The organism is Paenibacillus qinlingensis (assembly GCF_031455095.1).
In the GTDB taxonomy this organism is placed as follows: Bacteria; Bacillota; Bacilli; order Paenibacillales; family NBRC-103111; genus Paenibacillus_E; species Paenibacillus_E qinlingensis_A.
In genome coordinates this window covers 115,186-159,248 of record NZ_JAVDSB010000014.1, presented here as the reverse complement: position 1 = coordinate 159,248, position 44,063 = coordinate 115,186, and the positions used below count along the sequence as shown (strand labels likewise).

46 protein-coding genes, 15 tRNA genes and 1 riboswitch (1 of these 62 running past the window's edge) are annotated in these 44,063 nt (G+C 45.7%); of the genes, 50 read left to right on the top strand and 11 right to left on the bottom strand.

Annotation, left to right across the window (positions count from 1 at the left end; translation table 11 throughout):
• The 20 genes from J2736_RS26815 to J2736_RS26720 all read left to right on the top strand — a co-directional run bounded on the left by J2736_RS26815 (nucleotide 1) and on the right by J2736_RS26720 (nucleotide 8,826).
• Nucleotides 1-92 (top strand) — tRNA-Ser (locus J2736_RS26815).
• Nucleotides 93-107: 15 nt separating this feature from the next.
• Nucleotides 108-182: transfer RNA gene (locus J2736_RS26810), tRNA-Glu, on the top strand.
• A 14-nt stretch (nucleotides 183-196) separates the two neighbouring features.
• Nucleotides 197-272: transfer RNA gene (locus J2736_RS26805), tRNA-Val, on the top strand.
• Nucleotides 273-325: 53 nt separating this feature from the next.
• Nucleotides 326-402 (top strand) — tRNA-Met (locus tag J2736_RS26800).
• Nucleotides 403-414: 12 nt separating this feature from the next.
• Nucleotides 415-491, top strand: a tRNA-Asp gene (locus J2736_RS26795).
• A 20-nt stretch (nucleotides 492-511) separates the two neighbouring features.
• A tRNA-Phe gene (locus J2736_RS26790) sits at nucleotides 512-587 on the top strand.
• A gap of 16 nt (nucleotides 588-603) precedes the next feature.
• A tRNA-Thr gene (locus tag J2736_RS26785) sits at nucleotides 604-679 on the top strand.
• A 9-nt stretch (nucleotides 680-688) separates the two neighbouring features.
• Nucleotides 689-770: transfer RNA gene (locus tag J2736_RS26780), tRNA-Tyr, on the top strand.
• A gap of 12 nt (nucleotides 771-782) precedes the next feature.
• Nucleotides 783-856: transfer RNA gene (locus J2736_RS26775), tRNA-Trp, on the top strand.
• Nucleotides 857-881: 25 nt separating this feature from the next.
• Nucleotides 882-954: transfer RNA gene (locus J2736_RS26770), tRNA-His, on the top strand.
• Nucleotides 955-976: 22 nt separating this feature from the next.
• Nucleotides 977-1,048 (top strand) — tRNA-Gln (locus J2736_RS26765).
• A gap of 8 nt (nucleotides 1,049-1,056) precedes the next feature.
• A tRNA-Gly gene (locus tag J2736_RS26760) sits at nucleotides 1,057-1,131 on the top strand.
• 10 nt (nucleotides 1,132-1,141) lie between these two features.
• Nucleotides 1,142-1,212: transfer RNA gene (locus J2736_RS26755), tRNA-Cys, on the top strand.
• A gap of 11 nt (nucleotides 1,213-1,223) precedes the next feature.
• Nucleotides 1,224-1,312 (top strand) — tRNA-Leu (locus J2736_RS26750).
• Between the two features lie 18 nt (nucleotides 1,313-1,330).
• Nucleotides 1,331-1,409, top strand: a tRNA-Leu gene (locus tag J2736_RS26745).
• 198 nt (nucleotides 1,410-1,607) lie between these two features.
• Nucleotides 1,608-3,371, top strand: coding sequence for a sensor histidine kinase (locus tag J2736_RS26740; protein WP_310501649.1), 1,764 nt, complete (start codon nucleotides 1,608-1,610; stop codon nucleotides 3,369-3,371).
• The gene (locus J2736_RS26735) at nucleotides 3,364-4,968 is read left to right on the top strand and encodes a response regulator (protein WP_310501643.1); all 1,605 of its coding nucleotides are present in this window, start codon (nucleotides 3,364-3,366) and stop codon (nucleotides 4,966-4,968) included. The genes J2736_RS26740 and J2736_RS26735 overlap by 8 nt, the downstream gene beginning before the upstream one ends.
• 278 nt (nucleotides 4,969-5,246) lie before the next feature.
• Nucleotides 5,247-6,233, top strand: coding sequence for an ABC transporter permease (locus J2736_RS26730; protein WP_397341673.1), 987 nt, complete (start codon nucleotides 5,247-5,249; stop codon nucleotides 6,231-6,233).
• A 15-nt stretch (nucleotides 6,234-6,248) separates the two neighbouring features.
• A complete protein-coding gene (locus J2736_RS26725; RefSeq protein ID WP_310501642.1) occupies nucleotides 6,249-7,199 on the top strand; it encodes a carbohydrate ABC transporter permease in 951 nt (316 codons plus the stop codon).
• A 76-nt stretch (nucleotides 7,200-7,275) separates the two neighbouring features.
• Nucleotides 7,276-8,826, top strand: a complete 1,551-nt coding sequence (locus J2736_RS26720) for an ABC transporter substrate-binding protein (protein ID WP_310501641.1) — start codon at nucleotides 7,276-7,278, stop codon at nucleotides 8,824-8,826.
• An 83-nt stretch (nucleotides 8,827-8,909) separates the two neighbouring features.
• Here J2736_RS26720 and J2736_RS26715 read toward each other — a convergent pair whose 3' ends face one another.
• The gene (locus tag J2736_RS26715; protein WP_310501640.1) at nucleotides 8,910-9,020 is read right to left on the bottom strand and encodes a sporulation protein YjcZ; all 111 of its coding nucleotides are present in this window, start codon (nucleotides 9,018-9,020) and stop codon (nucleotides 8,910-8,912) included.
• Between the two features lie 250 nt (nucleotides 9,021-9,270).
• Here J2736_RS26715 and J2736_RS26710 point away from each other — a divergent pair, with 250 nt between their 5' ends.
• Both J2736_RS26710 and J2736_RS26705 read left to right on the top strand, forming a co-directional pair.
• Complete coding sequence (locus tag J2736_RS26710; protein ID WP_310501639.1) at nucleotides 9,271-9,981, top strand: class I SAM-dependent methyltransferase; 711 nt, start codon at nucleotides 9,271-9,273, stop codon at nucleotides 9,979-9,981.
• An 84-nt stretch (nucleotides 9,982-10,065) separates the two neighbouring features.
• Nucleotides 10,066-11,280, top strand: coding sequence for an ROK family protein (locus J2736_RS26705; RefSeq protein ID WP_310501638.1), 1,215 nt, complete (start codon nucleotides 10,066-10,068; stop codon nucleotides 11,278-11,280).
• On the opposite strand, the gene J2736_RS26700 is transcribed toward J2736_RS26705, so the two are convergent.
• Nucleotides 11,270-12,064 (bottom strand): alpha/beta fold hydrolase, encoded by a 795-nt coding sequence (locus tag J2736_RS26700; RefSeq protein ID WP_310501637.1) that lies wholly within the window; start codon nucleotides 12,062-12,064, stop codon nucleotides 11,270-11,272. The genes J2736_RS26705 and J2736_RS26700 overlap by 11 nt on opposite strands.
• A gap of 185 nt (nucleotides 12,065-12,249) precedes the next feature.
• Here J2736_RS26700 and J2736_RS26695 point away from each other — a divergent pair, with 185 nt between their 5' ends.
• The 9 genes from J2736_RS26695 to J2736_RS26655 all read left to right on the top strand — a co-directional run bounded on the left by J2736_RS26695 (nucleotide 12,250) and on the right by J2736_RS26655 (nucleotide 20,441).
• Nucleotides 12,250-12,633 carry a hypothetical protein gene (locus J2736_RS26695; RefSeq protein WP_310501636.1) on the top strand — a complete coding sequence of 128 codons (384 nt, stop codon included), beginning with the start codon at nucleotides 12,250-12,252 and terminating at the stop codon, nucleotides 12,631-12,633.
• Nucleotides 12,634-12,817: 184 nt separating this feature from the next.
• Nucleotides 12,818-13,537, top strand: coding sequence for a response regulator transcription factor (locus tag J2736_RS26690; RefSeq protein WP_310501635.1), 720 nt, complete (start codon nucleotides 12,818-12,820; stop codon nucleotides 13,535-13,537).
• On the top strand, nucleotides 13,534-14,577 hold the full coding sequence (locus J2736_RS26685) for a HAMP domain-containing sensor histidine kinase (protein WP_310501634.1): 1,044 nt from the start codon (nucleotides 13,534-13,536) through the stop codon (nucleotides 14,575-14,577). Before J2736_RS26690 ends, J2736_RS26685 begins: the two co-directional genes overlap by 4 nt.
• Nucleotides 14,578-14,746: 169 nt before the next feature.
• A complete protein-coding gene (locus J2736_RS26680) occupies nucleotides 14,747-15,193 on the top strand; it encodes a stalk domain-containing protein (RefSeq protein WP_310501633.1) in 447 nt (148 codons plus the stop codon).
• Between the two features lie 645 nt (nucleotides 15,194-15,838).
• Nucleotides 15,839-16,705 carry a molybdopterin-dependent oxidoreductase gene (locus J2736_RS26675; protein WP_310501632.1) on the top strand — a complete coding sequence of 289 codons (867 nt, stop codon included), beginning with the start codon at nucleotides 15,839-15,841 and terminating at the stop codon, nucleotides 16,703-16,705.
• 98 nt (nucleotides 16,706-16,803) lie between these two features.
• Nucleotides 16,804-17,448 carry an MOSC domain-containing protein gene (locus tag J2736_RS26670; RefSeq protein ID WP_310501631.1) on the top strand — a complete coding sequence of 215 codons (645 nt, stop codon included), beginning with the start codon at nucleotides 16,804-16,806 and terminating at the stop codon, nucleotides 17,446-17,448.
• Entirely contained in the window at nucleotides 17,445-18,065 is a 621-nt protein-coding gene (gene mobA, locus J2736_RS26665; protein WP_310501630.1) for a molybdenum cofactor guanylyltransferase, read from the top strand. The genes J2736_RS26670 and mobA overlap by 4 nt, the downstream gene beginning before the upstream one ends.
• A gap of 72 nt (nucleotides 18,066-18,137) precedes the next feature.
• Nucleotides 18,138-19,142, top strand: coding sequence for a GTP 3',8-cyclase MoaA (moaA, locus tag J2736_RS26660; protein WP_310501629.1), 1,005 nt, complete (start codon nucleotides 18,138-18,140; stop codon nucleotides 19,140-19,142).
• Between the two features lie 30 nt (nucleotides 19,143-19,172).
• Nucleotides 19,173-20,441, top strand: coding sequence for a molybdopterin molybdotransferase MoeA (locus tag J2736_RS26655; RefSeq protein ID WP_310501628.1), 1,269 nt, complete (start codon nucleotides 19,173-19,175; stop codon nucleotides 20,439-20,441).
• A 111-nt stretch (nucleotides 20,442-20,552) separates the two neighbouring features.
• On the opposite strand, the gene J2736_RS26650 is transcribed toward J2736_RS26655, so the two are convergent.
• Both J2736_RS26650 and J2736_RS26645 read right to left on the bottom strand, forming a co-directional pair.
• A complete protein-coding gene (locus J2736_RS26650; protein ID WP_310501627.1) occupies nucleotides 20,553-20,654 on the bottom strand; it encodes a sporulation protein YjcZ in 102 nt (33 codons plus the stop codon).
• Nucleotides 20,655-20,814: 160 nt separating this feature from the next.
• The gene (locus J2736_RS26645; protein ID WP_310501626.1) at nucleotides 20,815-21,606 is read right to left on the bottom strand and encodes a stalk domain-containing protein; all 792 of its coding nucleotides are present in this window, start codon (nucleotides 21,604-21,606) and stop codon (nucleotides 20,815-20,817) included.
• Between the two features lie 4 nt (nucleotides 21,607-21,610).
• Nucleotides 21,611-21,763, bottom strand: a riboswitch (cyclic di-AMP (ydaO/yuaA leader).
• 175 nt (nucleotides 21,764-21,938) lie between these two features.
• Here J2736_RS26645 and J2736_RS26640 point away from each other — a divergent pair.
• The 7 genes from J2736_RS26640 (at nucleotide 21,939) to lepB (ending at nucleotide 26,044) form a co-directional block, all read left to right on the top strand.
• A complete protein-coding gene (locus J2736_RS26640) occupies nucleotides 21,939-22,601 on the top strand; it encodes a PspA/IM30 family protein (RefSeq protein ID WP_310501625.1) in 663 nt (220 codons plus the stop codon).
• A gap of 166 nt (nucleotides 22,602-22,767) precedes the next feature.
• Nucleotides 22,768-22,908 carry a hypothetical protein gene (locus tag J2736_RS26635; RefSeq protein ID WP_310501624.1) on the top strand — a complete coding sequence of 47 codons (141 nt, stop codon included), beginning with the start codon at nucleotides 22,768-22,770 and terminating at the stop codon, nucleotides 22,906-22,908.
• 15 nt (nucleotides 22,909-22,923) lie between these two features.
• Nucleotides 22,924-23,064, top strand: a complete 141-nt coding sequence (locus J2736_RS26630; protein WP_310501623.1) for a hypothetical protein — start codon at nucleotides 22,924-22,926, stop codon at nucleotides 23,062-23,064.
• A complete protein-coding gene (liaF, locus tag J2736_RS26625; protein WP_310501622.1) occupies nucleotides 23,049-23,711 on the top strand; it encodes a cell wall-active antibiotics response protein LiaF in 663 nt (220 codons plus the stop codon). The genes J2736_RS26630 and liaF overlap by 16 nt, the downstream gene beginning before the upstream one ends.
• 25 nt (nucleotides 23,712-23,736) lie before the next feature.
• Nucleotides 23,737-24,804 carry a sensor histidine kinase gene (locus J2736_RS26620; protein ID WP_310501621.1) on the top strand — a complete coding sequence of 356 codons (1,068 nt, stop codon included), beginning with the start codon at nucleotides 23,737-23,739 and terminating at the stop codon, nucleotides 24,802-24,804.
• A 26-nt stretch (nucleotides 24,805-24,830) separates the two neighbouring features.
• Nucleotides 24,831-25,478, top strand: coding sequence for a response regulator transcription factor (locus J2736_RS26615; protein WP_310501620.1), 648 nt, complete (start codon nucleotides 24,831-24,833; stop codon nucleotides 25,476-25,478).
• Between the two features lie 35 nt (nucleotides 25,479-25,513).
• Complete coding sequence (lepB, locus tag J2736_RS26610) at nucleotides 25,514-26,044, top strand: signal peptidase I (protein ID WP_310501647.1); 531 nt, start codon at nucleotides 25,514-25,516, stop codon at nucleotides 26,042-26,044.
• An 88-nt stretch (nucleotides 26,045-26,132) separates the two neighbouring features.
• On the opposite strand, the gene J2736_RS26605 is transcribed toward lepB, so the two are convergent.
• On the bottom strand, nucleotides 26,133-26,846 hold the full coding sequence (locus tag J2736_RS26605) for a hypothetical protein (protein WP_310501619.1): 714 nt from the start codon (nucleotides 26,844-26,846) through the stop codon (nucleotides 26,133-26,135).
• A gap of 130 nt (nucleotides 26,847-26,976) precedes the next feature.
• Here J2736_RS26605 and J2736_RS26600 point away from each other — a divergent pair, with 130 nt between their 5' ends.
• Nucleotides 26,977-27,423, top strand: coding sequence for a GNAT family N-acetyltransferase (locus tag J2736_RS26600; protein WP_310501618.1), 447 nt, complete (start codon nucleotides 26,977-26,979; stop codon nucleotides 27,421-27,423).
• A gap of 45 nt (nucleotides 27,424-27,468) precedes the next feature.
• Here J2736_RS26600 and J2736_RS26595 read toward each other — a convergent pair whose 3' ends face one another.
• Nucleotides 27,469-27,828, bottom strand: coding sequence for a hypothetical protein (locus tag J2736_RS26595; RefSeq protein WP_310501617.1), 360 nt, complete (start codon nucleotides 27,826-27,828; stop codon nucleotides 27,469-27,471).
• A gap of 191 nt (nucleotides 27,829-28,019) precedes the next feature.
• Between J2736_RS26595 and zwf the strand changes: the two genes are divergently transcribed.
• The 4 genes from zwf to J2736_RS26575 all read left to right on the top strand — a co-directional run bounded on the left by zwf (nucleotide 28,020) and on the right by J2736_RS26575 (nucleotide 33,352).
• Entirely contained in the window at nucleotides 28,020-29,555 is a 1,536-nt protein-coding gene (gene zwf, locus J2736_RS26590; RefSeq protein ID WP_310501616.1) for a glucose-6-phosphate dehydrogenase, read from the top strand.
• A 172-nt stretch (nucleotides 29,556-29,727) separates the two neighbouring features.
• The gene (locus tag J2736_RS26585) at nucleotides 29,728-30,801 is read left to right on the top strand and encodes a metallophosphoesterase family protein (RefSeq protein ID WP_310501615.1); all 1,074 of its coding nucleotides are present in this window, start codon (nucleotides 29,728-29,730) and stop codon (nucleotides 30,799-30,801) included.
• Nucleotides 30,802-30,847: 46 nt separating this feature from the next.
• Nucleotides 30,848-32,431: a peptide chain release factor 3 gene (locus tag J2736_RS26580; RefSeq protein WP_310501614.1), complete on the top strand. Its 1,584-nt coding sequence runs from the start codon at nucleotides 30,848-30,850 to the stop codon at nucleotides 32,429-32,431.
• 120 nt (nucleotides 32,432-32,551) lie between these two features.
• Nucleotides 32,552-33,352, top strand: a complete 801-nt coding sequence (locus tag J2736_RS26575; protein WP_310501613.1) for a YheC/YheD family protein — start codon at nucleotides 32,552-32,554, stop codon at nucleotides 33,350-33,352.
• Here J2736_RS26575 and J2736_RS26570 read toward each other — a convergent pair.
• Nucleotides 33,347-34,711, bottom strand: a complete 1,365-nt coding sequence (locus J2736_RS26570) for a putative bifunctional diguanylate cyclase/phosphodiesterase (RefSeq protein WP_310501612.1) — start codon at nucleotides 34,709-34,711, stop codon at nucleotides 33,347-33,349. The genes J2736_RS26575 and J2736_RS26570 overlap by 6 nt on opposite strands.
• A gap of 271 nt (nucleotides 34,712-34,982) precedes the next feature.
• On the opposite strand from J2736_RS26570, the gene J2736_RS26565 reads away from it, so the two are divergent.
• The 4 genes from J2736_RS26565 (at nucleotide 34,983) to J2736_RS26550 (ending at nucleotide 39,306) form a co-directional block, all read left to right on the top strand.
• Nucleotides 34,983-36,020, top strand: coding sequence for a LacI family DNA-binding transcriptional regulator (locus J2736_RS26565; RefSeq protein ID WP_310501611.1), 1,038 nt, complete (start codon nucleotides 34,983-34,985; stop codon nucleotides 36,018-36,020).
• A 348-nt stretch (nucleotides 36,021-36,368) separates the two neighbouring features.
• Nucleotides 36,369-37,532 carry a Gfo/Idh/MocA family protein gene (locus J2736_RS26560; RefSeq protein ID WP_310501610.1) on the top strand — a complete coding sequence of 388 codons (1,164 nt, stop codon included), beginning with the start codon at nucleotides 36,369-36,371 and terminating at the stop codon, nucleotides 37,530-37,532.
• A 21-nt stretch (nucleotides 37,533-37,553) separates the two neighbouring features.
• Nucleotides 37,554-38,186 (top strand): ThuA domain-containing protein, encoded by a 633-nt coding sequence (locus J2736_RS26555; protein WP_310501609.1) that lies wholly within the window; start codon nucleotides 37,554-37,556, stop codon nucleotides 38,184-38,186.
• A 22-nt stretch (nucleotides 38,187-38,208) separates the two neighbouring features.
• The gene (locus J2736_RS26550) at nucleotides 38,209-39,306 is read left to right on the top strand and encodes a Gfo/Idh/MocA family protein (RefSeq protein WP_310501608.1); all 1,098 of its coding nucleotides are present in this window, start codon (nucleotides 38,209-38,211) and stop codon (nucleotides 39,304-39,306) included.
• A 143-nt stretch (nucleotides 39,307-39,449) separates the two neighbouring features.
• Here J2736_RS26550 and sspI read toward each other — a convergent pair whose 3' ends face one another.
• On the bottom strand, nucleotides 39,450-39,653 hold the full coding sequence (sspI, locus tag J2736_RS26545) for a small acid-soluble spore protein SspI (protein ID WP_310501607.1): 204 nt from the start codon (nucleotides 39,651-39,653) through the stop codon (nucleotides 39,450-39,452).
• A 176-nt stretch (nucleotides 39,654-39,829) separates the two neighbouring features.
• On the opposite strand from sspI, the gene J2736_RS26540 reads away from it, so the two are divergent.
• Together J2736_RS26540 and J2736_RS26535 are read left to right on the top strand one after the other, a co-directional pair.
• Entirely contained in the window at nucleotides 39,830-40,489 is a 660-nt protein-coding gene (locus tag J2736_RS26540) for a potassium channel family protein (protein ID WP_310501606.1), read from the top strand.
• Nucleotides 40,490-40,497: 8 nt separating this feature from the next.
• A complete protein-coding gene (locus J2736_RS26535) occupies nucleotides 40,498-41,304 on the top strand; it encodes a TrmH family RNA methyltransferase (RefSeq protein WP_310501605.1) in 807 nt (268 codons plus the stop codon).
• Between the two features lie 562 nt (nucleotides 41,305-41,866).
• Here the strand turns inward: J2736_RS26535 and J2736_RS26530 are convergent.
• Together J2736_RS26530 and J2736_RS26525 are read right to left on the bottom strand one after the other, a co-directional pair.
• A complete protein-coding gene (locus tag J2736_RS26530) occupies nucleotides 41,867-42,481 on the bottom strand; it encodes a type III toxin-antitoxin system ToxN/AbiQ family toxin (protein ID WP_310501604.1) in 615 nt (204 codons plus the stop codon).
• A gap of 440 nt (nucleotides 42,482-42,921) precedes the next feature.
• Nucleotides 42,922-43,131: a hypothetical protein gene (locus tag J2736_RS26525; protein ID WP_310501603.1), complete on the bottom strand. Its 210-nt coding sequence runs from the start codon at nucleotides 43,129-43,131 to the stop codon at nucleotides 42,922-42,924.
• Between the two features lie 107 nt (nucleotides 43,132-43,238).
• On the opposite strand from J2736_RS26525, the gene J2736_RS34350 reads away from it, so the two are divergent.
• On the top strand, nucleotides 43,239-43,430 hold the full coding sequence (locus J2736_RS34350; RefSeq protein WP_397341655.1) for a GNAT family N-acetyltransferase: 192 nt from the start codon (nucleotides 43,239-43,241) through the stop codon (nucleotides 43,428-43,430).
• Between the two features lie 244 nt (nucleotides 43,431-43,674).
• Here J2736_RS34350 and J2736_RS26520 read toward each other — a convergent pair whose 3' ends face one another.
• Nucleotides 43,675-44,063: the final stretch of an MFS transporter gene (locus J2736_RS26520; protein WP_310501602.1), read on the bottom strand. Its footprint extends 778 nt past the window's final position; the window shows 389 of its 1,167 coding nt (coding positions 779-1,167); its start codon lies beyond the right edge, outside the window; its stop codon occupies nucleotides 43,675-43,677.

The window sequence follows — 44,063 nt, the reverse complement described above, 5'->3', positions numbered from 1 at the left end:
GGAGAGGTGTCCGAGCTGGCCGAAGGAGCACGATTGGAAATCGTGTAGGCGTCACAAGCGTCTCGAGGGTTCGAATCCCTCTCTCTCCGCCATAATCTTTCTAGTAAGGCCCGTTGGTCAAGTGGTTAAGACACCTCCCTTTCACGGAGGTAACAGGGGTTCGAGTCCCCTACGGGTCACCATTTTTACTTCCCATGGAGGCTTAGCTCAGCTGGGAGAGCATCTGCCTTACAAGCAGAGGGTCGGCGGTTCGATCCCGTCAGCCTCCACCATTTTTCCTAATGCAAGACTTGATTTAATAGGAAACGTGACTTATACTTAATGACGCGGGGTGGAGCAGCCCGGTAGCTCGTCGGGCTCATAACCCGAAGGCCGCAGGTTCAAATCCTGCCCCCGCAACCAAATAATGAATGTGGAGCTGTGGTGTAGTGGCCTAACATGCCTGCCTGTCACGCAGGAGACCGCGGGTTCGAATCCCGTCAGCTCCGCCATTATCACATTCAAGCAGTAAGGCTTTGTAGCTCAGTCGGTAGAGCAGAGGACTGAAAATCCTCGTGTCGGCGGTTCGATTCCGTCCAAAGCCACCATTTTTTAACTGAATAAGCCGTTGTAGCTCAACTGGTAGAGCAACTGACTTGTAATCAGTAGGTTGGGGGTTCAAGTCCTCTCGACGGCACCATTGCTTTGTGGAGGCTTAGTGAAGTGGCTAAACACGGCAGACTGTAAATCTGCTCTCTTCGAGTTCGGTGGTTCGAATCCATCAGCCTCCATTTCCTTTATGCAGGGGCATAGTTTAAGGGTAGAACAAAGGTCTCCAAAACCTTTGGTGTGGGTTCAATTCCTGCTGCCCCTGCCAAAAATGCAAGAAACCTAATATTGTGGCGGTCGTGGCGAAGGGGTTAACGCACCGGTTTGTGGATCCGGCATTCGCGGGTTCAAGTCCCGTCGTCCGCCCATTATTACCAAAGCAACATAATGGGGATTAGCCAAGCGGTAAGGCAACGGACTTTGACTCCGTCATGCCAAGGTTCAAATCCTTGATCCCCAGTTTGATATGCGGAAGTGGCTCAGCGGTAGAGCATCGCCTTGCCAAGGCGAGGGTCGCGGGTTCGATCCCCGTCTTCCGCTCCATTATTACTAAGGCGCCATAGCCAAGTGGTAAGGCAGAGCTCTGCAAAAGCTTTACCCCCAGTTCGAATCTGGGTGGTGCCTTCATTTTATTAGCCGGAGTGGCGGAATCGGCAGACGCACAGGACTTAAAATCCTGCGGTAGGTGACTACCGTACCAGTTCAAGTCTGGTCTTCGGCACCATTATCTTTACAAGTTTATGCCGGCATGGCGGAATGGCAGACGCGCTCGACTCAAAATCGAGTCCGAAAGGGTGGAGGTTCGAGTCCTCTTGCCGGTATAATGAAAAAGAAGCCTATGAAATCATTAGATTTCATGGGCTTTTTTGTGTTTACTTCATGGTAGACGAAGTCAGCCAAACATGGTATCTATAATGCTATGTACATGTGTTTTACAGATAGTAAAATAAGAAATGGATGTTTACAATGAAAGATCATACCCAAAATGACGGATGAGGCGGGGACCCCTTTTGAATATAGTGAATTCAGTTAGATTTAAGATTTTTATCGGGTTTGCACTGGTGGTAGCTCCTTTGGTTTTGTTCTTAGCTTTTAATAATGTGTACTCCATGAATGTGGTAAGGGATCAAATATCCCAAAACTATAATAAGCTCCTGCAGCAATATGTGGAGGACACGGATAATACGCTCAAAGAATTCGATAATTATTTATTTCATCTATATAGTGATCCAGATGTAATCAATATGAACTTGTACCCGTTGGAATCGGATGATTATGTGCTAGCGAAGCAACGGTTATTCAATAAGTTAACTCGACAGTTGGATATATACAACTTGGTTAATACCTTTTTTGTATTTTCAGCTACGACGGGAGATCTGTTGGTGTCGACGAGAGAGAATACGTATTACTATGATCGCGTTCAGACAGTGAAGGAATTTATCGTAGATAATACAAAGACCCGGCCAAATGATAGTTCCAACGGCAACTGGCTTATTATGAAAGCATCGAATGGTGATCACTATTTGATGAAAATAAATAAGGATCTAGGGGCAGGTCTGTCGGGTGGCATTCTTATTAAAATGAGCAGCATGGTTGAACCGCTAAGCAAATGGGACACCGGCGAAGGGGGAGGAACTACGGTGGTGTCTCCTGAGGGGACTACCTTAACCAACACCTATTTCCCTTTGCAGAGATATCAGAACATCAGCGATCAAATAGCGCCCAAAAACTCAGGCTTTCAAATCGTGAAAGACAAGGAGTTGAATCAGCAGTTTTTGATTGTACGTGAAGCCTCCACACATGCTGATTTGGAATTTGAGCTCATTATTGCTGAGAAAAATATGCTCAAGAATTTACCGTATTTGCAGCTGTTGATTTACTTTTTGCCATTAGGCGGAGCCTTCGTTCTTGGCATTTATTTGTTGTATGTTCAGCGCATCCTTTTCAAACCATTGATGCAATTAATCCGTGGGATGCGGAAGATTGCGCAAGGGGAATTGTCGACACGGCTGCACGAGGGCAGCTCGACGGAATTCGCCTTCCTGATCGCGACGTTTAACAACATGGTGGATCAGATTGAGAATTTGAAAATCTCGGTGTATGAGGAGAAGATCCGTGTTCAGCAGGCGGAATTTAAGCATTTGCAGGTGCAGATAAATCCTCATTTCTATATGAATAGTCTAAATATTATTTATAACCTCGCGGCGTTAAAGGATACGAAGTCAGTTCAGAAGATGTCCTTGCATCTGGCGGATTATTTCCGTTTTATTATGCGTACGAATCGAACGACGATGACGCTGAAAGATGAAATCGATCATATTCGGAATTATTTAGAAATTCAGGTCATGCGATATCCGGATCATTTAACTTTTGATATCCAATTGCCTGAGAGATACAGTCAGTATGCGATTCCGCCACTCATTGTTCAGCCTTTTGTAGAGAATGCAGTGATTCATGGTTTTACGAAACAATATGGAACCTATGTGATTCAAGTGAAAGCTGAGCAGGATTCAGAAGCACCTGAGGAATTTTTCATCTTGTCAATCAGTGATAACGGGGAGGGCTTTCAACCGGAAATGCTGCAGCAATTGAATTCAGCTCAGTATTTGGACCAATCGGGTGATGAGCATCTCGGGATTTGGAATGTACGACATCGGTTGCAGATGAACTATGGAAACAAAGTTGCACTGAGATTCATGAATAAGCCGGACAGAGGGGCTATGGTTCAAATCAGACTGCCGCTTCATACCGCCGTTGTGGAAGGGATGGATAAGGATGTATAACCTTTTAGTTGTTGACGATGAGAAGATTGCGGTTAAAGGTATAACGGTAGGGATCGACTGGGGATCGTTTCCAATTACTCATATTTTTGAAGCGTTGGATGTAAATGAAGCAAAAGAAATCCTATCACAGAATCGTATAGATATTATGATTTCGGATATAGAAATGCCTGGCGCCAATGGTTTGCAGCTCCAAGAGTGGGTGCGGACGAATTCACCGCAAACAGAGACTATCTTCTTAACAGGTCACGCGAATTTCGAATATGCCAGGCAGGCTGTTCGTTTAGGGAGCTTCGATTATGTGTTGAAGCCGGTGGATCACGATCGTTTGCAAGACATTGTGAAGCTCGCCATCGCGAAGATCAAAGAGGATCAGGAGCATTTGGATTTTCATGAAACGTATAAAATGTATTATAGTCACTGGGTTAATGAGCTTCCGACATTGGTGGAGAAGTTCTGGCAGGAGTTGCTAAGCGGGAAAATACCAGCAAATGAGGAGCGGTTAACACGTAATTTTCAGATGTATGAAATCCCATTGGAAATGACCCACACGATTTTACCTATCTTAATTAGTGTGGAACACTGGAAGGAAGAGCTCAACGCGAGAGACGAAGAGATTATGGAGTATGCGATTCGAAAAGCTGCTGCGGAAATCATTATTGTGGATCAGGCAGGCTGTGTGATTCAAGAGAATGGCTCATCATTAGTTCTGCTGTATGTAGCTAAAGGAAGTCAGCCATCGTTAACTGAAATTAAAGCAAAGTGTGAGGCTTATATTAGTGCTTGTCATCGCTATTTTCAGTGCAGCTTGTCCTGTTATGTAGGTGAGGAGAGTTCGCTCCTTAAACTTACCGCGAAGGTTGCGGATCTATTTCAAAATGAGCGAAACAACGTGACGAAAAGCAATTGTGTCCTTATGGTCAGTGAGATGGATCAGCCCCATCTGAATAAGCCGCAAGCGCCAACCTTCTCCGATTGGATCGTGTTATTAGAATCAGGAAAGAAGGCAGAGCTGGTAGCTCGCATTCAAGAGAATATTGATCGTCTTCAAAAGACGGATGACGTGGGCTCTGAAACCGTAGAGGCTTTCTACTATGGGCTGCTGCATGTGGTGTATCATGTTTTGCACAAAAAAGGATTAACGGTTCATGATATGCTGCCTCATCAAGATTTGCAGGATTATAGCAATGCGACACGCTCCTTAAATCAGCTTAGGAACTGGGCTGTTCGCATCGCGCAAATAAGCTGTGACTATATGAATAGTCATCTGAAAGGCGTTTCGGCTGTTACAGCGAAGGTATGTCAGTATATTGATGAGCATATGGAAGAAGAGCTTAGTAGAGAAGAATTGGCGGCCTCCGTATATCTCAATCCGGCCTATTTATCACGTTTATTTAAGAAGGAAACAGGGCTTTCCATTTCGGAGTATAGCCTAAAGGTTCGAATGGAGAAAGCGATGAAGCTGCTAGCCGAAACAAATGATAAAATCAGCTATGTGGCGGAGCAAACGGGCTATTCCCATTTTTCCTTTTTCGCGAAAATGTTTAAGAAGTATTCTGGTCTTTCACCGCAAGAGTATCGGAAGAATTTTCAGGGCTGAAGCGGCTTGAAGGAAGTTTTAGGCTGGCGTAAGGCATCTAGAAGAGCAGAATGGGAGAAAGAAGGATCCACAAACTTAACTGACAAGAAGCTGCCCTTGAGAGGGCGGCTTTTGTGCTTTATGCAGCATATATACGAGCATTATCGACAGTTACTCTCGAATGTCACAGAAGTGCTTATTCGGTCACTACGCAGATAGAGATTTATTTCCAAACAATTTACAATGAACCTATAACAGAGAAGCAAGCGGATGGATTGGAAAGGGGAGCATAATAGAAGATGAACGAACCGTCAAATACGGCAGCGCAAGCAGCCCCTATACGTACTACAAAACGTCAAACTCAAGTCAAAGTAAGCTTTTTATGGACAGTACGCAAGTATTGGATATTCTACGTAATGATGGCACCAGCAGCACTCTTGTTAATCATTAACAACTACATTCCAATGGCTGGCGTTCTGATCGCTTTCAAAAATGTGAATTACACGAAAGGGATATTAGGAAGTCCTTGGGTTGGCTTCGATAACTTCAAGTATTTATTCTCCAGTGAGGTTGCGTGGGTCATTACTCGGAATACGATCTCCTATAATCTAGTGTTTATCGTATTGAACTTAGTGATAGCAGTCGCGATGGCCATTATGTTCAATGAGATGCGCAGTAAATTCTTATCGAAGTTCCATCAAAGTACGATGTTCCTACCGTTCTTTCTGTCCATGGTGTGTGTTGCTTACCTGGTATATGCTTTCTTAGGAGCAGAGCATGGCTTTGTGAATACGGTGCTCCTGCCTAAATTAGGTTTTGAACCGATTGACTGGTATACAGAGCCGAAATATTGGACAGTTATCCTGCCGATCGTGAATACATGGAAAAACCTCGGTTACTATACGGTCATCTACATGGCGGCCATTATTGGTATTGATCATGAGTATTATGAAGCAGCTTTAATCGATGGAGCTAATAAGTGGCAGCAAGTGAAACGGATTACGATTCCGCTGATCATGCCTGTTATGATTACGATGACACTTCTGCAGGTAGGTAGAATTTTCTATGCAGATTTCGGCTTGTTCTTCCAAGTAACTAAAAATGCAGGTGCGTTATTTCCGACAACACAAGTTATTGATACCTATGTGTATCAAACGTTCCTAACGATGGGGGATATCGGAATGTCATCGGCAGCAGGGTTGTATCAAGCAGTAGTAGGCTTCCTACTAGTTCTAATTACGAATTTATTTGTCAGAAAAGTGAGCAAAGAGAATGCATTATTTTAAGAAGGAGTGGCTGTCGTGAGTGAAGCAATGACTGTACGCAAACAACAACAGCGGATAGCCAAGAAGCGAGGACCGAACGATTTATCACCTACAGCAAATATGTTGGTTAACGTATTCTTCTGGATTTATACCGCAGCATGTATAATGCCTCTTATATTAGTCATTATTGTATCCTTTTCCGATGAAAAGGGAGTTCTGATTCATGGCTACAATTTCATTCCGGAAGCTTGGAGCTTGGAAGCCTATAAGTTCATGTTTAAGGATTGGCATCAAATCTTACGCTCCTTCGGGATTTCAGTCTTCTTAGCAACGGTGGGAACTGCGATTAGTTTAGTCATGATGTCGCTATACGCGTACCCCATTTCGCGAAGTGATTTTCCACATAAAAGTTTCTTCTCATTCTTCATGTTCTTTACCATGTTGTTCAATGGAGGACTCGTTCCTTGGTATCTGGTCTATACGCAGATGCTGGACTTGAAAAATACGATTGCAGCGCTCATGCTGCCCCTACTCGTATCCGCTTTCTTCGTACTCCTGCTGCGGACGTTCTTTGCTAATTCGATCCCGATGCCATTAATTGAAGCAGCTAAGATTGATGGAGCGGGTGAGATTCGGATTTTCAGTCAAATTATTATTCCACTCTCCTTACCTGTATTGGCTTCAGTTGGTTTGTTCCAGGTGCTGAACTATTGGAATGACTGGTTCCTCAGTCTGGTGTTCATATCTGGCAGCAAAAACATTAATCTGCAGTTCATGATGTACAAAACGATGCTGGATATTCAGTTTCTGACATCCAACGTGCAGGCAAGTCAAGGTTTATCACAAGCAGGGGGCATGCTGCAGCTGCCAACGGAAACGGTGCGCATGGCGATGGCTGTACTGGGTATAGGCCCGATCGTGTTCGCATATCCCTTTTTCCAGAAGTACTTTAAGAAAGGCTTAACGGTTGGCGCAATAAAAGGTTAGTTGGATACGGCTTGTACCAGTTATGACTGGTTTAGCATAATAGGAATAATTGAGATAAAAGGGAGGCAATCCATCAATGAAAGCTTTGAAAAAAAGCACTTTTGCACTTCTTACCCTATCGTTTTCGTTATCACTCACTTTGGCGGGCTGTTCAAAGAGTACGCCAGAGCCTACAACAAGTGCTACAGCAGCTCCGGCAACAAGTACGGCACCAGCAGCAACGAAAGCAGCAACGACAGACTTGAAACCGTATGAAGTTAAACTAGTCTACCCTGGTACGCCGCAACCGGATCAAGCTAAAGTCGAAGATGCAATGAACAAGGTTTTGAAAGAAAAAATGAATGCAACGATCAAATTGATGCCAATCGACTGGGGACAATGGGATAACAAAACGAACTTAATGATCGCTTCCCGTGAAGAGTTCGATATCCTTTTCACAGCACAATGGAATGGTCACGCTGTCAATGTGGGTAAAGGCGCATTGATGCCGCTGAATGATCTGATTGGGCAATATGGAAAAGGTATTACGGATTCCTTAGACCCAGCTTTCCTTCAAGGCGCTAAAATCAATGGTAAAAACTATGGTGTACCTACGAATAAAGAGCTCGCAGCTTCAGGCGGCATCGTGTATCGTTCCGATATCGCGAAAGAGCTAGGCATTGATATGGGCGCTGTTAAAACGATGGCCGATCTAGGCAATGTTCTAAAAACCGTGAAAGAGAAAAAGCCTGAAATGACAGCTTTCTTCCTTCGCGACGGGGATAACCTGAATGCGCATTATTTGGCACAGTATGACTACCTAGGGGATAGCACAATTCCAGGTGTGATTATGAAGGATGGCACGGATACGAAAGTTATTCCGAAATGGGATCAACCGCGTTACAAGGAAATTTTGAAATTAACACGTGATTTTATGCAAAAAGGGTATATCAATAAAGATGCGGCTACAACGCAATTGTCAGGTCAGGATGCTTTGAAATCCGGCAATGTGTTCATGATTACGTCTTCCTTAAAGCCTGGGAAAGATAGTGAGTTAGCAAATGCCACTAATTTAGTAGGTAAACTTGGCCAAATCGAACTGACACCACGTACCATCTCTACAGGTGACACCGCAGGATCCATGCTTGGTATTTCGGTAACGTCCAAGGATCCAGCTCGTACGATGATGGTGATTAACTTATTGCACACCGATAAACAATTGAACAATTTAATTAACTTTGGTATTGAAGGAACGCACTACACGAAGGTGTCTGACAACATTATTAAAGCTACTGACGCAGGTAAAAACTATGCGCCGGGTGCTGCTTGGCAGTTTGGTAACCAATTCTTGAACTACCTGTATGACAATGAAGATCCGAAGAAATGGGATAAATTCAAAGAATTCAACTCATCAGGCAAGAAATCCCCTGGTCTTGGCTTTACGTTCGACTCCGAGCCTGTAAAAACGCAAGTGGCAGCAGCCGTTAACGTAGGTAAAGAGTTTGACGCTGCGATGGATACAGGTTCTGTCGATATGGATGCTTCCTTACCGAAATATCAAGATAAAATGAAAGCAGCAGGCATCGATAAAATTATTGCTGAAAAGCAAAAACAATTGGATGCATTCCTAGCAGCCTCGAAGAAATAAGATATTGTATGTATAAGGGGATAAGGAGCCAAGCTCAGATGAGCTATGGCTCCTTATTTATGCTTTCAAGCATGTATAACTAATTACCAAGCATAAGTCATAGTTACGATTACAAGCAATACGAACAAGACAAGAATTGCAGCAGCAGAAGTTCCACCACCACAACCTGCACCAGTACCTACAGCAACACCCATTTATGTCACCCCCCTTTCAAGGAATGCTCTTCCGCAGAAGCGAATGAGAGACAATACTATCCTATGGAGAGATGTCACGCTTTGATTGGGTGTTTCGCCTAATTCTGTAGGGACAACCCCCATTTTTGGGCATGAGCCTGTTTTTGGGAAAAAGGTGGCGAGAAGTTGAACAAGTGACAGGAGCCTTCCATATGGTAGAAAAAGAACGTAATGCCATTGCGGAGGTGTAAGGGCTATCGATTACTTGGATATGTTAGCGAAGCTCGGGATAGGAAACGCACATCCCGGGGGATTTGGAGAGACCATTGAGCAACTGAAGAGATATCCGATTGAACGAGGGAAAAAAGTGCTGGAGGTTGGCTGCGGAACAGGTAGAACGGCGTGTTATTTGGCAGAGCAGGGTTGTGATGTCACCGCTATTGATATCCGTCCAGAAATGATTAATAAAGCCAAGATTCGAGCGGAAAAGCAGGGGAATCTGGTGAACTTCTTGATAGGGGATGTATGTCAGCTGCCATTCGAGGCGAATACGTTCGATGTTGTGATGGTGGAATCCGTTACGAACTTTGCAGATGCACAGAAAGCCGTATCGGAGTATTACCGGGTACTACGACCAGAAGGCAAACTGTACGACCGAGAAGTAATTAAAGTAAAAGACATGACAACAGGCATTCATAGGGCGCTTTGCAGCTTCTATGGGGTGAGTAAAATTTATAAGCTGGAAGAATGGCAAGAGTTACTGGAAAGTAATCAATTCCGTTCCGTCGCTTCGACAGGGATTCATCCTTTTCCATTGACGATGTTTGAAGATCAAGTTCAGCACCCAGATCCTGTTCATTTGTCTGATCGACAATCCTTTATGGATCCACGTGTGTGGCAAATCACGGCTAGATATGATGAGCTAGTCAGTAAATATCATCCTTATATGGGTTATACCCTAATGATGGGCACTAAGCTCTAAGCGATAAGGACACAATAAGAAGCAGGATAATGAATCCTTCACGGCGAAACGTATGAGAAAGATTATCGTTGGGGGCTGCTTCTTTTGAACGTAGATATCATAACAGAACGCATATCGAACCGAAAAGCCAAGGAAGTATACGAGCTGATTACACGTCAAACTACGGTTTCGAAAATAGATTTATTAGAACAAAGCGGTATGACAGTCTCTACGTTGACACGCCTGTTGGAAGAGTTAACGAGTCAGGGACTCATTTTGGAATCCGGCTTTGGAGTATCTACGGGCGGGCGTAGGCCGATTTTGTACGAGAAGAATCCGGCCTATGCTTATATATTTGGTTTGGAAATCTCCAGAACATTGTCCAAGCTGGTGCTTGTCGATTTAGGCATGAATAAGCTGGAAACCAAGAGCTGGACCATGACAGAAGTCATGACGCCTGCCGTACTGCTTCCCCTTATTGCCGAAGAAGCTAAGCACATGTTAGTTAAGCATGGCCTTGATATTTCTCAGGTGTTGGGTATTGGGGTTGGGGCCGTAGGGCCAGTAGACCGAATATCTGGCGTTATTCTGGAGCCCTCCTATTTTCCTGCGACTGGTTGGAGGCATGTAGAAATCTGTCATTGGTTAAGTGAAGCCCTACAGATCCCGGCGCTGCTGGATAATGGTGCGAACACTGCGATTCTGGCAGAATCTTGGCACCAGCGAACAAGGAGCTTTAAGCATCTCCTTTATATTCATGCAGGCGTAGGTTTACGCTCTTCGATGGTGTCGGAAGGAAAGGTCATCTATGGGGCTGTCGATATGGAAGGCTCAGTAGGGCAAATGATTATTCAAACGGATGGTGTTCCCCATCGTAACCAAACTGGTAATTATGGCGCTTTGGAATCGTACGCTTCCTTGTATGCGATAGAGAAGGCTGCTAAATCAGCCTTAAAGCAGGGCAGATCAACTGTTTTGGTACATATGGTTGAGGATCCCGAGCAAGTCACCTATAAGCATGTTATGGAGGCGCTCAAAAAAAATGATCCCCTAGCCGTGGAGATCGTAACGGAGGCAGCGACCTATTTCGGGATCGGCCTGGCGAATTTATTAAATATTTTGCACCCAGAGAAAGTGATTATCGGGGGGCCTTTAATTACAGGCGGGGAGTTGTTCTTCCAGACAGCAACGCAAGTAGCTATCCGTAAAACTTATTATTACCCCGCCTATCAGGTTATTTTTAGCAAAGGGCAGCTAGGTGATGAAGCACTTGCCATCGGAGCGGCCGTGATGGTTATGGATCAGCTGGTTAAGCCTTAATTCCTTTAAGAAAATTAAGAAGCAAGGCATTAAAGACATCAGGTTTCTCCATCGGGGTAAGATGAGAAGCAGCGGGAATCACGTGATAGCTAGCTCCTTGAATATGATCGGCCATGGATTTCATGACATCCGGAGGCGCGATGGCATCTTGTTCACCTGCAATAACGAGTGTTGGTACTGAAATGGTGCTGAGCAAGGGGACCGAATCATCACGGAATGCCATCGCAATGCTGGCATGGACAAGCCCTTCTGCTGGCATGCTATCCATAATCAGCTTAAGGCTATCAACCAGCTGCGGCTGCTCTTGCAGGGTTGTTGCAGTGACAAGCTTTGGAAGCATGGCATCACGAGCTGCCGCGGCTCCCTTATCGTATAAGGAGACAGCCATATTCATACGATTTTTCCGTCCTTCTTGGCCGTCTGGCTCGGGGCGTGTGTTGGCAAGAATGAGTCCAGAGAAACGTTCAGGCGCTAAACGTAGTAGAGCAAAAGCGACATAGCCACCCATGGAGAAGCCTCCGAGGGTGGCTTTTTCTATACCTAATTCATCCATCAGGGCGAGAATATCCTGCGCATAATTAGTGAGAGACATCGGGGATACAGGGATACTGGATTGACCCATTCCGCGGAAATCAGGAGCGATTACACGGTAGTGGGATGACAAAGATTCGACCTGAGCCTGCCACATGCGATGATCCAAAGGAAAGCCATGAAGGAGGATAACTGCGGCTCCTTGACCTTGATCTTGAACGAATAATTCAGTTCCGTTTACATGTTTTTTCATACGTTTTCTTCCTCCAAAAATCGGTTTTTGTAAATAATTATCGAAAAAGTTATGTCTTCATACTTTCATTATGGTTAACTCATACTTACTTAACATTTCATTGCTATTCTCTGATTATACCTTTAGTACTTCACCAAGAACAGACAAAATGAAACATTCATATTTACGAAATGGGGATTATTGATATGACTAAGAAACCATGGTCCACGCAAGAATTGGACAAATTAATTCGCCTTTCCTCGGAGTGTCCGCCAGTTGTCATTGCTAGAGAACTATCTCGTCCTGTCACATCTGTTCGCAAAAAAATGCGTGAAATGGGTGTAAGTTACGTATCGGGAGAGCAATGGAAGAAAAGTCAAATACAATACCTCATTTCGGATGAAGGAACTTCGTATAAAAACAAACATAAGTTAACGCAAGAATCCAATGAAAATGGATTTGAATCCCCTGTACTGGACGAGTTCTGGACGACCCTTGTGAAAATGGCTCGCGTAGCTAAAAAGAGGGGGAAACGGGTTGATGTCCTTTCGTTTATCGATACATACCGAAAGATTCGTATTGGCGGTTAACGACAATTATATAAACAAATGAAGGTGAAATCCGTGATGACGTGATTTCACCTTTTTTCTTTTGCTTGAAAGACATGATGTTCAACCTATTTGTAAGATATCTGTAAGCTTTGAGCTCCCCCATATAAGGTATAATTAAAAAGCAGGTAAAGTTCGACATTCGTCGTTAGGGGAGATCAGAAGGATGAATCCACTCATTCTCGTTGTTGATGATGAGACCAATATAACCGATGTTTGCGCCGTTTATTTGAAGCGGGAAGGCTACCAAGTAGTGACAGCAGAAGGCGGCGATGAAGCTCTTCGACTATGGAGGCAGCATAATCCAGAGCTAATTGTGCTTGATCTCATGATGCCTGGCACGAATGGTTGGCAGGTCTGTGAAGAAATTCGCAACAAGCAGGACGTACCTATTATTATGCTAACGGCAAGAGGGGACGAAATGGATCGCTTGATGGGGTTAACAATGGGAGCAGATGATTACATGACGAAACCTTTCTCGCCACGTGAACTGGTGCTGCGCGTGAAGGCGATCTTACGCAGGCAACAACGGATTCAAGCTGTGTTGCCAGAGACTGCGGAAGCGACTCCATCGCATATTATGAAATTTCCAGGATTGGAGCTCAATGTTCTACACCGTATTGTGCGTGTTAATGAGAAGGAAATCGAATTGACCGTGAAGGAGTTTGAGTTGCTGCATTTATTTGTCAGACATCCAGAGCAAGTGTTTTCGCGAAATCAACTCCTTAATAAAGTTTGGGATGTGGATTATTATGGCGACACCACAACAGTTACTGTTCACATTCGAAGATTACGGGAGAAAATAGAAGCGAATCCGTCTCAACCACGATTTATTAAGACCGTATGGGGAATCGGTTATAAATTTGAGGGTAGGGAGCCGTCATGAAACTTCGGTTATATCTGCTTATCGCAAGCGGCGTAAGCACAGGAATGATCCTGCTAAGCTTATTTATATGCTATAGGTACATGCTGTTGAATTGGAAAGATGTTGTGCTCTTATCCACCGTAACGGTGGGCGCCGCGGGCGTCTCCATGCTCATTCATTTTGTCATGACGAGACCCTTGGAAAAAGCGATTAAAGCCATTACACAGGAAACATCGCATATAGCAGATGGGGATTTCAAAGGTAAAGTGCCGCTAATTGGTCCCTTAGAATACCAGCGGCTAGCGGCACAATTTAATCAGATGACGGCCAAATTAAATGATAGCTTTGGTAAAATACGGTTGGCAGAAGCCTCCCGCAAAGAGCTTGTAGCCCATGTATCACATGATTTGCGAACCCCGATGGCATCTATTCAAGCTTTTGTTGAAGCCTTACAAGATGATGTGATTGCAGATAAGCCCACTTTCGAGAGGTATTTGCAAACGATTCGTTTGGAAACGGGAAGATTGGATGCGTTAATTCAAGAACTGTTCAAATTATCACAACTAGATGCAGGTGGTACGGAGTTCACGCCTGAGCTCTACCATGTGGATCATTTACTCGTGGATGGATTACAAAGCTTGGCTTTTCAGCTAGAGGAAAAACAATTGCAGGTAGAAGTCGATTTGCCAGAGCGATTGCCGCCAGTTGCCATCATGCCGCAGGAAATGAAGCGAGTGCTTGCTAACATTATGGATAATGCAATTCGGCATTCGCCTGCTGGCGGTTCAATAGATATTAGGGCAGAGCACATAACAGAACAGTTCGTAAAGTTGTCTATTAAAGATCAAGGACACGGTGTTAAGGAGGAAGATATAGAGCGAATCTTCGATCGGTTCTATCGCTCTGATCCTTCTCGAACAAGATCAAGCGGAGGGGCTGGGCTCGGTTTGGCCATTGCTAAATCAATTGTAGAACTGCATGGCGGCACAATTGGCGTTGAGAGAAATAAAACGACAGAAGGGAACGGGAGTCAGTTTTGGTTTACACTGCCGGTCCATTAAGTATAGCGTATGTTCGAAGAAGTCTGGCATGTAACAACATGCTAGGCTTCTTTTCTGTTAGGCTTCTGTAAGTGATTTGTAAGGTTATCGTTAGAGCTTGGTAAGCTTAGCGCTGTAAATTAGGAAATGTGAAGTGAACTTACAATAGAAACACGAAAGGATGAATGCGATGAATCCGAAAATGAATGTGCGTATATCTTGGAGAAAAGCGCTGATTGTGGGGGGAGTTGTCTGTACACTGGCACTGCCAACATTCGCTAGTGCCGAGGAAATGATGGCAAAGTCTTATGATTATTCAGGTATCCAAACGATGATGAAGGATGGCACCGAGTTAGTCCCGTTACGTCAAGTTGCAGAATCATTAGGGTTCAAAGTGACTTGGTTAGATGAAGCCCACTCGATTGTTTTGGCGAAGATGGGTGATATGGGCATGAAGGATGATAAAGGAAAGATGGAAGACAAGGGCATGATGAAGGGACAAATGTTCAGTATTCAGATCGATAGTAAAATGATTACTGTGGATGGCATAGAGGGCATGTTGATGTACACTCCAATGTTAATTGGCAGTATGACGTATGTTCCGAAGTCGTTTGTTGACACGTACTTATTGAAATAATATCGAATGGATTGATAGAGTCTGCCCATCGGGTAGGCTCTTTTGAATTAGAAAGGTAAAAAAGTAGGCTAATCAGCTAATTGTAAGCCTTTTTTAATATTTATACGTTATGATAAAAGTATAGCTAATCTAGAACGAAAACATTGGATGAAGGATGTGGCGAAGGTGGAGTCAAAAAGAGGCTGGCTCAAGCAGTCGTTTGGAAAGCGGTTAAACGCCATTCATAGCTGGAATGCTTGGATTTTAGTGCTGTTGACTGTGACGGGAATTGTGCTCAGTATTGGCGCGATCCGCGGGGATCTTGGTGCTTTTCGTGTAACGCTGAAGCAGCTTCACATCTATTTGGGAGTCGCCTCGGTACTGCTCATGGTGCTGTATGCACCCATGATACGCAAGCATTGGCGACAAATTCGCGCGCGGCGCAACCAACGCGCGAATCTGGTGTTCGTGCTCGCCCTCCTGATCGGCTGGGCCGCATCAGGCGTAATCCTGTGGCAATTCCGGCACATGCCACCTGCTTTGAATAACGCGGCACTCCTCGTGCATGACCTACTAACCTGGGTCGGAGTGCCGTATGCCGTGTACCACGCCATCTCGCGCAGCCGATGGCTGAAGCGCCAACAGCGGCTTGAGCAAGCCGCTGCCGTGACTAAACCGCCAGCATCGCTGCAGGCGGTCACAGCCCCTGCTGCCGCCGCTAGCGTGACAGCGGCGGATCCCGTGGCGGACGACGCCGCCACGTCGCGCACAGCAGCGCAGGCGGTTATCGCCGCGCTGAAGGAATCGCCGATCACACGCGCCTCCTTCATGCGACTTGTCGCAGGCGTGGTGCTCGTGATCGCGATCGGTCCTGCCTTTTATCGCTGGATAAAAGGCGCGTTCGATACCGGCGGGTCGTCAACCGCCGACTATGTGGCAAGCGACGGCAATCGCATGCTGCCGCCGCCGGAGCCACTTCCCGATTCCGCCGCTGTCGTAGGCGGAGGGGCCAAAGGCAATTTCCGTATTTACACAGTCACGGAAATTCCAGCTTTTTCATCAGATACCTGGAAATTTGCCATCTCGGGTTTGGTAGATAAGCCTAACGCATGGAATTGGGATCAGTTCATGCAGATGAAACGCACGGTTCAAGTCAGCGACTTTCATTGTGTGACGGGTTGGTCTGTGTACCAATGTACCTGGGAAGGCATTCCGTTGAAGCAGTTATTAGCAGCAGCAGGCGTGCAGGCATCTGCTAAGTTTGTGAAGTTTTATTCAGGGGACAAAGTGTACACCGATGCACTTTCCTTGAGTCAAGCGAACGGGGACGACATTATGGTCGCGGTCTTATTGGACGGCAAGCCCATTCCGCAGCAATTAGGTGGGCCGGTACGCCTGATTGTACCGAAGATGTATGCGTATAAATCAGTGAAGTGGCTGCAAGCCATTGAGTTAATAGATAAGGAGCACATGGGGTATTGGGAAGTGCGCGGCTATGATAACGATGCATGGGTTGGCACATCCAATGGATAATCTTGGTTGAATACGAAGGAAGCGGGGAACTGACTTTTCGCTTGGATTTTGGTATAGTAAGGGCAAAGAATCCTGTTCGGAAATGAGGGACATTTGCCATGCAAATAACATCGATTAATGTGGGGTTACCCCAAACAATAGCCTATCGAGGCAAAGAGCTGACTACAGGGATTTATAAGACCCCAGTCAGCTCCTCTTTGTTTGTATCCAAAATACAGATAGAAGGGGATGGGCAAGCGGATCTGACGGTTCATGGTGGCGTAGATAAAGCCATCTGTGTTTATCCGGAGGAGCATTATGCATACTGGGAAACGCTCAGAGGATATAAATTAGATGTGGCTACTTTTGGAGAAAATCTCACAATCCGCGGTCTTCAAGAGCATGAGGTGAGGATTGGGGATACATTTGCCATTGATGAGGTAATCGTTCAAGTCTCACAGCCTAGGCAGCCGTGTCATAAATTAGCTAAGCGTATGGATTGGCCAGAGGCTACGCTCCATGTTCAGGATACAGGTTATACCGGGTATTATTTTCGAGTGCTGCAAGAGGGCCGTATTTCTCCTCAGTCGGAGTTGAGACTCCTTGCTAGAGATGAAGCAGGGGTGACAGTTGCATACGCTAATCAGATTAAATACCATGATAAAAACAATATCGAAGGAGTTAAAAGAGTTCTAGGTGTCGAAGCACTTTCGACAAGTTGGAAGCAATCGTTTAGGAAACGATTGGCGGAGCTTGAGGTATGATGACTGGCGTTATTCTTGCTGGAGGCTTGAATCGCCGAATGGGCGGAAGGCCGAAGGCACTCCTACCTGTGCAAGGTGAGGCTATGCTGTTAAGACAACTGAAAGAAATGTCTCACAGCTGTGAGCAAATTATTGTCGTAACCAGTGAAGTAGAACCCTTGCAGCCTGTACTCGCGGGGTTAACCGTCGATATAGAAGTACTTTGTGTAAGGGATATCTATCCCCAGAAAGGACCTTTGAGCGGGATTCATGCTGCCTCCAAGGTAGCGCATTCGACTCACTTATGGATTGTTGGCTGCGATATGCCATTTATATCTGGCGATGCAGCAAAAGCTATGGTGGAGGTATGCCGAGATACGAATGTGGATGCTGTTATTCCCGAGTTAGAGGGTCGTTTGCACCCACTTCACGGCATCTATGGCCGAGATGTTGGACCAGAGGCTGAACTGCTGCTGCAGCAACAAAACTATCGATTAATGGGCTTATTAGACCACATAGATTGGCAGTCTGTTAATTTGGATTTTTTTGTTCAACGTGGGCTTCGAACGAATTTCGCTACCAATTTGAATACACCTGAAGAATATAAGGATATGTTAGATAATCTGTCATTGGAATAAGTGAGATACGTTGAAACCTAGGAAATTGTCAGAAAATATGCCATAATAGATAGAGAGAGAAGGTGAACTCCTATGCCAAAACTACTATTGGATCGTTTTGGGCGCATGCATGATTACCTGCGCATCTCAGTGACAGATCGATGTAATTTGCGTTGCGTCTATTGTATGCCGGAAGAAGGAATGGAATTTGAACCGGATGAGAAGCTGTTAACTTTTGATGAAATAACAGAAATTGTTCGTGTATTAGCTGGACTTGGTGTTCGTAAATTACGATTAACTGGCGGAGAGCCTCTTGTACGTAAAAACCTGGAGCAGCTGATTGGGAGGCTGTCTCAGATTCCCGGTATTGAAGATATTGCATTGACTACGAATGGGATTTATTTTGCGTCGCGTGCTGAGAAGCTGCGAGCTGCAGGGTTAACCCGTGTAAATATTAGCTTAGATTCATTAAGAGCAGACCGTTTCTCTTTGATCACCCGTGGTGGGGATATTCGTCGTGTGTTAGCCTCGATCGAAGAAGCGTACCGTGTAGGTATTACACCGATTAAGCTGAATGTGGTACTGATGAAAGGCATTAATGACGACGAAATTGCTGATTTCTTGCAAATGACGATTGAACGCCCGATTCAGGTGCGATTTATCGAATATATGCCAATCGGACATCAAGACGAGGATTGGAAAAATCGCTATTTATCTCTTACGACGGTTCTGGACCGCTGTAAGGAAATGGGCTGGGAAGCAACGGCCTCCACTGCGGTTTATGGCAATGGCCCTGCACAGAATTATCGCATAGAAGGTGCGTTAGGTTCATTCGGCCTGATTCACCCGATTAGTGATCACTTCTGTGAAACCTGTAATCGTCTGCGATTGACGGCTGATGGCAATATCAAGCCGTGCTTATATTGGTCGGATGAATTTAACGTACGTAAATATATTGGGGATGATGCAGCGGTGGAGGACCTGTTCTTCCGTGCGCTGGATATAAAACCACAAAATCATGAAATGGCTCAGGCTTTGATGAACGAAGAACAGTCGCATACACCAACTAATCGCCGGATGTCACAGATCGGCGGATAGCGTAACGGGGTACAGGGGGCATGGAATCAAGTGAACAGTGAAATGAAGCTAAGGTTTGGCAGGAAAGTAATCTCTGTTGAGGAAGCGCGAGCCGAACTATATGCCTACGTTATGCCCACTGAGACGGAGACGGTCTCGCTGCCCAAGTCCTTTGGCAGACGGTTGGCAAACGATATTTATGCCGACCATGCTGTTCCGCATTTTCGCCGATCCGGTGTGGATGGTTATGCGGTTCGCTCCGAGGATATTGCAACGGCGACGCAAGACTCACCGGTAGTCTTACGAGTCATTGAGCGGATTCCAAGCGGAACCATGCCCCAGCTTACGATTCGGGAGGGAACGGCTGCTCGTATCATGACGGGAGCGCCTGTGCCAGATGGCGCAGACGCGGTTGTGATGCTGGAGATGACAGATTCCTTGCAGGATGCATCTGTAGCTACTGGGGACGTCAAGGTGCGGATTAAGAAAAATGTGCAAGCAGCAAGTAATATTACGCCAATCGCTGGTGAGGTTGCACGTGGGGAGTTCGTGATTGCAGGTGGCTCACAAATTGGGCCAGGAGATGCTGCGATTCTGGCGACCTTCGGTTATTCGGAAGTTGAGGTGTACCGAAAGCCTAAGGTAGCGATATTCTCGACAGGTTCAGAGCTGTTACAAGTCGAACAGGAGATGCAACCAGGGAAAATACGTAACAGCAACAGCTACATGTTGGCTGCACAAGTAGAGGCAGCGGGCGGTTCAGCATGGATCATGCCAGCGCTTACGGATGATCCTGAAGAGGTGGAAGCCGCGCTTGCGGCAGTGCTGCCTGATGTTGATCTTATTTTGACTTCTGGTGGGGTCTCTGTAGGCGACTTTGACGTCGTCGTGGAGCTATTCGGTCGATTCGATGGTAAGCTATTGTTCAATAAGGTGGCGATGCGGCCAGGGACGCCAACAAGTGCGGCCTTATGGAAGGGCAAGCTGCTGATCGCATTGTCTGGTAATCCAGGAGCATCCTTTGTAGGCTTCGAGCTATTTGCAAAGCCAATTATTAAGAAAATGTTAGGGAGTCAATGCCCTGAGGCAAAAGCGTCTACTGCGTTTCTGGACGTGACTTATGATAAACCTTCTGCTTATCCCCGTTATATTCGGGGAACGTCACGTGTCGAGTCAGGAACCATCTGGGTGCAACCTGCGGGCATTGATAAGTCAAGTATCATGGTGTCGATTAAAGATGCGGATTGTTTGATTTGGTTGCCTCCTGGAGGACAAGGGTATCAGCGTGGTGATGGTGTGAGGATTTATACAACGCTTTGAACTTATATTTTTTATAGATAGATGAAAAAAAGCCCGCCGCTGAAGCTTCTATGATAGAAGTTTCAGATGGCTGGGCTTTTTTGCAATCTAACGAATTAACGGAAGATAGTCCTAGTAGAATGTAGCAAGAATGATAACCAACAGTACATAAAGAACAAGAATTACACCTACGGAATTTCCGTATCCTGGCGTTCCACCAACTACAGCTGACATAGTATCCCCTCCGGTTTTGAATGAATATGGGTTAAACACTATATAACATATGTAGGGCGAATACCTGTTGATTGGACGAATGCCCTTATTACATGGGAACATTCACCTACCAAAAAGAGCTGCCATTGTTTGATTCACAAGGAGCAGCTCTTCCAAGCAATTAATTAGGAATTTGGTACACTTTAATTTTCTGAATGCCGAAGCTTTGCAAAGATTTTCGCGAGCCAGGGATATAGATGTCCATTCGTTTTCCTTTAATGGCGCCACCGGTATCGGTTGCATAGACGTACATGCCGCCTTGCGGAAGACCATTAAACGAATAACCTTCGATGTAAAGTTTGGTACCAAGTGGAATAACGGATGGATCAACAGCAACTGTGCCGACTGCAAGTGGATTGCCCATGTAATCAAATGCGCCGTACCCACCGTTTTCAGAAGGATCTGCTGAATAAGCTGTAGACTCAAAAACTTGATAATCCGGTGCATGTTGCCCGCCATCTTTACTCAGAATAGCTAGTTTAGAGCTAGCATCCCAATGGACAGGTACACCTGCAGCTGTGGAAAGGAAGCGAAGCGGTACATAAACCCGTCCATTTTGATACTGGGAAGGGCCATCCAATTCGACAGTTTCCTGATCAATGCTGGCTTCTTTTTGACCTGAAACCAAGGTAATCGTATGTTTGTCGTTATTTAGAGTTACTTCAATCTGATTTCCATCTTTTTCCCAATTCACTGTATAACCAAGCTTCTCGGTTACGAACCGGAGCGGGACTTGGGTAATTTCGTTGCCATCCAGAAATGGCTGCGCATCAGGAAAATGGATGAGGTCATCGTTGACTTGCACTTTCACTTCCATTGCAGCTGCTTGAGCTGAAAATGGGGAAAGAAAGCCTCCTGCCAAAACTGTTAGTGAAACAGCCAGGCTAGTTAACCCTTTGGTAAGCTTATTCAATTGGTAATCCTCCTTCATGAGCCTTCGAGGTTAGTTGACGGGTTCGGGAAGAAGGTTCTCCCTAGTCTGCTCCAAGCCGAAGCAAATATTCACCCCAAGTATTTCGTCCCCCGTACCAGTGCCTTTATTTACGCACTAGACTCGGCTTCAAATATTTTATCATCATCGCTAGGCCTGAACAACGACCAAAATATGGTTGTACCGCTCTCATACTAGACTTAGGTCTAGGTTCAAAAACGGTCAATAGTCGGTTTTAGAACATCATTTATTAAGCTACGATAGGAGTATGATAAAGGATGAGGCTGAGGCTGAGGATGAGGGGCGATGTTGATATGAATGATAAGAAACAGGAAATTGATCCTACTAATATATTTGACCGTATCGGCAAGATGGCTGAAACCGTCTGGCAAGAGACTGTAGGCAAAACGAATCCAGGTACTGCGTATGCGGGGAACCATACGATCGTGCAGTTAGAGGAGCGCTATGAAGATGCGCTTCAGGCTACGATTGCGCTGCGCAGCAACATTGCTCGCGCAGAAGAAATGGCCCAGCTCCGCGCCGAGCAGGCGGAGCTTGCCATGCGTGCCGGCGAAGAGGATCTCGCGCGGCTGGCTCTGCAAGAGAAGCTGCGCGAGGAAGCCGCAGCTGAGCACTACCGCGCGCAGTACGCGAGCAGCCAGGACTTGTGCCTGGCGCTCGCAGAGGAACTGCGCGGGCTGCGTGCGGGGCACGCAGCCGAGGATGTGCAGCCGCGCAGCGGGCTGCACAGCAAAGAAGCTCGCGACACATGGCGCGAGCTGGAGGTCGCCGGCCGCGAGCTCGGCCGGGAAGCGCTGCAGGGGCTCCGCGTGGCGGGCCGCCTGTCGAAGGAAACGCTGAAGGAAGCCGGAGGCAACCTTCAGCATGAGCTGCGCGCGCTGCGTACCAAGCTGCAGCACGATTGGCAGCAAGAGCAGCGCGCTCGCGATGAGCGAGATCCGCATAACCGAAAATAGCGTTGGCGCTCGCTCCCGCAACTCGAAAAATTCAAGTTACAGCGGAAGAAAGAGGCCACTTAGGCGCCGCAACTCGAAAAATTCGAGTTAGGGCAGAAAAAAGAGGCCCCATGGGCGCCGCAACTCGAAAAATTCGAGTTAGGGCAGCAGTAAAGAGGCCCCATGGGTGCTGCAACTCGAAAAATTCGAGTTAGGGCAGCAGAAAGAGGCCCCATGGGCACTGCAACTCGAAAAATTCGAGTTAGTGCAGCAGAAAGAGGTCCCATGGGTGCTGCAACTCGAAAAATCCGAGTTAGGGCAGCAGTAAAGAGGCCCCATGCGCGTGACCTCCATGAAAGGCAAAGCCTTGCCCTATAAGGATTTGCATCTTGGAGGTCGTCCATTCTTATGGTATGCTAAGAATCGTATGAACGAAGACATGAAGCAGCAGCCAGAGGAGGTGCATCGATGGGAGAAGAAATGAAAAATAACCGCAGCCGAAATACAGCGCTTGTGCTGATTGCAGTCGGTGTTTTTTTGCTTCTAGATCATACTGTAGGCTTTTTTCCCATTGTGGCCGTAATCCTTATTTTGCTGGGCATTCACCGTGTTCGTTCACGCAAAGAACGCAAGGGTTATGTGCTGATGGGGATTGGTGCCGTCATTTTATTTGGTGATCATCTCACAATTGTCATTTCCGTTGTGTTGATTTCACTAGGTTTATTTTTCATTCGATCTAAGCAGGCTCATAAGGATGATACGTATATACAAAAGCAAAAGATTGTCGATAGTGTTCGCCTTGGTCGAGAACCGTGGATTCTAAGGAATACGTCGACGTGGTATTTGGTGGGGGAAACGTATATGGATCTCTCGCTCGCCATTCTAGAACAAAAGGAAACGACAGTTATCCTCCAGGGCGTTGTAGGGGATATTGATATTAAGGTACCTGATGATATCGGCGTTTCCGTAACAGCTTCTGTTATGTTCGGTCAGCTTCATATCGCGGAAGAACGTGAAACAGGCGTAATGAACAAAGTGGTGTGGCAATCGGAGAATTATCAATATTGCGACCATCGAGTGAAACTCGTGCTCTCTTATATCGTAGGAGATATCAAGGTCAAAGTAGTGTAACTTTGTAGAGATCGGAGATCACCACGTGGACGGCTACAAACGACGTTTAACGAATATGATATGGCGCAGCATGGGGGAGTCCATCCTCTTTAGCTTCGCTATTTTCGGTGCTATGCTTTATTTTTTGAATTCAAGAGATTTAATCGAACCCTTTACGAACTGGCAGCAGGGGGTCAAGTTTTCGTTCATGGCCCTGTTGATTCTAGGTGTAATTGGTGCGGTGTTCGGATATTGGAACAGCTCGAAGGTGACACGCAGACTTGAACCGATGATGGAAACGATGATTTTATTGGAAAAAGGGACATTTGCCCGTGAAGGATTTCAACACGGGGAAGATGATGAAATCGGACGCTTGGGTGAACAACTTAGCCGTATTATGAAGCGATGGGAGGAGCAAGTGACCTCACTCCAGCGGCTTTCCAATAGCAATGCAGAGCTTACGGAGAAAGCCAAGCTTACCGCGGTTATTGAAGAGCGCCAGCGGTTGGCACGCGAGCTGCATGATGCAGTGAGTCAGCAATTGTTTGCTATTTCGATGACGGCTACAGCCGTAGGCCGGACGTTGGATAAGGATTTTGAGAAGGCGAAGCGGCAGATTCATCTTATCGAGGAGATGGCCTCCGTGGCGCAATCCGAAATGAGAGCCTTATTGCTCCATCTGCGCCCTATTCATCTCGAAGGCAAGCGATTGTCTGAGGGACTTGTTGAGTTGTTAAAAGAGCTGGCTGCCAAGGTACCTATGGCGATTAGCTGGGATATGGATGAGGAAATTCGCTTAAATAAAGGAATCGAAGATCATTTGTTCCGGATCGTGCAAGAAGCACTTTCGAATGCCCTGCGTCATTCCAAAGCGAATAAGCTGGAAGTGAAGCTGCTGCATCGTTCAGACGGCATTCGCTTAGTGATTCGCGATGACGGCGTCGGCTTTGAGCTGGATGCGAAGAAGTTAACTTCCTATGGGATCGTGTCCATGAAGGAACGCGTGAACGAGATTGGCGGATCGGTTGATATTATTACGGCGCCTGAACGGGGCACCCGTATCGAGATTCGAGTACCAATTCTAGCAAGCGATGCTCAATTGATCGAGAATTAGCACTGTACATAGAGAGGGAGTAGCAAATGGACGACGCCTTAATCAAAGTACTACTTGTTGACGATCATGAAATGGTCAGAATTGGACTTGCAGCTGTTCTAGGGACGGAAGATGGCATTGAGGTCGTAGGCGAAGCGAGCAATGGTCATGATGGTATTCGTCTAGCGCAAGAATATCGTCCTGATGTCGTGTTGATGGACCTCGTCATGGAAGGCATGGACGGCATTGAAACGACAAGGAAATTATTGCAACTATACCCAGATTGCAAGGTCATTGTCTTGACTAGCTTCTTAGATGATGAGAAAATGTATCCAGTTATTGAAGCTGGTGCATTCAGCTATTTATTGAAAACCTCGCGAGCATCCGAAATCGCGCAAGCGATTAGAGCCGCGGCCAAAGGACAGTCGATTCTGGAGTCACAAGTTGCATCGAAAATTATGAATCGCTTCCGTCAACCGAAGCCAGCTGCGGAGCCGCATGAAGAATTAACGGACCGCGAGATGGAAGTACTTCGCTTGATCGCGAAAGGCAAGTCGAATCAAGAGCTAGCGGATGATTTATTTATCGGCGTGAAGACAGTGAAATTCCACGTCACTAACGTTTTGTCCAAGCTAGGCGTTGAAGATCGCACACAAGCGGCAATCTATGCCTTTAAGCACGGACTGGCGGAATAAGGCAAGGAGAGATAAGCTTGAATGTTGTCAAACAGATGTGGAGCTGGTTTGGTTCCATTGCGATTTCCTTTGTTTTAGTTGTATTTCTAGGTGTGTTTGTCTTTCAATCAACACGCGTTAGCGGACATTCCATGGATCCGACGTTACATGACAGCCAACGTGTGTATGTTTCGAAGCTTTCACATACGTTTCGCTATGAACCGAACTATGAAGACATTGTCATTATAGACTCTAGAGTGGAAATGAAACGGACTTTTAAAAATGATCTTATGGATAGCCCTTTGATTAGTCTATTTCTCCGAGGCGATGATAAGCATGTATGGATTAAGCGAGTGATAGGTAAGCCAGGTGATGAGCTGGAGCTTCGAGATAATAAGATGTACCGCAACGGTGAGCTTCTCGATGAGTCTTACATTAACGAGGAAATGAGAGCGAATGGGAATCGAAAGTGGAGTGTTCCTGCCGACCATATTTTCGTAATGGGGGATAATCGGAACAATAGCATGGATAGTCGTGTCATTGGCTTCATTCCAATTGACCATGTGTTAGGTAAAAAGTTATTCTAAATGGAAGAGGCTGTCTCCCCCGTAGATTATCTACTTGAGGGAGACAGCCTCTTGTCGCTTCTAGTGTGCCGTTAGTGGTTGTTAAAGATCACATCTTCGTGTCTAACAATAAGCCGCGTATTGGCACTGGCAAATAGGTTCTCAGCTGCGATTGATACTGCCCATATGGCTGAAGTGGTGAATCTGAAAGTTGAAACAAGGAAACGGCCGGTTGCTGCAGCAATCGGTCAATATTGCTTACTAACGAGCTTGCAAATTTGTTTAGTGTAAGTAAGTTTTGGCGATCCATGCCAATGGGTTGCTTTCGTTGCTCTTCGAGAACGTCAGCTTGCAGGACTAACTTTCCTTCGGTATTCTTGCTGATCCCGAGATCATGAAGTGTGGTAGAACCTGCGGCTCCTTCGAGACCTAGTAGCAGGGCATGACTTACGTAGTCAGGTGAGTCACCAAGTTGATCTTGCAAATCATTATAGGTATGAATAAAGGTTTGTATGTTGTCGGCGATGTTGGCTGATGAAGCTTCACTCAGTTCATGGGTGTTCATCGTTGGAGCTAGTGTTGAATGGACGAGCGACTGGGCTGATCTCTTCACGTTGTCCGCCGTTTGAACGAAGTTGGCTACGTCTTTGGCTGCTGTCTTTGCGAATTGTTTGTAGGCCAGCTGCTCAAACGGTAAATCCAACATACGCCGGATGGTAGTCGTCTTACCTCCAGCAACTCCGCTTACGGCTCCAACACGGTAATAATCCTTATGAGTCTGATACCTGTTCACCGCCATAACGGATGGATAAGCATTGATCATCTAGATCACCTCATTTCACATACGTTTAGTATATCATTTGCGTAGACTGGGGTAAATTGGTACTTGGGGGGTCAATTAAAGCATCACCAACATAAGATAGCATTATTGCTTCTTGTGGAGGCGGTGCTATGTGATACGCAAACGTTTGGCTACCATTGACGATGCTGCTATATATCGCTTAGTTGTTGAACAGTTAGTTCCTTTTTCCAGAATGTATCAGTCAGGCAATTCAGTGACCTTTTCTGAGATTCGTAAGCGATTGAATAGCAATAAAACTTTCGTCATCGCAAAAGGGTACAAACGGCCCTACGGGTTCATATCTGTGATTCGCAAATCGAGCAAGCTTTTTATTGATATGCTGGCTGTTGACCCGCGAGAGCAAGGGAAGGGGATTGGGCATACTCTTATGAAGGCGGCGGAAGACTATGGACGTAGTGAACGCTGCCAAATGCTTGAACTTTTTGTAGATGACAGTAACCCGAAAGCGATTCAATTTTATAGCAAAAGAGGATATGAGATTGATTCTTATGTACCCGAACTCAGCTGCTATCGCATGACGAAAAGGATGCAACGGTGAGAAAGTGGCTGTAGATGAGCTTAGCATCCACAGCCTTGATTTCCGTCATTCACTAAACATCGCGGCAATATAGTCGATTTGAATATCTACTGGGCCAGTAGGTCTGGTTTGAGGAGGTCCGCCAAACCGAATAAGTCCGAAAGATGAGAGTTGATCCTCATTGGTCAACGGAGCGGGTGTATCGGGTTGGACTTGTTTCTTTTTTGCCTTTTTCGTAAGGGTTGGCTTGCTGGTTTTGAGTGCGGATTTGACTTTCGCTGGTTGCTCATCATTTAAGATGAGTTTGTTTTTCTCAACGCGACTTACGATCCCATATATCTCTGAGCCATTCGATAAGTAAATAAGAACAGTCTTTCCGATCAGGTTTCTGCAGCTTTTCTCGGTGATTGGGTGAAAGGGTTGCATGACTAGAAGACACCTCCGTATTGGTATGTACTGTTAGCCTATGCCATGCGGTTTACAACGGTATAGACGAATGTCTAGTTTCTCATAAGAAAATGTTATGAGTTAAAGTGACTAGATAAGTTGAATAGCTTGACAATTTTAGGTATGCTAAGCATATTAACTAATCCTAATAGAGAAAGAATGATGCATAGATGAGTGGAGCTGTGTTTTATATTTTCGGAGCAACGGGAGATTTAGCGAAAAGAAAGTTGTTTCCAGCCTTTTATAGCCTTTATCGGGAAGGCAAACTTGGCGATAATTTTGCGGTAGTCGGTTTGGCTCGCAGACCGCGGACGAATGAGCAATTCCGTGATGATGTAAAAAATTCAATTCAAGAATTCGCTCGTTACAAAAATACGGATGCTGCTGAGTGGGAGAAGTTCGCTGGGCGTTTCGAATACATGTCCCTGGACATTAACAATGTTGCAGGATTCCATGAACTGAATGATCTGACAGCGAAGTTGGACGAGAAGTACCAAACAGGCGGCAATCGTTTGTTCTATTTGGCACTTGCACCAGAATTGTTCGGCAATGTTTCTTATAATTTAAGCGAAGGCGGTTTGCTCCAAACAGAGGGCTGGCATCGCTTAGTGATTGAGAAACCGTTCGGCTACGATTTGCCTTCGGCAGAGCGTTTGAATGGTCAGCTTCGTCAAGTGTTTGAAGAGAAGGACATTTATCGTATCGATCATTACCTAGGAAAAGAAATGGTCCAAAACATCGAGTTCGTTCGCTTCGCGAATGCTTTCTTCGAGCCGCTTTGGAACAATAAATACATAGCGAACATCCAGATCACGCTAAGTGAGACGGTTGGTGTAGAAGAGCGCGGTGGTTATTACGACCACTCTGGAGCTCTTCGCGATATGGGACAAAATCACATGCTGCAAATGCTGATGATGATGGCGATGGAACCGCCTAGCCGCCTGCATCCGGAGGATATTCGGGATGAGAAGGTGAAGGTGCTTCGCTCTCTTCGTCTGTTCGAAGATGGTGACGATGTACGTGCGAACGTAATTCGCGGTCAATATGCCGGCGGTTCTGCCAAAGGTAAAGCACTCACGGCATATCGTGAAGAGGATTCTGTCAATCCACAATCGACGACGGAAACTTATTTTGCTGCGCGTGTTCACGTGGATAATTTCCGCTGGGCGGGTGTGCCATTCTATATTCGTACGGGTAAAAGATTGCCGGTCAAAACGACAGAGGTTGTTGTAGAATTCAAGAACATTCCGAACAATGTCTACCTGGCTAAGAAGCATGAGATGGCGCCTAACCTACTTGTATTCCGAGTGAATCCGATGGAAGGCATCTACTTGAAAATGAATGCGAAGCAGCCAGGCTCAGAAGGTGTGATCGTACCTGTTGCGATGGACTTCTGCCAAAGCTGTCAAATCGGCATCAATACGCCAGAAGCTTACGAGCGCTTGCTCTATGATGCAACTCGCGGAGATTCTACCTATTTCACACGTTGGGATGAAGTTGCACTTGCATGGTCCTATGTGGATCGCATTGCAGCTGCATGGAGCGAACAGACAGAGGACCTTAAGCACTATCCTGCTGGCTCGTGGGGACCTGAAGAAGCGGCGAAGCTCTTGAGTGATGATGGCTTCAAGTGGTGGCCGATTAACGGTCAGAATGAAGGGGAAGTCGATTGGGAAACTGTTCAAAAAACAACCGTATTAGCTTAAAATAGGGTAGCTCATCCAACAGGCGATTACGGCCTGTTGGTTTTTTGCGTGTTGGTCCAAGCATAGTAAGAAATCCCGTGATGTCGCCTAGTCTGGACGACGTATATGACACAATTTGTGGTATACTAGTGTATATGGCCATTTTTTCATTTTATACACTAGAGGTGCATTGATGTCACGAAGAGCGTTTGTGCGATGGCTGCTCGCCATTGGGGCTGTTTTAGTAGGATTAAGTGCTTGGTTTAGTCTGCTGGTCAAGAAAAAATTCATTCCCGAAGAGCAGGCTGCTGCCGCTCCCGTGGCAACTGCGGAGCCTCCGCAGGCTAGTCCAGAACCCTCAGAGGAACCTCTGCCTCTTGGGCCGTTAATGTCCTTTTTTATCTTAAGTGATCTTCACGTGACGTCCGGTGATTCTCTTCCCAATAAGAAGCTTAGGCTGGCGTTAGACGATGTCACTCATTTCGATGGGCCTGTCGATGCCATTATGCTGACCGGCGATTTGACCGATACAGGAACGGAAGTTGACTACAAGGCATTGCGCGCAATCATGAATGATTATAAGCTTCCTCCCATTCATGGAAATATGGGAAATCATGATTATTACACGATTTGGATTAATAAAGCGAATAGCTGGGATCAAGACAAAGTCCCGAATGGTAAGAGCGATACTATAAGTAGAGAGCAGTTCAAAAAGTTTATGGGCTATACGTCCATTTATAATGATTTTACCGCTAACGGACACTCTATCTTATTGCTCTCACAGGAAGCTTACGTGCAAGAAAAGCCCGAAGTGGGTGAAGGTGCCTGGTACTCCGATGAACAAATGGCTTGGTTCAAGGGCAGAATGGGCAATTTATATAAACCAGGAAGACCTCTGTTTGTGATGACCCATCAACCACTGCCGCCTGTTGGCACCGATGGTGCTACGCACCAACTCATTCGGGCCATTCAGTTCCGAGAAACGTTGAAGCCTTACAAAAATGTATTCGTCTTCTGCGGGCATCGCCATCAGGATTTCCAGAATGGGACACCGCACTATATTCAAGAAACGTTCCATTATTTTCACAACGCTTCTGTGGGGAGAACGCTGAATCGTGCGTACCAACAGACGGCACAGGATAAAGCACAAGGCATTTATGTGCAAGTATTTGCGGATAAAGTGGTTGTACGCGGCAGGGAATTCAGTACTCGTAAGTTCATTGATGAAGCGAACTGGAGCGTTCCTTTGGAAAAAGCACACGCTTGATTCCGATGTAGTCTATATGTAAAAGAAGAAGGGAATAAACGAACACATGAAAACGCAACTCACCAAAATTCTCGAAACGGAAGTCGCAAAAAGACGGACGTTCGCGATTATTTCTCACCCGGATGCGGGGAAAACCACATTAACAGAGAAATTGCTCCTATTCGGGGGCGCTATTCGTTTAGCAGGAACGGTTAAAGGACGTAAAGCAAGTAAGCATGCTACATCAGACTGGATGGAAATTGAGAAGCAGCGTGGTATCTCCGTAACGTCAAGTGTGATGCAATTCGACTACGAAGGTCACCGCGTCAACATTCTGGATACGCCTGGTCACCAAGATTTCAGTGAGGACACCTATCGTACGTTGACTGCCGCCGATAGCGCGGTCATGTTGATTGACGTTGCCAAAGGGGTCGAGACCCAAACGAAGAAGTTGTTCCAAGTATGTCGTATGCGTGGGATTCCCATTTTCACCTTCGTCAATAAATTGGACCGTGAAGGCCGTGATCCGTTCGAGTTGTTAGAAGAGCTTGAAGAGGTGCTCGGCATTCGTTCTTATCCGATGAACTGGCCAATTGGTTCAGGTAAGCAATTCTGTGGCGTATATGACCGCGGAAAATCGCAATTGGAACTATATCAAGGCGATGACCATAGAGAGATCGAAGTCCGCAAGGTAGATGGCGTAGAAGATCCATTAGTGAAGCAAATCGCAGGTGATTTCCTACACAAGCAATTGTGCGGTGATATCGAGCTGCTCGATGTCGCGGGTGATCCTTTTGATATGGAAAAGGTCATGAAGGGTGAACTTACTCCTGTATTCTTCGGAAGTGCGGTTAACAACTTCGGTGTCCAAACGTTTCTAGAGAACTTCTTACAGCTTGCACCTCAGCCAGAGCCGCGCACAAGTACTGCTGGGGTGATTGAACCTACAAGAGAGAAATTCTCGGGCTATGTATTCAAAATTCAAGCGAACATGAACCCTGCCCACCGTGATCGCGTAGCTTTCTTGCGTATCGTTTCCGGTAAGTTCGAACGCGGGATGTCCGTTAAGCATGTAAGGCTAGGGAAGGATATCAAGCTGGCACAGCCGCAGCAATTCCTAGCACAAGATCGTGATATCGTGGAAGAAGCGTTCCCGGGCGATATCATTGGTCTGTTCGATCCAGGTATTTTCCGCATTGGTGATTCCTTGAGCGAAGGCGAAGAGGTCGTTTTCGATGAACTGCCAACGTTCTCACCAGAGCTATTCAGCAAGGTGTCGATCAAGAATGCTTTGAAACAAAAGCAGTTCCTGAAAGGGATCGATCAGTTGACGGAAGAAGGGATGATCCAAGTCTTCACGACGATTGGTTTCGAGGACATGATTCTTGGCGTCGTAGGCCAACTTCAATTTGAAGTACTGGAGCATCGAATGAAATCCGAGTATGGTGTGGATATTCTTTTGCAACGTCAGAATTATCAATTCGCACGTTGGATTATCGATGATAGAATCGATCCAGCTAAATTCCGCATTAATTCCCAATTGGTAAAAGATAAGAAAGGGAATTTCGTAGGCTTGTTCGAAAGTGAATACGCGCTTCGCTCTTCCATTGACAAAAATCCAAGCGCACAGTTCTTAACGAGTGCGCCCTAATAAATAAAGAAGAGGCTCTTCCTGATGATTTCAGGGGGAGTCTCTTCTTGTCTTTTTGTCGCCAATGCTCGCTTGCCTTCATACACTAGGATGGGGTGAATTCTAAGCTGGAGGCTAGGTATGAAGAAGCGTATAAATAGGAGTCCAAAGAAAGTGTTACCTTTAAGTAGAGCGAGATATGTTAGCAGCAAAATCGGAAAAACCAAGGCCGTCGAGTCGGTTGAATCACTTCGTAAGTATGTACCCAGCACGATGCGAATGACAAAAACAAGCTTAGAACACATGCTGAATAAATATAAAATGGTCTATATTAAACCCAATATAGGGATGTGTGGAAACGGTGTTATTCGAATTGAGTTAGCAGGGGATGACGCAGATTTAGCCTATTCCTACCAGTCGGGGGTTACACGTAAAAGGTTCAAAAGCTTTGACGACATGTTTACATCACTCCACAAGTTGACGAGGAAACGGCATTATTTAGTACAGAAGGGCATTCATTTGTTGACTCATAAAGGGAACCGCTTTGATCTCCGAGTGATGGTACAGCAAACACCAGCTCGTACTTGGGAGACAACAGGGGTGATTGGCCGTGTGGCACATCCAACAAAGATTGTGACGAACTTTCATAACGGGGGTACACTGAAATCGGTAGATACCTTATTGATGAGATATTTGGCTCCAACAGAACGGAACAAGTATGTGAAACAGCTGCATGTCATGGGCGTCATGGTGGCCAAAGCGATCAATGCAAGGTATAGAGGGGTAAAAGAAGTAGGTGTCGATATTGCCGTAGACAAGGAACTGAATCCCTGGATTCTAGAAGTGAATACGAGCCCGGATCCCTACATTTTTCGGAGACTTACCGATAAGCGCATTTATGCCAAAATCAGAAGATATGCCAAAGCTTACGGCCGGTTATGAAATCATAACCGGTCTGTTGTCATACATATGAAAGGTTTGTTCAATCTCATAAGCGGAAACAGGGGGACTAAGCAAGAAGCCTTGAATCGTTGTGCAGGTCGTTTCTTTGAGAATATCAAGCTGCCCCACATCTTCAACCCCTTCGGCGACGACTTGGATATTGAGCGCATGGCCGAGGTGAATGATGGCATTCGTAATCGCTAAATCATTGGAATTGCTTTGAATGTTTTTCACGAAGGAACGGTCAATTTTGAGGCAATGAATCGGAAATTCCTTTAAGTAATTGAGGGACGAGTATCCAATGCCAAAGTCATCGATGGAGATGGAGATTCCTTTGGCACAGAGCTTATCAAGGACAGCGATGGTTTTGTCCATATTTTGCATAATAGAGCTTTCAGTAATTTCGAACTCTAGGTAAGAAGGATGAATACCTGTTTGTTCAATGATGCGAATGGCTTTGTCCGCGAAGCTTTCATCTTGAAACTGGCAGGGGGAAATGTTGACGGCGACTTGATAATCGAGCTTATCTTGGGCTAGCCATCGTGCTTTCTGAAGGCAAGCTTCCCGTAACACCCATTCTCCTAGCTGTATAATAAGACCGGATTCTTCCGCAATCGGGATGAAATCAGCTGGAGCAATCATGCCGTATAGGGGATGATTCCAACGCACCAAGGCTTCAAGGCAGCTAATGTGCCCTGTAGACAGCTCAAGGCGAGGTTGGTAGTATAAACAAAGTTGATTCTCTGTGATCGCTTTGCGGAGGTCGGTCTCCATGTGAATCTGACTTGTGAACCGTGGTAGTAAAGGCATAGCCTGGAAAGTAATTAATTTATTCTTACCTGTTTGTTTGGCCATGAGGAGCGCTTGCTCAGCTTGGAGGAAGACTTGCGCTACATTATCAGGTGTTATCGTAAGGTCATTCAGACCGAAGCTTGCACGAAGAAAGCAGTCCTGACCCTGGTAGGTAAAGGGGGATTCAAAAATCTGTTGAACGCGATGCAGGGCAGTTTCAAGTTGTTTCTCTGTCTGTGCCCGAAGAAGGAGCGTGTATTCATCATCGCCAGATCGTACGACAAGATCGATCTGATCTAAGGCTTTTAATCTGCGGCCTAATTCTTGTAATAGATGGTCCCCGCAATCGTATCCAAGTGAGGTATTAACTTGCCGGAAACGATCAATATCGAAAACAAGACATGCACGAACATGTGAATTGGAGGAGTTATAATACTTTCGAACAGCATGCTCTAATTGGGCGAGGAGCTGTCCGCGAGTGTGAAGTCGAGTGATTTGTGATCTGCTTTTGAGAGCATCGATCGTTGAAGTCGCAGTAAACTGAAGATGGCGCCAGATTGCTTTCATTTGCTATCACTCATTCCCATCTCATAGTTGTCCCAATACCCTTTATCATAAGGCTCTAAGAGGATTTTCACAATATTAAGAGTTTGCTTTTATGACAATAAATGGACTTTTTTTTCGTATTTCTTTATGAAAATTTAATGAAAATGTCGAAAAATGCGGAAAAGCGGAATGGAAGAAAATATTGGATTTTATATTGACAGAAACAACCTATGATGAGAGAATGTACGCGTGTACATTTTACATGTAAATGAGCGGAAGGGAGCCAATCAACATGGTAACGAGAAAAGAGGTTGCCGAGTTAGCCAAAGTATCAGAGGCGACCGTATCTCGCGTGTTCAATGGACTCGGTCCGATGAAGCCTGCAACTAAAGAACGTGTGCTAGAAGCGGCAAAAGTACTGGGCTACCATCCGAATGCGATTGCGCAAAGCTTCGCTCGCAGAAGAAGTGGCAATCTAGGCGTGGTACTTCCGTATATGCCAAAGGTGCATCTGTTTTCGGCCTATTATTTTGCAGAAATATTAAGCGGGATCGGGGAGCAGGTTCGGGAGCAAGGCTATGACATGTTGCTGTCCCTGCTAGCACCGGATGACGACTTGGATTATGGCCGGTTATATCGTTCGCAGAAGGTGGATGCTTGCGTCATCCTTGGGGCGAGAGATACCGAAGCTCAGCGAAGTTCATTACTGCAATTGCAGGAGCAGGGACTTCCGTTTTGCTTAGTTAATCAACGATTCGAAGGATTATCCTTCCTTGAAGTTGATGCGGATCATGTGGAGGGGAGCTATCAGGCGGTACGCCATTTGTTGGATGAAGGCTATCGAAAGATTGCCTTTCTCAACGGTTCTCCCCAGTATTCCAATTCGATGGACAGACTTCATGGGTATCAAAAGGCAACGCTGGAAGCGGGCTTACCGATAGACCTTTCGCTGCAGTTTGAGGGGAACTACAGCCGTACTAGTGGCTATGAGGCTGCGGCACAGATATGGGAGAACCGAGATCAGGTAGAAGCCATATTTGCAGCTAATGATCGCATGGCGATTGGCTTGCTGCAAGGACTTCGTGAACGCGGCTGGATCGCAGGGCGAGATTTTGCCGTCATCGGGTGCGATGACTCCGATGCTGCCAAGCTAAGTGATCCGCCGCTCAGCAGCATTAAAGTGCCCTTTTTTGAGATGGGCAAGCAGGCGGCACGTGCAGTGCTTGCGACTGTCGGGGGAGCGGGCGAGGCTCAGCTGCAGGTTAAGCTGCCGACGGAAGTGAAGATTAGGCAGTCTTCGAAGTCTGGGGTATGGAGAGTTGGTAGTTAGGGTGTTGGCAGAAATAACTGGATTTCCTGTAGGTAATTAGGTTGGAATTGGCTTATTTGGAGGTTTAGATGGATTTTATACAGTTAATTTCGTGGATTTGCTTATAAAGGAGTAGAAAGCGAATTATTAACTGTATGTTTTCCAGTTAGATTGAAAAATCAGTTGGTTACTGGCAGAAATAGATGTATGTTTTCCAGTTATTTGGTGGTCGACGGGTAGGCGTTGAGTTGGTGAGGAGTGCTGAGTGTAGGGTGCAGAGCAAAGGGTAAAGAGTAAAGAGTGAAGATTGGAAGCGATTGCGAGTGGCAAGGCACTAGATAGTAAACACACTTGGGAGGCGTGAATCCGATGAAGAAAACGTTCAATGTTGGGATGATTGGCTATAAATTTATGGGAAAAGCACATAGTCATGCTTATAAAGATTTACCGATGTTCTTTCCACAGACGGCGATTCCCAAGATGAAGCTCATCTGTGGTCGCGATGAAAGCGGTGTTCGTCAGGCGACGGAGCAATTCGGCTGGGACGGGTACGTGACAGATTGGCGCGAGCTGGTGACGAACCCTGAGATCGACATCGTCGATATCAATGCGCCAAGCGATGCGCACAAGGAGATTGCCTTGGCGGCGGCGAAGGCCGGCAAGCATCTGTTCTGCGAGAAGCCGCTGGCACTGACCCTTGCGGATGCAAGGGAGATGCTCGAAGCGGCTGAAGAGGCTGGGGTGAAGCACATGGTCGGCTTCAACTATCGTTTTGCACCTGCGGTACAACTGGCGAAGAAGCTCGTGGAGAGCGGCCGTCTCGGCCAGATCTATCACTTCCGCGCGTGGTTCCTGCAGGATTGGATCGTCGATCCGACGTTCCCTTTGGTATGGCGTTTGCAGAAGGAGATAGCGGGATCAGGATCACATGGCGATCTAGGCGCGCATCTCATCGATCTTGCGCACTTCCTCGTAGGCGATATGACCGAGGTAATCGGGATGAGTGAAACGTTCGTGAAAGAGCGTCCATTGCCGACATCGATGACGGGGCTTAGTGCCAAAGGCAGCAAAGATGCGCCGCATGGTCCTGTGACGGTAGATGATGCGACATTATTCATGGCTCGCTTCGCGAATGGCGCTTTAGGCAGCTTCGAGGCAACGAGATTTGCTCCCGGGCACCGGTGTACGAACTCTTTTGAAATTAATGGCAGTAAAGGCAGCGTAAAATTCGATTTCGAGCGATTGAATGAGTTACAGGTGTATTTTACAAGTGATGATGAGGATGTTCAGGGCTTCAGACGTGTTCTTGCAACAGATGCCGCGCATGCGTATATGGATGCTTGGTGGCCAGCCGGACATACGATTGGGTATGAACATACTTTTGTACATGAAGTTGTAGAGTTGATGACAGCGCTTTCTGAAGACCGGCAGCCGGTTCCGAATTTCGTGGATGGTGTGAAATGCCAAGAGGTGTTGGAAGCCGTGGATCAATCGATTGCTCAGCGCCGATGGGTGAGTATTAGCGAAGTATAGATAGGGAGAGGAGCGGTTGCGATGAGTCAGAAACAAGCATTGATTGTATGGGGTGGCTGGGATGGTCATCAACCCGAAGAGGTAGCAGGGATTTTTGCAGGGGTATTGCGTGAAGAGGGGTACGGCGTAGAAGTCTCAGATACGTTGGACAGCTTCCGTGATGAGGAGCGCCTAGCGAGTATCGATCTTATTGTTCCTGTGTGGACCATGGGCAAAATTGAAAAAGAGCAGCTAACGCCTTTAATTAACGCGGTTCAGGTAGGCGGAACAGGCATTGCAGGCTGTCATGGCGGAATGGCGGATTCTTTTCGAAATGAAGTGAATTACCAGTATATGATTGGCGGCCAATGGGTGGCGCATCCTGGTAATGATGGCGTTACGTATACGGTTCGTATGAAAGACAGTGAGCAGCCACTGACTGCGGGTATTGGTGATTTTGTCGTTGTCTCCGAGAAATATTACATGCATGTAGATCCAGCCATTAAAGTTCACGCAGTGACAGATTTTGATGATGTGGAGATGCCGGTCGTTTGGACGAAAACGTTCGGGGCAGGCAAAGTCTATTACAATTCACTGGGGCATCAAGCTAACATTGTACGCATGCCCGAAACGCTGGAATTAATGAGACGCGGGTTGCTATGGGCGACACGATAATCAAATAGGGGGAAATAAAACGATGAACAAGATGAAGGTTGGTATCATAGGTTGTGGAAATATAAGCGCGGCTTATATGAAAAATATCCCTACTTTTGCCCATTTGGAATTAATCGCTTGTGCTGATATTGATGTGAGCAAAGCGCATGCGCGGGCTGAAGAGTTTGCCATTCCTCACGCTTATACCGTAGAGCAATTATTGAATGATCCGAATGTGGATATTGTGATCAACTTAACGATCCCAGCTGTACACGCTCAGGTATGTATACAAATCCTAGAAGCGGGCAAACACGCTTATGTTGAGAAGCCGCTGGCGGTTACTCGCGAAGAAGGATTGCAAATTCTTGAAGTAGCTCAACGCAAAGGACTTCTGATTGGCAGTGCGCCTGATACTTTCCTTGGCGGCGGGATTCAAACAGCGATCAAGCTGATTGAAGATGGCTGGATTGGTAAACCGATTGCCGCTACAGCGTTCATGATGGGCAAAGGGCATGAGCACTGGCATCCAGACCCAGAGTTTTACTATGCCAAAGGCGGCGGGCCGATGTTCGACATGGGGCCTTACTACTTAACAGCGTTGGTGGCTTTGCTTGGGCCGATTCGCCGTGTAACAGGTTCAACGGCAGTTAGCTTTCCGGAGAGGACGATCTCGAGTGAGAAGAAGCGTGGGCAACGAATAAAAGTGGAAACACCTACTCATGTTGCTGGGGTCATCGATTTCCATAACGGTGCAATCGCAACACTCGTGACCAGTTTTGATATTATGGCCGGTACGCAACTGCCACACATCGAAATCTACGGCAGCCATGGCTCATTGAGTGTGCCTAACCCGAATATTTTCGGTGGGGAAGTGCTGATTCGTAAACCTGGTTCATCCAATTATGAACCCATTCCACTCTCACATGGCTACATCGATAATAGCCGCGGCTTAGGGGTTGCAGCAATGGCGCAGGCGCTGATTACGGGAGATAGCTCAGCACATCGCGCGAATGGCGAGCTTGCCTATCATGTGCTTGAAGCGATGCATGGGTTCCATGATGCTTCTGATTCGGGCCAACATTATGTGATGCGCAGCAGCTGTGAGAAGCCGGCGGCGATGAATCCGTATACGGTTCTTTAGTTTAGTTGAAGGTCCTGAGTGATCCTCCTCGTATTAGCGAGGGGGATTTTTTAATTTACAAGTGAAAAACAAGCAAAGGAATGCCGCAGCATCCCCCAGCTTTATTGAAACATGCGATGGTCCGTGTAAGGAACATAGTCGTGTTAAGGAAGATGTGCCTTCAAAGTTTCTACTAGTGTGTCCTGTGTGCTTGCTTCGGTATGCTGCCATATAATTTCGAAAAGTACACCTAGTCCAGGTAAAACCTTTTCTTCTCCACCGATGGAATCTTCGATAACTTCCTTCAGTTCTTCCGGTGTTTTGTTCTGAACTCGCTGGTGAATGGCTTGTCTTAAGGTAATATTCATTCAAGGACCTCGCTTCCATTTCATTCTCGCTATTAATATGTGCAGTTGAAGATGGCTTCATCCTTCCCACACTTCGCCAATGCATGTTGCTGGGCATGTCACGTGAAGTGAGCAATGTGTTCATGTATGATATACTGTAAGGGATATATTCTTGGGAATATGGAGGAAAGTGACCGGTGAGAAAACAATTTGCGATTATTGGGATGGGAAGATTTGGTTCAGCTATCGCTAAGACGTTATCACAACTAGGCTTTGAGGTTCTCGCAATCGATCAGGATGAAGAAACGGTTCAGGATGTTTCCGCCTATGTGACACACGCCGTTCAAGCAGATTCTACAGATGAGGAAGCTATGCGGGCGTTGGGGATTCGGAATTTTGACGTTGTGGTCGTGGCCATTGGGGAAGATATTCAAGCGAGCATTCTGACTACATTAATTCTGAAAGAAATGGGTATAGCTACAACGATCGTCAAGGCAGTTAACGACCTTCATGGCAAGGTGCTCAAAAAGATTGGCGCAGATAAAATCGTCTATCCAGAACGAGATATGGGGCAACGCGTTGCACATCATATGATTTCATCGAACATTATCGATTATATAGAGCTCTCTGCCGATTACAGTATTGTGGAAATGAAAGCATCCAAAGATATGGTTGGCAAAAGTCTGCGTGAACTCGACGTGCGTGCCAAATATGGCTGTAACGTGATTGCGGTTAAACATAACGAGCAGATGATCATTCCGCCGAGTGCAGAGGCACCGATTAAAGAAGATGATATTTTAGTTATTGTGGGTAAAAATTCGAGTCTTCAAAACTTTGAAGTCACTTTTGCAGAGTAGGTACATTTATGACAAATACATATATCGAAATCATGTCCGTTCAGAATGCCAGAGTCAAAGATTGGGCTCAGCTCTTAGAGCGGCGTGGTAGAGATAAGCAGGGCAAGTATATTATTGAGGGTTATCATTTAATTGAGGAAGCTTTGAAGGGTGGGGCGCAGGTGGAGATTATCCTATTTCTAGTGGAAAAAGGAAGCCCTGTAGAGCTTGTCACATTGGCTGGCGACCGTGCCGTTGAATGGATCGGCGTGAGCGCGGCAGTGTTGGCCAAGTGCTCGGACGCGCAGACCCCGCAGGGGGTCGTTGCCATCGTGGCGCGGCCGCTGCTGGGCATGGACGAGCTGCTTGCTGGCGAGCACGATCTGGTTGTGGTGCTGGACGGTGTCCAGGACCCGGGCAACCTCGGCACGATCATCCGCAGCGCGGATGCCGTCGGGGCCAAAGCAGTTGTCCTCGGCCGCGGCACGGTCGACTTGTACAATCCCAAGACGATCCGCTCGACGATGGGATCGATTTATCATCTGCCGATTGTGGAGGCAGATTTGGCGGAGCTGCTGCCGCAGGCGCGTGAGCGCGGCGTGCAGCTCGTGACGACGAGCCTGCAGGCGCAGGGCTCGTGCTACGACACGGACCTGCGGCAGCCGACGTGGCTGATCCTTGGCAACGAGGCCAAGGGCGTGTCGGAGGAAGTTGCTGCGCAGTCGGACGTGAAGGTTATTATTCCGATGCAGGGCAAAGCGGAATCGTTGAACGTTGCGATGGCGGCGACGGTTTTGTTGTTTGAGGCGGCGCGGCAGCGGATGTTGAAGTCGTAAAGGATGGTTCATGTGTGTGATGTGAGTTGTAATTTAATTTGTCACCGTTTGGAACGTAACTTTGTCATAGATTTTGAACGTAATTTTGTCACTACATAGACTAGACTAGTCCCGATGTGGCTTAAAACTTTGATACATCGGGATTTTTTTGTGTGGTACAAGTTGAGAATTTGCTTTTATTTAGAATGATAGCGAATAGAAGTTCGTGAATTTAGTCGTGAAAGTTTCTGAAATGACTGTTGTCATAAATCGTTATTTTCCAAGGAAGGCTTACATGAACATTATTGGCGAAAATATAAAAAGACTGTGAAAAATACACAACTTAAATCAAGTTGAGTTTTCTAATAGAATCGGGGTTTCTTAAGGGAGTCTAAGCGATATCGAAGTTGGTGGGAGGAGTGGTTATCCCTTTCATTAAGTTCTTGATTTAATAACGTAAACCGCTTCAGTCATACACCGAATCGGTTTACGTTGAACCTAATAAAAGTAAGATCTGAGGATGGAATGCGGTAAACATAATTCGTGGATAAGCTTCGGATATCTATATCAAAAATAGCAGTTTTCAATAAGACATAGAAATATTGGGATAGGTAATGTTTGGATCATATTTCTGATATTGATCCTCAAGTAATGCGAAGCTACAGGAATTATCTTTAAAAACTTTAATATCCTTACCTTTGCCGCTGATTACTTTTTGGTGAAGTTTATTTGCTTTATCGAGAACTTCATTTAGATTTTTTTTGATATAATCATATTCCTTATATAAAAGACGCTTGTAATCTTCTGTTTGTGTTTCGAAATCTATGTAGATAATTTCAGATTCTAGAGCTGGATGCATATTGTTAATTTTCAAACAAGAAATAATCTCTTCTGTAAAGCTTCCATTTTCTTGTTCCACTTGTTCTTTGATTTTGAATGTCATTTGGTTCTTCCATTTAGAACTGTATTGCGAGGTTAGCGGAATAATATAATTATGGCCATTAAGAACTACCCCAACAGCTACGCTTGGCCGACCTTTCCCGTCTTTAACACTTACTCTGACCCTATCATCTATTCCTCGTAAGTAGTTATTGTAGTTAGTGTTCATCCAAAAAAATTTAACTTTTCCTTCTTCGAAAATTGTTACAGGCTGTGGTGTAGTATCAGCTACGACCATTGTTTCATTCGCTTTTGTCATATGGAAAAATTTCCCCCTCGAACATAAAAGAAAAGACAGCTTACGCTGTCTTTTCCAAATCTTATCGAGCACATTTCGTATCTTACGATACAGGATGTACAACTCCCATCTTATCGAGCACATTTCGTATCTTGCGATACAGGATGTACAACTCCCATCTTATCGAGCACATTTCGTATCTTAGCGATACAGGATGTACAACTCCCATCTTATCGAGCACATTTCGTATCTTAGCGATACAGGATGTACAACTCCCAGACGAGGGTAATTACTTACCCTTTAATGTATTATAAGTATATGCAGTAAGCGATATTCTGTCAAGCGAACAGCAATTTTTGGGTTTACCTGACCTCTTATAAATTTTCTATATCAAACGAATATCTAAAAATAATTTTCATTAAATAAGCAAATTATAATCTAAACATGTGCTTTATGAACAGTCAGCCTCTAGCCTTATGGCGCGTGTCGCGCAATTTACCGGTAATATCGAGGATCGATCGACTAATTACGATTATGAATGTCTGCTCCGTGGGTTCAAGGCTAACTGTAGTTGAACGTAAACGGTAGTTACCGACTAGGGACGATCCAAATAAATTCACAGCAGCACCGTTAAAATGACTAATGAAGTCATAGGTTACGATATTAGACACTGATTCGGTTACGCTATCGGAGAACGTTTGTTGAACGGTTGACTATTGTGATAAGTCCAAAAATAAACAGGATAATTCCGATAAAAGGAATTAATCACTTCAAACAGATGCAATCTAATATGCATATTGTTTTTCTTTTATCCGAAGCTTTAAGGCAATTAAAAGATGTTGGAGTTAGTAAAGTCCGACTAACTGTAGATAGTACTAATGAAGTTGCTAAGTCGTTATATAAAAAATTAGGTTTTGTCCATGAATATAAAAGAACAAACCTTGTATTACATTTTAAATCTAGCCGTTGAACTAACGGAGAACCGAGGGAGTTCAATATACATACCGCAGCAGCCGGTCATGACAACCGACTGCCGTTTCCACACTAACGGGAGTTTAGTGTGATATTTGGTTGAATGTGTCTAATTTAATCAGTTGGAAATAATAACTTCATCATCAAAGTAAATGTGAGTTGTAATTCAGTTTCTCACCGAAATTTACACAACTAAAAAAAATCCCGATGTGGCTCCCAGCCTAGATACATCGGGATTTTTATTATTGTCTCTCAAACATTTCGGCACTCTTACCAGAGAAATAAGGAACCATTAAAGCACAAACGAGCGCTAGCAAAATTAATAGCATAAATGCCCCTCCATGAATCTCCTTTACCGATAACGCCAATATAAGCAAGAGTATCTTGGAAGCATTCAGGAAGCATTCACGCCATAAAAAAATATGAGCTTGTTGAATGGCTGTTTGCTTCGTAATCACTCTGAATTGTCGCGTGTTCCATACCGTCCCAAAATAAAACATACCGATGGTAGTTAAAATGTTTGACATGATAAGCAGGGGGGCTTTAGGTAACGATGGCAGAAGAATACCAACGGAAACAAAAATCATTCCGATGGTGAGCCAAGTCCCCTCACGAACTTTCATACGCTTAT

Coding starts and splice junctions, on each gene's coding strand:
- J2736_RS26735 (WP_310501643.1), top strand. CDS start 3,364: ATGTATAACCTTTTAGTTGTTGACGATGAGAAGATTGCGGTTAAAGGT.
- J2736_RS26730 (WP_397341673.1), top strand. CDS start 5,247: ATGAACGAACCGTCAAATACGGCAGCGCAAGCAGCCCCTATACGTACT.
- J2736_RS26720 (WP_310501641.1), top strand. CDS start 7,276: ATGAAAGCTTTGAAAAAAAGCACTTTTGCACTTCTTACCCTATCGTTT.
- J2736_RS26715 (WP_310501640.1), bottom strand. CDS start 9,020: ATGGGTGTTGCTGTAGGTACTGGTGCAGGTTGTGGTGGTGGAACTTCT.
- J2736_RS26710 (WP_310501639.1), top strand. CDS start 9,271: ATGTTAGCGAAGCTCGGGATAGGAAACGCACATCCCGGGGGATTTGGA.
- J2736_RS26700 (WP_310501637.1), bottom strand. CDS start 12,064: ATGAAAAAACATGTAAACGGAACTGAATTATTCGTTCAAGATCAAGGT.
- J2736_RS26695 (WP_310501636.1), top strand. CDS start 12,250: ATGACTAAGAAACCATGGTCCACGCAAGAATTGGACAAATTAATTCGC.
- J2736_RS26690 (WP_310501635.1), top strand. CDS start 12,818: ATGAATCCACTCATTCTCGTTGTTGATGATGAGACCAATATAACCGAT.
- J2736_RS26685 (WP_310501634.1), top strand. CDS start 13,534: ATGAAACTTCGGTTATATCTGCTTATCGCAAGCGGCGTAAGCACAGGA.
- J2736_RS26680 (WP_310501633.1), top strand. CDS start 14,747: ATGAATCCGAAAATGAATGTGCGTATATCTTGGAGAAAAGCGCTGATT.
- J2736_RS26670 (WP_310501631.1), top strand. CDS start 16,804: ATGCAAATAACATCGATTAATGTGGGGTTACCCCAAACAATAGCCTAT.
- mobA (WP_310501630.1), top strand. CDS start 17,445: ATGATGACTGGCGTTATTCTTGCTGGAGGCTTGAATCGCCGAATGGGC.
- moaA (WP_310501629.1), top strand. CDS start 18,138: ATGCCAAAACTACTATTGGATCGTTTTGGGCGCATGCATGATTACCTG.
- J2736_RS26650 (WP_310501627.1), bottom strand. CDS start 20,654: ATGTCAGCTGTAGTTGGTGGAACGCCAGGATACGGAAATTCCGTAGGT.
- J2736_RS26640 (WP_310501625.1), top strand. CDS start 21,939: ATGAATGATAAGAAACAGGAAATTGATCCTACTAATATATTTGACCGT.
- liaF (WP_310501622.1), top strand. CDS start 23,049: ATGGGAGAAGAAATGAAAAATAACCGCAGCCGAAATACAGCGCTTGTG.
- J2736_RS26615 (WP_310501620.1), top strand. CDS start 24,831: ATGGACGACGCCTTAATCAAAGTACTACTTGTTGACGATCATGAAATG.
- lepB (WP_310501647.1), top strand. CDS start 25,514: ATGTGGAGCTGGTTTGGTTCCATTGCGATTTCCTTTGTTTTAGTTGTA.
- J2736_RS26605 (WP_310501619.1), bottom strand. CDS start 26,846: ATGATCAATGCTTATCCATCCGTTATGGCGGTGAACAGGTATCAGACT.
- J2736_RS26595 (WP_310501617.1), bottom strand. CDS start 27,828: ATGCAACCCTTTCACCCAATCACCGAGAAAAGCTGCAGAAACCTGATC.
- zwf (WP_310501616.1), top strand. CDS start 28,020: ATGAGTGGAGCTGTGTTTTATATTTTCGGAGCAACGGGAGATTTAGCG.
- J2736_RS26585 (WP_310501615.1), top strand. CDS start 29,728: ATGTCACGAAGAGCGTTTGTGCGATGGCTGCTCGCCATTGGGGCTGTT.
- J2736_RS26580 (WP_310501614.1), top strand. CDS start 30,848: ATGAAAACGCAACTCACCAAAATTCTCGAAACGGAAGTCGCAAAAAGA.
- J2736_RS26575 (WP_310501613.1), top strand. CDS start 32,552: ATGAAGAAGCGTATAAATAGGAGTCCAAAGAAAGTGTTACCTTTAAGT.
- J2736_RS26570 (WP_310501612.1), bottom strand. CDS start 34,711: ATGAAAGCAATCTGGCGCCATCTTCAGTTTACTGCGACTTCAACGATC.
- J2736_RS26565 (WP_310501611.1), top strand. CDS start 34,983: ATGGTAACGAGAAAAGAGGTTGCCGAGTTAGCCAAAGTATCAGAGGCG.
- J2736_RS26560 (WP_310501610.1), top strand. CDS start 36,369: ATGAAGAAAACGTTCAATGTTGGGATGATTGGCTATAAATTTATGGGA.
- J2736_RS26555 (WP_310501609.1), top strand. CDS start 37,554: ATGAGTCAGAAACAAGCATTGATTGTATGGGGTGGCTGGGATGGTCAT.
- J2736_RS26550 (WP_310501608.1), top strand. CDS start 38,209: ATGAACAAGATGAAGGTTGGTATCATAGGTTGTGGAAATATAAGCGCG.
- sspI (WP_310501607.1), bottom strand. CDS start 39,653: ATGAATATTACCTTAAGACAAGCCATTCACCAGCGAGTTCAGAACAAA.
- J2736_RS26535 (WP_310501605.1), top strand. CDS start 40,498: ATGACAAATACATATATCGAAATCATGTCCGTTCAGAATGCCAGAGTC.
- J2736_RS26530 (WP_310501604.1), bottom strand. CDS start 42,481: ATGACAAAAGCGAATGAAACAATGGTCGTAGCTGATACTACACCACAG.
- J2736_RS34350 (WP_397341655.1), top strand. CDS start 43,239: ATGCAATCTAATATGCATATTGTTTTTCTTTTATCCGAAGCTTTAAGG.